This window comes from Roseburia sp. AM51-8 (genome assembly GCF_003478275.1).
Taxonomy (GTDB): Bacteria; Bacillota; Clostridia; order Lachnospirales; family Lachnospiraceae; genus Pararoseburia; species Pararoseburia lenta.
Map to the genome: position 1 here is coordinate 57,070 of NZ_QUEY01000001.1, position 57,671 is coordinate 114,740.

Here is a 57,671-nt window from a genome sequence, read left to right on the forward strand (position 1 = left end):
GCAGATGCGAGTCGTATGGCAGTTGAAGCCATGATTGCGGATATTAAGTCAGCATTAAATTAACAAGGAGTACATGATATGGCAAAGATTCAGGAAATGGCAACCGTATTAGAACAGACCATATTGGCAGAAAGTGTCTACAGTATGTGGCTGGCGACCAATGTTGCAAAGGAAGCGGCAGCGGGACAGTTCGTATCCCTTTATTGTGGGGAAGGAAGCCGCCTCTTACCGAGACCGATCAGCATTTGTCAGATTGATACCGACAGAAACGCCATTCGTCTGGTCTACCGGCTGGCAGGAAAAGGAACAAAAGAATTTTCCAAACTGCAGACAGACGAACAGGTCAGGATTCTGGGACCTTTGGGAAATGGCTTTCCACTCGAAGGTCAGCATCCAATCGTAATCGGTGGCGGTATCGGCGTACCTCCGATGTTAGAATTAGCAAAAAAATTAAAACAGGATTCAACAATCGTTCTGGGCTATCGGGATGATCAGTTGTTTTTAAAAGAGCAATTTGAATCATACGGACAGGTGGAGATCGCAACGGATGATGGCTCGGTAGGGCTACACGGTACGGTCGTGGATGTCTTACGGCAAAAGAATGTGACCGGGGATGTCATCTATGCCTGCGGTCCAAAGCCTATGCTTGCTGCCGTTAAGAAGTTTGCGGAAGAAAAGGGCATCAAGTGCTATATTTCTATGGAAGAGCGGATGGCTTGCGGCATTGGTGCATGTCTGGGATGTGTCTGCCAGACCAAGGAAGTAGATGCACATTCTCATGTGCATAATGCAAGGGTCTGCAAGGATGGTCCGGTATTTCTGGCTGAGGAGGTGGAACTCTAATGAATACACAGGTAAATTTAGCAGGGGTAACCTTAAAAAATCCAGTCATGGTGGCATCAGGAACCTTTGGATCCGGAGCCGAATATAGTGAGTTCGTAGATCTGAACCGTCTGGGTGCGGTCGTGACAAAGGGCGTGGCAAATGTGCCGTGGCCGGGCAATGCGACACCACGTGTGGCGGAAGTGCGCAGTGGTATGCTCAATGCCATCGGACTGCAAAATCCGGGCATTGATGTTTTCTGCCAGAGAGATCTGCCTTTTTTGGAAGGCTATGATACCAAGGTGATCGTTAATGTCTGTGGAAAGACTACGGCAGATTATCTGGAGGTTGTGGAATGTCTGGGGCAGGAAAAGCGTGTGGATATGTTGGAAATCAATATTTCCTGCCCGAACGTCAAAGAAGGCGGTATTGCTTTTGGACAGGATCCAAAGGCGGTAGAGGCGATCACCAAAGAAGTGAAAAAGCATGCAAAACAGCCGGTTATTATGAAACTCAGCCCGAATGTAACAGACATTACGGAGATGGCACGCGCGGCAGAAGCAGGCGGTGCAGATGTCCTTTCTTTGATCAATACCCTGACCGGTATGAAGATCGATATCAATCGCCAGACTTTTGCATTGGCAAATAAGACAGGCGGTATGTCCGGACCGGCAGTGCATCCGATCGCGGTACGCATGGTCTATCAGGTGGCACAGGCAGTGAAACTTCCGATCATTGGTATGGGTGGTATTGAAAATGCCGAGGATGCGATCGAGATGATCTTAGCAGGTGCTACAGCGGTATCGGTAGGAACCGCCAATTTCTATAACCCGATGGCAACCCTTGAGATCGCAGATGGCATCGAAGATTATATGAAACGTATGCATGTGGAAAATGTGCAGGATCTGATCGGAGCGGTACATTAAGGAGCGGGTATGGATCGTTTTTTTAATAAAAAAGTAGCAATGCAGTCTGCCCGCATCCTTAGTTTTTCCCTGCTCATTATTCATACATGGTTTATTTTCTATTTCCATGCCTTAGACGTCGTGGAAATGCGAAACCTGAATTTTTTGAGTGTATTGATCTATATTATCAGTTTCTGGATCATCCAAAAAGAAAAGATAGATTGGTTTATCAGCATTGTAGGGATCGAAGTCATGGTACACATGATCTTTGCAGCTTATTTTGTGGGGACGGATTGTGGACTACAGATCACTTTGCTTGGCATGCCAATCGTCTTTTTCTATACAGATTATTTCTCGCTGAAATTGCGTGGACGCAGTGCGCACGGGATCCTTTACAGTGTAATATATATGATAAGTTATATCTGCATTGAATTTATAGACAGGTATCACAAGGCGGTTTATGTCTTGCCGGAATGGGTAAACTTTTACACAAAATTATCTATTTTGATCTTAGCCTTTGTCATTCCGATCATTTTAGCCTATGTCATGACGCGCTACTCTTATTCTATGGAAAAGAATTTGCGTCAGTTAGCACAGACAGATGCAATGACCGGGCTTTTGGATCGCTATGGCATGCAGGATGTCGTCCGGGCAGCAATAAAAGGCGAGAATGCCACAGAATGTTGGATCGCTGTATTGGAACTGGATAATTACGAGTGGATCCGTCAGACCTATGGGCATGTGGCGGCAGATCAGGCGCTGATCGAAATTGCAAATTGCATGCAGAGACGGATGCCGGATTGCACCTGCGCCAGATGGGATAGCAATGAATTTACCATCGGCGGAAGAAATGTTTCAGAAAGCAGAGAAAAACTGGACCACTTGCTTGAAAAAATCCAGCAGATACAGGTGTTGGATATGACCGAGGAGTGCTTACTGCAGGTGTCCGGAGGCGTGGCTGTCTATGAAGATAGCATGGAGATGCAGGATTGGTTTGAGAGAGCAGAGCAAAAGTTACAACTTGCCAGATACAACGGTGGAAATCAGGTGATTATGTGATGGATGAAAAGAAAATATGCGTGCGAGAGGCTAGGGTTTCGGATGCAGAGGCCTTGTGTGAAATTTATGCTTATTATGTGAAGAATACGGCGATCACCTTTGAAACAGAAGTCCCTTCAGTGGCAGAGTTTACTGACCGGATCTGTAGTATTCAAGCGTGGTATCCCTATCTGGTCGCTGAGTGTAATGGTCAGATTCTTGGGTATGCCTATGCCCACCGCTACCATGAAAGAGCTGCTTTTGCCTGGGATGTGGAGGTGTCTATTTATATCCATCAGGAAACAAGGCGCGGTGGATTGGGTCGTATTTTGTATGAAGCACTGGAAGCGGCTTTGAAAAAGCAGGGAGTGGTCAATTGTTACGCGCTGGTCGCAGAGCCTGAGACAGAAGATGACTACCTGACCTTTGATAGTCTGAAATTCCATCAGAAAATGGGTTATCACATTGCTGGAACCCAGCATTACAGCGGATATAAATTTGACCGCTGGTATCACATGACAACACTGGAAAAGTTCTTAGGAGAACATAAAAAGGGGATGACAGAGATCAAGCCCTACCGGACTGTGGAGTGAAAGAGAATAGAATAGGAATTTTTGGGACACAATCGACGCATGATTGTGTCCGTTTTTGTCCTGCTATTTATGGTAAAGTGAACGTGATTTAATAGAGGAAAACCGAGAAGCAATCGAAAGGACGGTTTTGGGAATATGTTTACAAGAGAAAAGAAAGCAGAGAGATACGAGCAGATGAGACAGGACGCCTCCAAAAAAGAAATCCTTGAAGGAAGTAGGGGCAGAAGGAGACGGTGATTACTTTTCCTAAAAGTGTCCTCTCTTGCAAAAAAGAAAACCATTTTTGTCTATTGTCAAAAAAATATCAAACTCACTTGTAAAACCTCAGGATTGCGTTAAAATGTAGAAAAAGACAGTTCGGAAGATTGGGTATTTTAACAAAATTAGGAGGTTTTTTATTATGGCAAACAGATTTGTGTTGAACGAGACATCTTATCATGGTGCAGGAGCAATCGCAGAGATTGCAACAGAAACATTGGGAAGGGGATTTCAGAAAGCATTTGTATGCTCAGATCCTGATCTGGTAAAGTTCGGTGTAACCAAGAAAGTGCTTGACGTACTGGATGAGGCAAAGATCGCTTATGAACTCTACTCAAACATCAAACCAAACCCAACGGTTGAGAATGTAAAGACCGGTGTGGAAGCATTCAAGGCATCCGGCGCTGATTATATCGTTGCAATTGGTGGCGGATCTTCCATGGATACAGCGAAGGCAATCGGTATCATCATTAAGAACCCGGAATTCGCAGATGTTGTAAGTCTTGAAGGCGTTGCACCTACAAAGAATAAATGTGTTCCTATTTTTGCAGTGCCAACAACTGCAGGAACCGCAGCAGAGGTTACCATCAACTATGTTATCACAGATGCGGAAAAGAACCGTAAGATGGTATGTGTAGACCCTAAGGATATTCCGGTTGTTGCCTTTGTAGATCCTGAGATGATGGCAAGTATGCCAAAGGGACTTACCGCTGCAACCGGTATGGACGCACTGACACATGCGATCGAGGGATATATTACAGCAGGCGCATGGGAGTTGTCCGATATGTTCCACTTAAAGGCAATCGAGATTATCTCAAGATCTCTCCGTGCTGCTGTTGAGAACACACCGGAAGGCAGAGCAGATATGGCTTTGGGACAGTATGTTGCTGGTATGGGATTTTCTAATGTAGGTCTTGGTATTGTTCACTCTATGGCGCATCCTTTGGGCGCACTTTACGATACACCACATGGTGTGGCAAATGCTATTATCCTGCCAACAGGTATGGAGTATAATGCACCGGTATCTGGCGAAAAGTATCGTGAGATTGCCCGCGCTATGGGGGTAGAAGGTGTTGACGATATGACACAGGAAGAGTACAGAAAGGCTGCTATTGATGCTGTCAAGAAGTTGTCAGCAGATGTTGGTATCCCGGCAGACTTAAAGGATATTGTAAAGAGGGAAGATATTCCATTCCTGGCACAGTCAGCATATGATGATGCATGCAGACCGGGTAACCCAAGAGAGACAAGCGTAGAGGAGATCACAAAACTTTATGAATCACTTCTCTAGTCTGTAACTAGTTTGTAACACCGCAAAGGGTACACTCATCTTAGTATAGGATGAGTGTACTTTTTTGGAATTATAGCCCGATTGGTTCACAAAGAGCCAATCGGTTTTGGGTTTAGCAAACGTTTTTTCACATACAAGTGGACGATTTCTATTGTTAGGTTGCTGATGTGGAATTGGTCTATTATAATCAATATGTGACAAGCAATGACGTGACAAGAGCCTGCAATGGCTCAGATCATGTGGAAGGATGTTAGATGAATTTGCAAAAAAAGAAACGAGGGTTTCTGTTTCTTGAGGTAGTCCTGATTGGTCTTACGATAGGAGTCATCTTCTATGGCAGATATCAAACTGTGCAAAGGACAGAGGGAAAAAAGGTCGAACAGGAAAAAGAAACATCAATAGAAAGGGAAAGTCGGCAAGCAGAGCAACTTCCAGAACAGTTACCAGAACCAGCGGATACCGACTTTGTCAGGATCATGGACTATATTCCGGATATTGTCATCGACCTTAAATATGCCACAGCTGATAATTTTACGGGAACGGTCATCTACGATTTTAAGGATGCCTATTTGCGCTATGGAACAGTAAAAAAACTCGCAGTGGCACAGGAAAAATTCAAAACTATGGGATATTACATAAAAATATGGGATGCCTATCGTCCGTTTGCGGCACAGGAAAAGTTGTGGCAAGTCTGTCCAAATCCACGTTATGTTGCAAACCCAGCCAATGGTATGAAAGCACATAACCTTGGAGGGACAATTGACATGACGCTTGTTACATTCGATGGAAATGAGGTGGAAATGCCGACGGCATTCGATGATTTTTCTCTCAAGGCAGACCGTGATTACAGCGATGTGCCGGAAACAGCGGCAGGAAACGCTAAAATGATGGAGCGTGTGATGACAGAATGTGGTTTTGTAGGTTATGCGGGAGAATGGTGGGACTATTCCGATACAACAGCCTACGAAGCCTATGATTTCGAACCATAATTTAACAATTATATAGAATAAATTCCTTTAGTGTCTTTGGAACTGCGTTATAATGATTTCATGTTGTTTCAATAAATAGGGTGTATAAATAAGGATAGAGTCAGCCCAAGTGGCTGGCTCTTATTGAATGGTAGGATGAATGATATGAAAAAAGGTACTGTGAAATCCATTTTAATGCTAGGAATTTTTTACTTTGTATTTCTTGGTGCAGAATATTATTTTGATAATATGATGGCTTTTGTGACAGATGCAGATGGTGTGGTCTTAGCACAGAGCTATATCTTAGGGAGTAGTGTGCTGGGATTTTTGTTGTATGCACCAATGGAAAAAATGTTACCGGCAAAGATAAAGCAACTGTTTTGGAGCATGAGCAGTGCTGCTGTGATTCTGATGTTCTTTTTTATCAAGATTCATAGCGGCTATGGACATACATTGCGCGCAGGTTTGTTTTTATTCTTGTTGCTTGGGTATTTTGGAAGTGGTGTGCATTATTTGGTGGCGCAGACTTTTGCGACAGAAATTGAGACGGAAAAATCGCATTTGGCACGGACAGTAGGCTGTGCCTATGCCTTTGGGATTTTATTACAGTTTATCAATAACAATTGTATTTCATCCGTAGCAGTGCAGGTAATTTTCTTATGTCTGGCCTTTGCTGTTATGGAAGGTTTGTTTATGGTAAAAGCACAGCAGGTCGATGCGCAAGGAGAAACGCATCCGCTCATAGAAGCGGATGGTGTTGCACGAAAGATTGGCATGCTGTTGATTTTTATTGTCGCTCTCATGACATTTATTTTTGCAACATTAGATAACGCGGTGACATTGGTACATGCTGGTGGAGGTGCGGATATTGGACAATGGCCGAGACTTTTACTTGCGTGCAGTGGTTTGCTTGCAGGATTTTTATATGATATCAAAAAAGGTGCTTACCAGAACATCATCATGTATTGTGTGATGATGCTTTCAACGATTTGCGTGGTTGTGATCACGTGCGGTGGACCATTTCTATTGGGATTGGTTGTATTTTATCTGTCGGCCGGCTTCTTTTCCATTTATTTTGCCAGCAGTTTTATGCGTCTTTCGTATGCAATGAAAGAGGGAAAACTATGGGCTGGACTGGGGCGTGCTGTCAACAATCTGTGTGCGGTGGGAACGGCTTCAATGTCACTGGCACTTTTACATTCGCCAAGTTATGTCACCATTGTAATTGCACTTGTGTTATTTGCCATTACAAGTGTTTTGATTTTTGTATACCAGAGATATGGGGATCAAATGCGATGGAAACAGGAAAATGCAATTTTATCGCAGGAAGCAGAAAAAACAGAAAAGATATTAGAAACACATAAGAAAAGCGAAGAGGAATGGCTTGCACTTTTTGCGCAGGAATTTTCCTTAACACCGCGTGAAGTGGAAGTGCTTGCGTGCATGCTTCATTCAGAAGATAATGTGACAGAGATGGCAACGCAGCTTGCTATTTCGCGGGCAGCATTGTACCGCCATATTTCGAATATGAATGAGAAAACAAATACCAAGGCAAGAATTGGTTTGCTCCAATTTTATTATGCCTGGATGCAGGAAAAGTAAAGGAATTTGACAATTTGAGACATATGTCAACTCCCATATTACGACCGCATATGCTAGAATTTTACCCATCATTAAGTAGTAAATACTTTGTTGGAGGGTGAGCGTATGCAACGACGTAATGTGGGAGTTTTTTGTTGTTTACTCTGCCTTGTATTGGCATGTTCTACCATGATGTTTGGATGTGGAAAAGCAAAGCAGGAAGAACAAAAGAGTGCGACAAATCAGAAAACAGAAAAGACAAATGAACCGGAAGAAACAGGAGATGACGTAGCAGCACTATTAAAGAATGTGAAGTATGTGGCTGTGATTCATGTAAAAATTAATCCTGAATTTAATATTTATCTTGATGAAGATGAAAATGTCGTGGCATTGGAATGCCTGAATGCAGATGCAAAGGATGCATATGGCAAGAAATCGTTTGCCGGGAAAACACTAGACGAGACATTACAGACTGTGGTTTCTATTGCAGCAGAAAAAGGCTACATGAAAGAAGACCAGACGGTAGCACTTACCATCACAGAATGTACGACCGATTTGAATGCTACCGAATTACAGACAAAAATGGATCGTATGGTAACGGAAGCGGCAAAAGAACAGAATATCACAGTTACGACAGCGATGGATATGAGTGAAGAAGTCAGGACGACACAAAGAGAAGCGGGATTGTCCTGTGTGCGGTGGCAGTTTCAAGTGCGTTGTCTGTGGTGGCAGCGGTTCACTTTAAAATGGGATGGTATGCAAGAAAATAACAATACATAGATAAAAAACGACAAAAGGAGGAAGACAACATGAAAAAAACAAAAGGAAGGATGCGTGGAATTTTATCGCTGGTCTTAGCAATGCTTTTGACGGTAACGATGATTCCGGCACAAAAAGTATTGGCAGAAGGAGAAGCGGCAGGAAGTACGGCGGAAAACACGGGAAATCTGACGTTTGCTTCGTTTGAAAGTACAGATATATCACATGGTGAGGTGCAATGGAAAAATGGGGATGCAGATACTTGGCATACACAAACGACAACAGGGGATGTAACGGCAACAAATGTACGAATTGTTGTTAAGAAAAATGCCAATTTGGGGCAGCATATGGCGTTACGTATTAATGGACAGGACATATTGCAAACAAATTTGGAAACATTAAAGTCAAATGAGGGATTGAAACTGCAAGCAGATGGAAAGTATCAGTTTGAGCATATTGGATTTTCTTCTGCAGCGGGTGGTTCCGGCGGCGAAGAAAATCCACCACAGCCACCTAAGCCTCCAGTATCAAAGGGAATTGAATTTGTCTTAGAAGGTAATGCAAGAGATAAATTTGGTGAAATGATTGCTGCAGGAAATGATGCCAACAATATTTATGTAAAGGTGAATGAGGATACCTCTTATCAGAAGATTAACGATTTGATAAAGAGTAAGATGGTTACCGTATCACAGGACGGTCGTTATCAGTTTGCGGATTCTGTAAAAAAAGTTTCTCTCTATGTAAAATACGATGCAAACTATATGGTACAGTTTATGCCAAATGTAGCGGGCATAGGCTTTAGCGAAAATGCACCGCTCGTTTTGGATGGCTCTGGCTCACAGCATATCCAGATTGATAAAAAGGTCAACACGATCACATGGGCGTATGACGATGTGCGTTATGGCAAAGATGCTTATTTGGAGCATGGAACAGCAGAAATTATTGCAGTAAACGGAACACCGGTTGCACAGCTTCCGAAGGATCCGGACAATTTTGCAGCAAATGCAGGAAACAAAGATGGCGGACACTTTGCAGCAGATCCTGGTGCTAAGATTACCATTAAGCTGACACCAGATTATGGTTACCAGTTATCGGGAGTTCAGTTAAATGGCGGCGCTACGTTAGAGGCACAAAAAGATGTATCTACGTTCACATTTACCATGCCGGATACAAGCGTTCACTTCAAAGGCATTTTTACAAAATCAGAAGATGCCGTAGTGACAACGGGAAATACAGTCAAAAATGCTGCAATTGCAAATGGTGCCAATGCTGCAAACAGTGGAAATCTGGAGTTGAAGGTTTCGGATAACACAGAGTATAACACAGCAGCAGCCACAGCTCTTGTTTCTGATGCTGTAGCAGCAGAGGCAGTAGATCTTTCTTTGAATCAGGTCGTCAGCAAAGGAAATGGCACCAATTGGGAAACCGGAATTACGGAATTTGAAAAGCCAATCACATTATCTTTGGCATTGAAGGATTATGACGCCAATTACGATTATACGGTAGTGAGAAACCACAATGGAAAGCTGACAGCACTTGATACAACAGCAATCAACGGAACGGTTTCTTTTGCAACCAATCAGTTCTCTACCTATGTTATTGTAAAGAAAGAAAAGAGTAAGACACCGGTTTATAGTACACAGGCTAATGCCGGCGCAGGTGCACCACAGACAACATTTTCACAGACGACAAAGGAACTATTAGATGCGATTGGTCTTACCGCGGCAGAAAAGAAAGCGATTGCAGATGGCGCAAATGCAAATGTTATATTAAATGTAAATGTTAAGACATTGACAGAGAAAGAAGCAAAATTAATCGAAAGTGTCATTGGCAAGAATAAGATGGCAGAAACGTATGACATCAATCTTTTGCTTCAGATTGCAGGCTTAGCGGATCGGAATATCACAGATCCAAGCAGTGCAATCGGTATAACCATCACAATCCCGGATAAATTTATTAACACAGATACCAGTGTGAAGAGAGTTTATCGCATGGTTCGTATTCATGATGGAAAAGCAACGGTCATTGACGGAACGTTTGATGCGAATACAAAACAATTTACATTTGCAACGGATGGATTTTCCACCTATGCATTGGTATATGAAGACGTGGCTGCAACTACAACAACCCCAGCAACGACATCGCCAAAGACAAACGATACTTCATTACCTATCGCATGGCTTCTGCTTTTAGGTGCCGGTCTTTGCGGATGCATGGCAGTAACGCTCGTAAAAAAGAAAACGAAATAAACAGTACATGACGATTTGATAGAATGCTCCCCCAGGCAGAAGTGATGGTGGGGGCATTCTTTTTGCTTGTGATGATGTCTGTTTTTTTATGTTCGGGAAAATCCCTGTGGTTGCAAGGCGGGGGAGTTTATAGTAAAATTGTGGAAGGTTTAAAGGAAAAATAAGAATCAGAGGAGGTCTTGATTATATGGAAAGTTACAAGAAGGAATTCATTGAGTTTATGGTAGAGAGTGATGTTTTAAAATTTGGCGATTTTACCTTAAAGAGCGGTCGTAAATCTCCATTTTTTATGAATGCTGGTGCTTATGTCAGCGGACCACAGTTGATGAAACTGGGCGAGTATTATGCAAAGGCGATCCACGATGCTTACGGCGAAGATTTCGATGTCTTATTCGGACCGGCATACAAGGGTATTCCGCTGGCAGTCATCACGGCAGAAGCTTCTATCGTTTATATGGAAAAGAAGTAAAATATTGCTCCAACCGTAAAGAAGCAAAAGATCATGGTGCAGATATGGGTTCTCTTTTGGGCTATAAAATCAAAGATGGCGACCGTGTTGTGATGATTGAAGATGTAACAACTTCTGGTAAGTCTATGGAAGAGACCGTTCCAATCGTCCGCGCACAGGGTGACGTTACGATCGTAGGTCTTATGGTAAGTTTAAATCGTCAGGAGATCGGACTCTCCGGCGCCCACAGCAAGTCAGCCCTGGATGAAGTGGCAGAGACTTACGGCTTTGCGACCAATGCCATTGTGTCTATGTCAGAAGTGGTAGAACACTTATATAATCATGAGCATCAGGGTAAAATAGTCATTGACGATTCTATGAAAGCGGCTATCGACGCATACTATGACCAGTATGGCGTGCGATAAAGATGGTTATTTTATGAACAAGACAAATAAGATCCGGTATGTGATCCCTTTTATCCTCTATATGGGACTATTGATATATTTTCTGCTTTTTGCAGAGGCATTTCGGGAAAATGCAGTGGATGAGTATCGCTACAATCTGATCCCTTTTCGGGAGATCATGCGTTACATCCAATATCACAAGACGATTGGAACCGGGCGGGTACTTTTGAACCTGCTGGGCAATATCATAGGCTTTGCCCCTTTTGGATTTTTCCTGCCCTGTATCAGCAGACGACCGATCGATCTCTGGGCGGCAACACTTTTTTCCATGGAGTTTTCCATCACGGTAGAAGTGATCCAGTTGTTCAGCCGCGTGGGCTGTTGTGATGTGGATGACGTGATACTCAATACCTTGGGCGGTATGCTGGGCTTCCTGTGTTATCGGGTTTGGAGGAAATATAGACATGAATCGTAGAAGTAGAAGATATAGTGGGCAAAAGAAACCCTTATCTACACCATCCATAGGTGCGGCATTGGGAGCGGCGGCATCGCTTTTGATCCTGGTACTGGCACTTTTTATTGCAGCAAATACAGATGGCAGCAGTGCCAATATCATCGGCGGTATCTCGGTGCTTGCCATGATCCTGGCGATCGCGACATGCGTGACAGGAGCGCATATGGCACGCAATGATAATTTTGAAAAAATATCCCGTATCCTTGGCGTGGTCGTTCCGGCGATCGCGACGGCATGCTGGGTGATCTTATATTGTATCGGTATTCTGATTGGATAAAAGACAGGTGGGTAGAAAAATGAGACAATTAGAGCGACAGGAAGAATATGAAGAACGATTTGCTCTGGTAAGTGAGCGGGTAGATCAGTTAAAGGAAGATGCGGAGGTGCCGGATCCCTTTGCTTCTTATTTTAAAGAAGTGGCAGCATTTCTTGGGCTGGTAAAAAAGACATATGTCTGTGTGGCAGAGGGTGCCTATGAGAGGCTTTCCTTAGAGGAACGGCAAAAGATACACGCGGACTTGTATGGCAGATTGGAGCCGGCGGTCTATGAGGCTTCTTATTTAAATCCGGAATATGCCGAGGAGACGCTGGGAGCAGAACTGGGCGGTATGCTCAGCATGCTTTATGCAGATCTGTTATCGACCATACCGGATGCCTTTGAAGAAAGGCTGGACCTGCTCTGCATCTGGAACGAACTCTTTGTAGAACTCCACGGTTGTTTTGTGGAAGAAATGCAGGAGATGGGAACAGAGGCAGGAGCATTCTCCGGGGAATCCTTGAAATGGATTGCAGGAAATGTAAAGGATGCGATCTACTGGTTCTATCATGACTATGCGGAAAGTTTTGTACCGGATACGATTCTGCCAATGATCGATCCATCCTATGATTTCTTTACCAAATGGATCGAGGAAGCAGACTTATCCGGCAATGCCTATCTTTACCGCATCGGTGCACCGGTCGGTAAGAATGAACTTTTGATGGCAGATTATCTGCGAAAGATGCCGCAAGATCAGATCGATGCTATGGCGCATACCTTTACGGAGGGCTATCGCAAGGGCTTTGAGATGGCTGGCAAGGATATCCATGCGAAAAAAACGGTCAAGATCGAGGCACCGCTTGGCATGGAGCGTATGGTAAAGGCTGCCATGGCACAGTTTGCAGACATGGGCTTAAAGACGACCATCCTGCGTGAGGCGACGATCTCACTTTACGGCAGGGGCGGTGGCAAGCGTGGTTATTACAGTGTATCGCCAAACCGTCAGTATGATTATGACCACAAGGATGATAAGGCATATTATTTTGATAAATCCTTTGTAGAACGCCGCTTGGAAGTCATGCGTGACACCTTTGAAAAGGAAAAAGACAAGGCACTGACCTTTGGCGGTCCGGCGGTTGTGGAAGTCTTTGGCGAAGAACCATTTGCGCCGGTCAACAAGGAGGCAAATGCCAAGTATTCCGACAAGCAGAATTCTCTGAACGTATATAATGCTGTGGAATCCGGTAAGATCACCAACACCTATATCCCGGGAGAATCCTACAGTTTTACCATCATTGCCTATCCATTGCCGGCGATCGGCGATCAATTTGAGGAGATCTTTGCCAAGACCGTTGAACTCAACACCTTAGACTATGAAAAATACCAGACCATCCAGCAGCATATCATTGACGCACTGGATCAGGGACAGAGCGTACATGTGACCGGACGTGGAGACAATCACACAGATATCCGGGTGCAGCTGCATCCGCTGGCGGATCCTGCAAAAGAGACGATCTTTGAAAACTGCGTGGCCGATGTCAATATTCCGGTGGGGGAAGTCTTTACATCTCCGGTCCTGGAAGGAACCAATGGTGTTCTGCATGTGACACAGGTCTATCTGGGAGAACTCTGTTACAAAGATCTGGAGGTCGTATTTACGGACGGCAAGATCACAGCCTATGACTGTGCCAACTTTGAGACGGAAGCAGAGAATAAAAAATACATTCAGGACAATGTCCTTTATCACCATAAGACCCTGCCGTTGGGCGAGTTTGCGATCGGCACTAACACGACGGCTTACCGCATGGCAAGAGATTATGACATTGCGGACAAACTGCCGATCCTGATCGCGGAAAAGACAGGACCGCATTTTGCTGTGGGTGATACCTGTTATTCCCATGCGGAAGATGTGCCGATGTATAACCCGGACGGTAAGGAAGTTGTAGCGAGAGACAATAGCGTATCTTTGCTCCGCAAGGACCCAAAGACCGTGAACCAGGCATATTTTAACTGTCATACCGATATTACCATCCCTTATGATGAGTTGGGCGATATCGTGGTGGAATGTGCGGATGGAAGAAAGATCACCATTCTTTCACAGGGCAGATTTGTCCTGCCGGGAACCGAGGAATTAAACGTTGAATTGGAACGATAAAATAGAAGAGACTTACAATTTAAGGAGGAAAAGAAAATGGCTAAAGTAGGAATGTAATGGGCAGCGACTCTGATATGCCGATCATGGCAAAGGCAGCAGAGGTCTTGGAACAACTGGGGATCGATTATGAAATGACGATCATTTCCGCACACAGAGAGCCGGATGTGTTCTTTGAATATGCGAAGGGGGCAGAGGCAAGAGGCTTTAAGGTCATCATTGCGGGAGCCGGAAAGGCAGCACATCTTCCGGGCATGTGCGCAGCACTTTTCCCAATGCCGGTCATTGGTATCCCAATGAAGACATCTGATCTTGGCGGTGTGGATTCTTTGTATTCTATCGTGCAGATGCCAAGCGGTATCCCGGTTGCGACCGTCGCTATCAATGGTGGGGCAAATGCGGGCATTTTGGCAGCCAAGATCTTAGCGACCAGCGATGATGAGATCTTAGAGAGGTTAAAGAAATACAGCGAGGATCTGAAAGATCAGGTCGTAGAGAAAGACGCGCGCTTACAGGAAGTGGGCTACAAGGCTTATATGGAAAAATAATAAGATGCATGGGACTAGGATATATTAGGATGACTAATATATCCTAGTAGTTTTTATTACTAGAATTTCTAAGACACAGGTTTTATAATGGGAACAGAGATACTCATAACAGCACAAAAGGAGTAGTGAAAAGTATGGATTACAAAAAAGCAGGTGTAGATATTGAGGCAGGTTATGAATCTGTCAAATTGATGAAAAAATATGTGCAGGAGACCATGAGACCGGAAGTTTTGGGCGGTCTTGGCGGATTTTCCGGTGCATTTGATCTTTCATCCATCAAGGATATGGAGGAACCGGTTCTTCTTTCCGGTACAGATGGATGTGGTACCAAGGTAAAACTGGCATTTCTTATGGACAAGCATGATACCATCGGTATTGATGCGGTTGCCATGTGTGTCAATGATGTGGCATGTGCAGGTGGCGAGCCACTTTTCTTCTTAGATTACATTGCTTGTGGCAAGAATTATCCGGAAAAGATCGCAACCATCGTCAGCGGTGTAGCCGAAGGCTGTAAGCAGTCCGGCTGTGCTCTGGTCGGCGGCGAGACGGCAGAGCATCCGGACTTATGCCGGAAGATGAGTATGATCTGGCAGGTTTTGCCGTTGGTGTCGTAGACAAGAAGGACATCATTACCGGTGAGAATTTAAAGGATGGCGATGTACTGATCGGTATGGCATCTACCGGGGTACATTCCAACGGATTTTCTCTGGTGCGCAAGATCTTTGACATGACAAAAGAGTCTTTGGATACCTATTATGACGAACTTGGCACAACACTGGGAGAGGCATTGCTTGCGCCTACCAGAATCTATGTCAAGGCATTAAAGGCGGTTAAGGATGCAGGTGTGACAGTCAAGGCATGCAGCCATATCACAGGCGGCGGCTTCTATGAGAATATCCCGCGTATGCTGCCGGAAGGCAAGCGTGCCGTTGTAGAGAAGAATTCCTATGAAGTGCCGGCAATCTTTAAGTTGATGGCAGAAAAAGGAAATGTGGATGAACACATGATGTATAATACATACAATATGGGACTTGGCATGATCGTTGCCGTGGATCCGGCAGATGTCGATAAGACCATGGAAGCAATGCGTTCTGCTGGGGATAGACCATATGTTGTTGGTAAGATCATTGATGGTGAAAAGGGTGTAGATCTATGTTAAAATTAGCAGTTTGTGTGTCCGGTGGCGGTACCAATCTTCAGGCGATCATTGATGCGATAGAAGCAGGGCGGATCCATGATACCGAGATCTCCCTGGTCATCAGCAACAATCCAAATGCCTATGCCTTGGAACGTGCGAAAAAGGCTGGTATTGAGGGTATCTGTATTTCGCCGAAATCTTATGAGAACAGGGATGCCTTTAATGCGGCATTTTTGGAAAAACTGGATGCAGCCAAGGTGGATCTGGTCGTACTCGCCGGATTTTTGGTCGTGATCCCGGAGATCATGATAAAGAAATATCGCAATCGTATCATCAATATCCATCCGTCGCTCATTCCGTCCTTTTGCGGAACCGGCTACTATGGCTTGAAAGTGCACGAGGGTGTGCTTGCCAGAGGTGTCAAGGTGACAGGTGCGACTGTGCATTTTGTGGACGAGGGGACAGATACGGGACCGATCATTTTACAAAAGGCAGTAGTTGTGCAGCAGGATGATACACCGGAAGTTTTACAGCGTCGTGTGATGGAAGAGGCAGAATGGCAGATCATGCCGCAGGCGATCGATCTGATCGCAAGAGGCAAGGTTAGCGTGGTAGATGGAAAAGTTAGAATTGCGGAGTAAGGAGAATGGCATGAAAGTATTAGTTGTAGGCAGTGGCGGTCGTGAGCATGCGATCTGTATGAGCGTGGCAAAAAGTAAAAGGGTAGACAAGATCTACTGTGCACCGGGCAATGCCGGAATCGGTCAGATCGCTGAATGTGTACCGATCGGTGCCATGGATTTTGATAAATTAGTTGCATTTGCTAAGGAAAACGCCATTGATTTTACAATCATTGGTATGGATGACCCTTTGGTCGGTGGTATTGTGGATGCTTTTGAAGCAGAGGGCTTAAAGGTCTTTGGACCGAGAAAAAATGCGGCAATTCTGGAAGGAAGCAAGGCATTTTCCAAGGATCTTATGAAAAAATACAATATTCCTACGGCAGCCTATGAGCGTTTTGACGACGCAGAGGCAGCGATCTCTTATTTAAAGACCGCCAAGATGCCGATCGTATTAAAGGCAGATGGTCTTGCACTGGGCAAGGGTGTATTGATCTGCAATACCCTGGAAGAAGCCATCGAAGGGGTACATACCATCATGATGGACAAGAAGTTCGGAGATGCCGGCAATACCATGGTCATCGAGGAGTTTATGACCGGACGCGAGGTCTCTGTGCTTTCTTTTGTGGACGGCAAGACCATCCAGATCATGAGCAGCGCGCAGGATCACAAGCGTGCCGGGGATGGAGATACAGGTTTAAATACCGGAGGCATGGGAACCTTTTCTCCAAGTCCTTTCTACACCAAGGAAGTGGATGAATTTTGCAAGAAATATGTATATCAGGCGACAGTGGATGCTATGGCAGCCGAGGGCAGAGAGTTTAAGGGTGTTATCTTCTTTGGCTTGATGCTCACGGAGGACGGACCCAAGGTTTTGGAATACAATGCCAGATTTGGAGATCCGGAGGCACAGGTTGTACTGCCGCGTATGAAGAATGATATTATAGATGTTATGGAAGCATGTGTGGATGGCACTTTAGATCAGTTGACGCTGGAATTTGAGGATAATGCAGCCGTCTGCGTGGTACTTGCATCAGATGGTTATCCGGTTTCCTACCAGAAGGGATTTCCAATCACAGGCTTTGATAAGTTCGACAATGAGGAGTATTTCTGCTTCCATGCAGGTACAGCCTTAAATGATGCAGGACAGATCGTGACAAATGGCGGACGTGTACTTGGTGTTACAGCCAAGGGCAAGGATTTAAAGGACGCCAGAGCCAAGGCTTATGCGGCAACAGACTGGATCTCTTTTGAAAACAAATATATGCGCCACGACATCGGCAAGGCGATTGACGAGGCGTAAAAAGAACCAAAAGTAAAAAGGTTTGTGAAACCTGGGAAGGCTTCACAAACCTTTTTTCATGTCTGGACAGTAAGCGAACATCAGCGGAACTGGTTGCTGTCTGCTTCATAATAATAATCAATGGCTGCCAGTCGTTTTTCAAGATCTGCCTGATCGACATTCTCTGCTGCACAAAACTCTGCAAGGGATGGATATCGGTCTCTTAAATTCATGTTGACGACACTGAGCAGCATCATGGGATCTAGTGGTAAATTCATTTTCATACTCCTTTATAAACGAATATGGTTTCTTAGACATATATATTATATGTAAGAATGAAAAATTTGCAAATGAAAATGAATTTACTACAAAATTATTTAGAATACTGCGCAAGCGGTTTCTTTAAGAGTGGATACAGGATGGTGGAAAGGATCACACCAAAGAGTCCCTGCACGATGTTGAACGGAACACCGCTGGCTGAGGATGCCAGACCTGCGGCAAGGCTTGTGCTTGAGAAACCATCGCCTGCTGCGAGTGCCATCAAAAAGATCTCAAATACAAAGTATCCAAATACCATGAAGGCTTCGCCAACGACACCACTGATCGCGGTAAAGGCTGCCTGCTTGCCACCGGAAACTTCGGAAAGTTTCTTGGTAAAAGCACGGTAAACTAGGCTGGCAAATACAGCGGTAAGCATCTTGATGACAAAGGTTGCCGGTGCATAGGAGAAGTATCCGCCAAATAAGTCAGAGAACATAGAACCAATACCGGCTGCAAGTCCGCCATAAAGTGGTCCAAGTAAAAATCCTGACAAAAGTACAATAGAATCACCTGGATGGATATAACCCATGGTAGGTGTCGGTACCTTGATGATCATGGTAGCAACACAGGTCAGTGCTGCAAATAAAGCTGCAAAAATCAATTTTTTCGTTTTCATATTTTTCCCTCTTCTTTCTCTTATCTTGTCAAAAGTCTTGCTTTTGTGCGAGTAACTGAGTATCATTATATGCATAATTGGTCATGTGAAAATAACCATTTTAAACAAATTCGACCATACCAGATTAAAAAATACTGAAAAACCTAGAGAAATACTAGGAAAAGTCGATTTTTACGAAGAAAGAAAAATAGAGGAATGTATATGCTTACCTATACTTTTGAGGAGAGGGGCGAAAAACCCTACTACCAATATTTATATGAAGTATTAAAAGAAGATATTGAGGAAGGAAGATTAAAAGAGGGGGAACACCTGCCGTCCAAGCGGGCTTTTGCCAAGCAGTTGGGACTTTCCGTGATGACCATTGCCAGTGCCTATGAGCAGTTGTTGGTAGAGGGATATATCTATGCCGTGGAGAAAAAGGGTTATTATGTGGCGGCGGTGCAGCCCTATCTGACAGAACCTTTACAAGAGGATCCTGCGGTGAAAATTTTTATTGAGGGGGACGATGCCAGCCACGAGGAAACAAAGGCAAACTGGCGGATGGATTTTGCATCCAACCATGTAGACCGGGAACGCTTCCCTATGAGTACGTGGTCACACCTGATGCGTGCTGTATTAAGTGGCCAATCGAAGGATGTGCTTTTGCCGTCGCCACCGCAAGGTGTCTATGAACTGCGGCAGGCGATCGCGGACCATCTGTATCATTTTCGCGGTATGCGTATTTTGCCGGAACAGATCGTGATCGGTGCGGGAACCGAGTATTTGTATCATCTGCTCATCCAACTTTTGGGGAGAGACCATGTCTATGGCATCGAAAATCCGGGCTATCAAAAACTGGCGAAGATCTATGCGCATAATGGCGTGGACTACCGCTATGTGGATCTGGATGCGCATGGACTTTCCATGGAGTCGCTGAGAAAGCAAAAGGTAGAGATCATCCATACATCGCCGACCCACCATTTCCCGACCGGTATTGCTATGCCTATCAGCAGGCGGCAGAAGTTGCTTGCCTGGGCAGCCGAAAAAGAGGGACGTTATATCATTGAGGATGACTATGACTGTGAGTTCCGTTTTGGCAGTCTGCCCATTCCGACCTTGCAGAGTATTGATGGAGCGGGGCGGGTGATCTATCTGAATACCTTTTCCAAGAGCCTGACCCCCTCTATCCGTATCAGTTATATGGTTCTACCCCGGACGCTGGTCGGAAGATTCCAAGAGAATTTAGGCTTTTATGCCTGCACGGTGTCAAATTTTGAGCAGTACACCCTGGCTGCTTTTTTGCAGCAGGGCTACTTTGAAAAGCATATCAACCGTATGCGCAATTTTTACAAGAACCACCGAAATCAGGTCATTGCCAAATTAAAGGAAAGCCGTCTGTGGCAGATGGCATCCATCTATGAGGAGGATGCCGGCTTGCATTTTCTTTTACATATTGATACACAAAAAGAGGACAGCGTTATCAAGGATCAGTTGCAACAAAGGGGCATCCGCCTGCGGGGTATGAGCGATTATACCTATGACGGCAGTCAGGTGATCCCGCATACATTTATCATCAATTATACGGCAATCGATCCGCAAGACCTGCCGGAAGTTCTGGAAGAAATCTATCAGGTTTGTATAAACTAACTATTGTCTTGTAGAAAAAACATGATTTTGCGCGAAAGCGATTGAAAAATAAACTGTGCGTGATAGAATGATGGATGGAAAATAAGAAATAAATTTGTATGAAAGGAAACAGTTATGTTTGGATTTGGACAGTTAATTGACATTTTAAAAGAAAACCCAAAGAAGATCGTTTTCACAGAAGGAACCGATCCTCGTATTCTTGAGGCATCCTCAAGACTTCTTGCATCTAATTTCTTAGCACCGATCTTGATCGGAAAGCCGGAGGAAGTAGAAGCAGCAGCAGAAAAGAGTGGATTTAATATCCGTGGCGCAGAGATCATTGATCCAGCAAATTACGACAGAATGGACGAGATGATCGAGATGTTCTGCGAACTGAGAAAGAAAAAGGGCGTTACCCCGGAGCAGGCAAGAGGCATTCTTTCACAGGCAAACTACTTTGGTACCATGCTTGTAAAGATGGGCGTTGCTGATTCTTTACTTGGTGGTGCAACTTATTCTACCGCAGATACCGTAAGACCTGCTTTGCAGTTGATCAAGACAAAGCCGGGCAACTCTATCGTATCTTCTTGCTTTATCATGGTTCGTCCAGCTGCTACAGGTGAGAACGAAGTACTTGCTATGGCAGACTGCGCAATCAATATTCATCCTACAGAGGACGAATTGGTGGAAATCGCAGGCGAGACAGCAGAATGTGCTAGAATCTTCGGTATTGACCCACAGGTTGCATTCCTTAGCTATTCAACACTTGGTTCCGGTAAGGGCGAAGATGTAGATAAGATGCGTAATGCAGCAGCTAAGACAAAGGCAAAATTCCCGAACCTTCCAATCGAGGGAGAGATTCAGTTTGATGCAGCCGTTTCACCACGTGTTGCTCGTACAAAGTGTAAGGATTCAGAAGTAGCAGGTCATGCAAATACCTTTATCTTCCCTGATATCAACGCTGGTAACATCGGTTACAAGATCGCTCAGAGACTTGGTAACTTTGAAGCATACGGTCCTATCCTTTTAGGATTAAATGCTCCTGTTAATGACTTGTCCCGTGGATGTAATGCCGCAGAAGTTTATTCTATGGCTATCATTACAGCAGCACTTGCATAAATCATATTGTAAGTAATACAAAAGGCGTTCTGCTTATGCAGAGCGCCTTTTTTGGGAGTTTCATTATGCTGTTATAAAACAACTTCGAAAAGAAGTGCTTTTATAATTCACATGCTACGTCGTAAGCAGATTTGATTGCATGATCAATGTTGCTTGGACGTTCGCCGGCACAGTCACCAACATAGTGGATTGGCAATGTGCAATTGTTTAATTCTGCGACATTCTTCTTTGCACCAACAGCCATAACAACGAAATCAGAAGCAACTTCTGCTTTTTCTGTCTTTTCGTCAACTGTCTTTTCAACGATAACCGCATTTTCTGTGATTTCCATCAATTTAGCAGAAGTGAGAACTTCTACTTCATGGCTGTTTAATTCTTTCATCAATGTAGGAAGAACGGTGTTGCTTTCTTCTTTTGCAATCTGATCCATCATTTCAACGATGGTAACCTTGCATCCGCGAGAAGCCAGATATTCAGCTGTTTCGACACCGACAAGTCCGCCACCGATGACAGATACCTTGCCAAATACGATTTCTTTCTTTGCAAGAACATCCCATGCACTGACAACCGTTGGAAGGTCTTTTCCAGGAACTGGGATGATGGCATTCGTTGCACCTGTTGCAACGATGACTTCATCGAAGGAAGCGTAATCTTTTTCACTAAATTCCTGACCAAGACGGAAGGTGACATCTAATTCTGGTAATACGTTGCAGTAGTAGTTGATACTACGCATCATTTCTTCTTTTCTTGGTGGAACGCTTGCAATCAGTAACTGTCCACCAATCTGTAATGACTTTTCAAAAATAGTAACCTGGTGACCACGTAAAGCAGCAACACGGGCAGCTTCTAAGCCTGCAATTCCGGCACCAACGATGGCAACACGTTTTGCAGTAGCAGCAGGAGTAATCTGACGGCTTCCTTCATAACCATTTTCTGCATTTAAAACGCAGCTTAAGAACGCACGGTTTTGAATGTTGTCGGTACAACCCTTGTTACACATCATACATGTTCTGACACAACCAGCGTGGTTATCTGCACACTTATTAGCAAAATCAGGATCTGCAAGCAAAGAACGACCAAGTGCGATAATATCAGCAGAACCGCTGGTAAGTACAGCTTCAGCAGCTTCTGGTGTCACAATACGTCCTACAACGGATACTGGAATCGAAACGATTTCCTTGATCTTCTTAGAGTAAGAAACCATAAAGCCGTATGGCTGTGTTCCCATAGCAGGAATGGTATCACCCATATTTCCTGTGTGGTTTGCCTGCGCTACGTGAAGGGTGTCTACGCCGGCTGCTTCCAATTCTTTTGCAAAAATGCAAGCTTCATCAAATGGAAGACCACCTTTACCACGGAATGCATTTTCACCGAGTGGAGTTACAATAGGAAGTTTATAATCAATCACCATATCCGGAACAACGGTCTTTAAACGTTTTACGAGTGTTAATGCAAAACGTGTACGGTTTGCAAGATCTCCACCGTATTCATCTGTTCTGTGGTTTAAGATTGGAGAGCAGAGAGAACCAACCAGACGGTCTCCATGTACTTCAATACAGTCAACACCAGCTTCCTGTGCTAAAATAGCGCAGTTTTCCATGTGCTTGATGATCTCTTCAAGTTCTTCTGCAGTTACTTCGTTTACAAAATGCTGCATATCATGATGCAATTTTGCTCTTGCTTCCTGCATTTTTCCCTGATGGAATAAATCATTTAATGCGGCAACGTTGTAATCAGGGTGGAACAACTGGATTCCAAGCTTTGCACCATTTTCGTGACAAGCATCTGCGAGTCTTTTGAATCCTTCTGCCTGTGCAGGAGAAAAAAGCTTTGGTGTAGGAGAGAAGGTTGCAAGAGGTGCAACGTCTCCGATTACAATATAACCAACACCACCTTTAGCGAGGCGTTCGTAAAAGCGGAAACTCTGTTCCCCGATAGAACCGTCTTTTTCCTCATATCCGGTTGTAAGCGGAGGGAACATCAAGCGGTTCTTAAAGGTTGTTTTTCCAACTGCGATAGGTTCTAATAGTTTCATAAGTCATACTTCCTTTCAAGTCTGTTTCATTTATTCTAATGCCTGCAAGAAGGTAAGAATAGATTCATTTAATTCTTTTCTTGCAGAAGCACTGGCAAAGTTATGGTTTGCACCTTCGATGGTCTGGTAGGTGCATTTTCCAGAATAAAGTGTTTCATATTTGTGGCAGGTAGCATCGTCTACTAAATCATCAGCGGTACCACGAACGATAAGGACAGGACCTTCGTAACCAGCAGCGGAAGAAAACGGCTCGTACTGGTATAAATCATGATTAAAAGATGTTGCAAAGCAAAGTCCTTCAATATCAGCACTGGTGATGCCTTTTGCCTCCATAGCTTCGGCGCGTTCCTTACATCCAAACCACATACCGGCGCCCGGACACATGAGAATCAATGCGTAAGGGTTTACTCTTGGAGCAGCAGTAGCGGCTGCATAGCCGCCCATGCTCTGACCGGAAAGAATTACTTTTTCCGGATCAGCAAAATCCTGCTGTTTTGTCCAATTTATAATATCTTCAATATCTTCAAGAATGCCGGTAAATGTCATATCTTCAAATTCTCCATCACTCTCCCCGTTTCCGAATAAATCGAAACGTACGCTGGCAAAACCATGCTTTGCAAGAAATCTTGCCGTTTGCGTATAACTGTTTTTGTAGCCACTCTTATTTCCAGTAAAGCCATGTACATTTACAATGGCAGGAAAACGTGAACCCTCATCTGGGATATCTACAATTCCGCGTAAAACGTGACCGGAACGATTGGTAAGTTCGACTTGTTTGATCAATGTGATTTACCTCTTTTCTAAAAATTATTCAGCGTTTGCAGCGTTTCTCTTATCTGCTAACTGCTGTAACATTTCTTCTGTTTTTTCTTTGGTTAATGGATATACAAACTTTAATACAAGTACAGCTAATAAGTAACCAACAACATATAAGCCGGTATAGGTTTTCCAGAGATGTCCAGCGAAAGCGTCACTCTGTACTTCCAGATTTACGTTAAATCCAGCAATCGCAAGTGCGAAACTACTCATACTTCCAGATACTGCATTTGCAAGCTTACGGAAGAAAGTGTAAGCAGAGTAAACGATACCTTCGTTACGCTTTCCAGTCTGGAGTTCCTGATAATCAATGGCATCATTTACAAGTGCCCAGATCAATACCTGGAAACCGCTGACACCGAGATAGCAGATACCGTTGATGATGATAAAGAGCAAAGGATTCTTCATTGGGAAGAAGAATAAAATGGCAAATACAACGACAGAGAAAGTAGCACTGTACATAATCCATTCTTTTTTACCAAATTTCTTTGCAACAAACTTGATACCAACGAAAGCGATGAGTGACCAAAGGACACTTAACATACCAGAAATTGCCATGATAGCAACGTTTCCAAAGTAGTCACGGAATAAATAAGTATTCAATCCGTTTACCATACCTGCTCCAACGATACCGATAAAGCTTGATAACATAACACCGAGTAAAGCTTTGTTTTTGGTGATATCTTTTAATACTTGTAAGTAATTGAGTTTTTCTTTTTCTTCTTTTATAGGTTCTGTAATGACACGTTCTTTACACCAGTTTGCTGTAATCATCAAGCAGATGAAACCGATGATGGCACAGACAGCAGCCATCATCAGGAAATGACTAGGTACCGGCTGGTTATCCTTGTAAAGGAATAATGGACCAGCGATAACGATAACCGTCATGAAAATGGTTCCACCAAGACTTCTATAGCGGGAAAGGTCTGTACGCTGGTTTACATCGTCTGTCATAACACTGGAAAGACTTCCGAATGGAACGTTGACGCAAGTGTACATAATTTCATATACAACATAAGTAATGAACATATATGCAAGACGGGCACCATATGCGAAGTTACTTACATTAACAAATCCTAACACGCAAAGAACAGCAGTTGGGAAAGCGAAAAATTTAATCCAAGGAATAAATTTACCTTTTCCGGTGTTTTTGTGGCTATCAACCAATGCACCGATGAGTGGATCGTTGATGGCATCCCACAATTTGGTCACCAACATTAAGATACCAACGTGTACTGGATTTACTTTTAATACCAATGTGTAAAAAATTGCTAGATACATAGCACGGAATTGTTCCGTACAGCAACACCCTAAATCCCCCAGAGTGTAGCCGATTTTGTCCTTCATAGAAAAAGGTCTTGTTTCTTTCATAATAAAATACCTCTCGTTTTATAATGTTTTGGTAGCTACAGTATTATTATAGAAACAAAAAAAGAGACCACATATACAAAAATTGCTTGCAAACTATGAAAAATTGATATATCGTTAAAATTGACAAAATAAACAAAAAATATAGGGAAGGAATGTGCAAAGTGAACATATGAAGAGACAAGGATATGAAATGGAGCATGTAAAGATTGTGGAGAGCGGCCAGAGAAGTTTTGGACAAAGCAATCGCCATACCATTATTTTTGTTGTTGGCGGTGTTTCCTATTTACAGGCAGAGGAACGGAATGAGGTTTGTACGATGGAAGATCTTATTTTTATCAAACCCGGCAATCGTATCAAATTGGAATACCGTAAAAACAAATATCCGTTGGAACTGTATGTTCTTTATGTTGGCGCTGACTTACTAAAAACACTTTCCGATGAACATACCGATTTGAATGCGGCGTTTGATGTCGTACCATTTCAGGTAAAAATGGTACATGCAGAGAGTGAAGCAGCAATGCTGATTAAAAATATTTCGAAAAAACTCTATGTAATGGCAAAAGAAGAACAAAAATTTGCACATGCATTATATGAGAAGAGCCAGTTGACCATTTTGCTTATTTTGGCATTGCGCTCGTCTGTGCAGGAGGACAGACAGCATAAGGTGAATAAGAAAAAACATGTGGTGATGGATGATATCTTTATTTATATTAAGGAACATTTGACGGAGGATATTACGTTGGAACGTTTAGAGGATGAATTCTATGTCAGCCGGTATCACATTGTAAGAGAATTTAAAAAAATGACCGGAGAGACACCACATGCTTATATTGTAAAGGCAAGACTTGATCTTTGCAGACGCTATATTGAGCAGGGGAAAAGCATTCGCGAAGTGTATGAACTGGGTGGATTTGGTGGGTACAACCATTTCTTCCGGGCATTTAAGAAAGAATATGGTGTGACACCTATGCAGTATTATAAGAATTTACAGATTGATCGAAGTGTGGATGAAAAATCACGCATTTCCTAATGCTGTCATATAGTAAAGAGACGATGGCTGCAGGAGAAAAAAATGGATGTGACAACACCAGGAAACATAGGATTTGCATCTTCAGGAGAACTCGAAATTGAATTATATGATAGTACTAACAGAGGACCGGTGCGTGGGGCGCAGGTGAGCATTTACCGGGCGTCAGATGGTGAGAAAATAGCAAGTTATGTTTCGGATGGAGCAGGACAGATTCCGGATATACGTGTAGAAACACCGCCGTTAGAATACAGCTTAGAATCGCAGGCAATGGGGATGCCTTATGGACAATATAATATCGTGGTAGAAGCTGCAGGGTATGAAACATTAGAACTGATAAATGCGGAGGTATTGCCGCAGGAACTGTCACTGCAGCCGGTTCCTTTGATCCCCACGGGAAGTATGACAGGAAAAACAGAAGAAATTGTGGTGCCCGGCAATACGCTTTATGTACCGCAAACGCCTAAAATTCCGGAGACAGAGGTAAAACCAGTTACTGAAACCGGAGAAATCGTTTTAAGCCGCGTGGTGATCCCAGAGTATATTATTGTGCATGATGGAACTCCGTCCGATGCAAAAGCGAAGAACTATTATGTGACATATCCGGATTATATCAAAAATGTGGCATCCAGTGAAATCTATGCGACCTGGCCGGATGCTGCAATTCGTGCAAATGTACTTGCCATTATGTCATTTACACTGAACCGTGTTTATACGGAGTGGTATCGTGGCAAAGGGTATGATTTTACCATTACATCATCAACGGCATACGATCAAAAATGGTCGTATGGACGTACCATCTTTGAATCGATTTCACAAGTGGTCGATGAAATGTATACCAATTATCTGGCACGACCAAATGTCAAGCAACCAATTTTGACGCAATATTGTGATGGGAAAAATGTACGATGTCCAAAGTGGCTCAGTCAGTGGGGCTCGAAAGATTTGGCAGATCAGGGGCTTCGTACCATAGAAATTCTTCGTTATTATTATGGCAGTAATATCTATATTAGCACAGCGGAAGAAATCAGTGGCATACCGACATCCTGGGCAGGAGAACTGTCCGTGGGTTCAGAAGGAAAAAAGGTGAGCCAGCTGCAGGAACATCTGAATGTGATTGCAGGGGATTATCCGGCGATTCCGCGTGTGGCTGTGGATGGTATTTACGGACCTTTGACGGCGGAAGCGGTGCGTATCTTCCAATCTATTTTTGGACTGCCGGCGACAGGTGTGGTAGACTATCGTACATGGTATAAAATCTCCCAGATCTATGTGGGAGTAACCGGTATAGCGGAATTGTAAAAAAGATACAAGTTACAGATAGAGAAAAGAGGAAAAAACATGGCAAAATGGCTCATGTATAGTAAGCGGGCAGATTTTACCGCAATGGGCAAAAAATATCAGATCGATCCGGTAGTGGCGCGCATACTCGTCAATCGCGATTTGACGGAGGATGCAGCCATTACTGCATTTTTGCATCCCAGCGAAAAAGACCTTGGGGATGGAAAAGCCTTAAAGGATATGGATGTGGCGGTCGCTCTTTTGCAAAAGGCGATAAAAGAGAAAAAAAAGATCCGTATCATTGGCGATTATGATATTGATGGGATCCAGGCGACTTATATTCTGCATCAGGGACTGCTGCGTCTGGGGGCGATCGTAGACTATGCCATACCCGACCGTATCGAGGACGGTTATGGTGTCAATATCCGTCTGATGGAAAAGTGCGTGGCTGATGGGATCGGTCTTGTCATCACCTGCGATAATGGGATCGCGGCGGCGGATGCCATCGCCTATGCCAAGGAGGCGGGTATAGAGGTGATCGTGACGGACCATCATGAGGTGCCTTACGAAATGGTCGAGGGCAAAAAAGTCTATCATCTGCCGCCGGCGGATGCCGTGGTCGATCCCAAGCGGGAGGACTGCATGTATCCGTGTAAAAAGTTGTGTGGAGCGGTCGTGGCATGGAAAGTGATCTGGGTATTATATGAAGCGGCAGGCATTGTGCGTCAGGAAGCCATGCGTTTTATGGAAAATGCGGCTTTTGCAACGATCGGGGATGTCATGGAACTGGTCGAAGAAAATAGAACGATCGTAGCCCTTGGTATAGACCGGCTGCGCCATACCAAGAATCTGGGGATGCAGACTCTGATCGCACGCTGTGATCTTGCGCCAGAGGACATCAGTGCCTATCATGTCGGCTTTGTCTTAGGTCCCTGTTTAAATGCCAGCGGCAGGCTGGATTCTGCTACAAAGGCCTTGGAACTTTTGGAGGCTGAGGATATAGAAAGCGCAGCCGGATTGGCGGAAACATTGCGCCAGTTGAATGAAGAAAGAAAGGTCATGACCGAACAGGGCGTTGCGCAGGCGATCGCACAGATCGAGCAGGCTGCAGACGCGGATGCGCCTGTCTTAGTCATTTATCTGCACAGGTGCATGAGAGTGTCGCAGGCATCATAGCCGGGCGCATCCGGGAACGCTATGAGCGCCCGACCTTTATTCTGGTGGATGCGGCAGACGGAAATGGGGCAAAAGGCAGCGGCAGGTCTGTCGAAGGTTTTTCCATGTATGATGAGATGTGCAAGTGCAAGGAACTTTTTAGCAAATTTGGTGGACATCCTATGGCGGCAGGTCTGTCTCTTCCGGTCGAAAATATAGATGCCTTTCGGACAGCCATCAATGCCAATACGCAGATGACAAAAGAAGAAATGCAGACAGTGATTCATATTGATGTGCCAATGCCATTTTCCTATATCCGTGAAGATTTGATTTCGCAATTAGAAATCTTAGAACCTTTCGGAAATGGGAATCCAAAGCCTATTTTTGCCCAGAAAAATGTACGCATTATGCGAAAAATCCCAATTGGAAAGCAAAAACAATTTTTGCGTATGGACTTGCAGGGGGAAGATGGCAGTTGCATGGAAGGACTTTATTTTGGGGAGCGGACGGTATTAGAGGAGATCGAAGGCGAGCGGGGATGCATTACCATTACATATTATCCGCAGATCAATGACTTCCGTGGCAGAAGAAGCCTGCAGATCGTCATATCAAATGTCTGCTAGATGTTGCATAATACTACAAAAAAATGTAGAATACATAGTATACATTTGTGTAAGAAAATGTATGAATGGAGGTATGCGCAGGCATGTTTCATAGCAAAGAAGTGAAGCAACAGTTACAGCAGGCTGAGACGCTTGGGCGACAGGTGGAGACATACGAGGCTATGCTTCAGACGGCGGCATCGGATGTGGCAGAAGCACAGATGGATGTGGATCAGTTACAGATGAGCGCGGCAAAGATGGATCGAAGCCTGACCAAGGTTGTAGGTTATGCCAAGGATACACGGGATGACCAGCAGGTCATGGAAGATGGCATACAGGAATGTGTCGAGGTCTTACGACAGGATAGTCTGCAAGTGGGACAGATCCTGGAAAAAAGTGCCAAGCATACTGATTTTTTACACCAGCAGGAGACGGCATTGACCGACCTGATGGAGCAGAGCAAGCATTATACCGGACTTGCCAAGTCGGTTTCGGAAGGCTCCAATAAAGAGACATCCGAGATCAAGCGTCTGATGGAACAGATGTCAGGCTTGGAAAAGTTTACCGGGACGATCAGTGCACTCGCCTTACAGGCAGCAATCGATGCGGGGAGACTGGGCGACGAGGGTGCGGATTTTATCCGTAGCGCAGAGCAGATCCGGTCTTTGGCAGAAGTCTTTGGCGGACAGTTATCGGACACCTTAGAGCAGGCAGAAAATCTCCAGAAGGAGATCACCGAGATGAGTGGACAGATCCATCAGTTTATTTCTTTGCTCAAGGACAACAACCGTGCGCTTAGCAAGATGGCAACGGATGTGAGCCGCTATAACGCGGGACAGACTGATACAGAGTCACCGGAGGCATCTATGGCAGGTCTGATCGAGACTTTGCAGGATTATCAGGGACGTGTGACAGATGATATCAGCAGGCAGGAGTGCATTTTGGAAGAGATGGAAAAGATCGGCACCTGTTATATGGAGCAAGAAGAGAGCACAACGCATTTAGAGCAGACGGTCGCACACATGAAGCAGACCTTTGCTGATGCCGGCGGTTCAGAGACACAAAAGTAAAGGTAGCAATACCATTTACATATATGAGACAAATAATAAGGGGGATTATAAAATGGCAGAGCAGACATATCAATTTGCATCAGCAGATGGGGTAACACAGATTCACGGCGTCAAGTGGACGCCGGATCAGGAGCCGGTTGCGTGCTTCAGATCGTACACGGCATGGTAGAATACATCGAGCGTTACCGTCCGTTTGCAGAATTTTTGAACAGTAAGGGGTTCGTGGTAGTAGGACATGATCATATCGGACATGGAGAGTCTGTTTCTTCACCGAAAGAATGGGGCATCATGCATGCAAAGCATCCGAGTGACATCATGGTAGAGGATATCTACAGCAACTACAAACTGACCAAAGCAGAATATCCGACACTTCCATATTTTATCATGGGACACAGCATGGGATCTTATATGACAAGAAAATGTCTGTGCGTTAAGGCAGAGGAAATGGATGAATTGGACGGAGCCATCATTATGGGAACCGGTACAGAGAGTGACGGAACCATCAATGCAGGACTTGCGTTGATTAATTTCTTATCCTTCTTCCGCTCAGATCAGTATCGCAGTACTATGGTCAGAGATATGACCTATGGTGCACCTTACAAGCAGTATGACTGCACAGGTGCTAGGCCGGAGAAGAGTTGGCTGACAAAGGATGTTGATATTGTAAAGAAATATTATCAGGATCCAAAGTGTACCTACACATTTTCCTTAGGTGCATACCGTGGACTGGTAGAGTCTACCAAGTATGACAATGATCCAAACAACATCGCAAAGATGAAGAAGGATCTGCCGATCTTCTTTGTTTCCGGTAATAGTGATCCAGTTGGAAATATGGGCAAGGGTGTTGAGGCTGCCAGAGACAAGTTCCTTGCAGCAGGCATGCAGGATGTTTCCTTGAAATTATACAAGGATGATCGCCATGAGATCTTAAATGAGACAGACCGTCAGGTAGTATATGAGGATCTGTATGCGTGGATGCAAAAGAAGATGGGAGCATAGTCCGTCTGAAAAGATAAAATAGAAGGTCCCTGCGGGAGACGTGCTGGCGTTTCTTGCAGGGATTTTTGTGTGATAGGAAATTCGCCTCAGCATCTGTCCACATCCCCAGCCCGAACTGTCGCCTACACTTTCTTACTGAGAAATGCCCAGAACTTCTTGAACGGGGCAAGGTCGCCCTGGATCTCCTCGACCTTAAGACGGTTGGCTTCGTTAAATCCTACCAGAATATCGTGGTTGGCTTCTGCCAGATAGTCCATGATACCATCAATGTCAGACTTGATATTTTTCGGACAATGAATGTACTGACGTTTGGCGGCAGTAATATGCAAGGTATAGGAAATAGAAAAGTGGTGCCACAAAAACTTATGCAGGGTAGAGTATTTGTAGATCCAGATGATCTGACTGATCGGCACGATCGCCACACCATAATTGGACGTTTCAATAAAATAATGCTCCGTGATGAACATGTCTTCCGTGGCAAGCTGTGGCAGGGTTGCCAGTTCTTCCTCGGCTTCCGCTAAGATCTCGCGGGGCTTGCCATAACAACGGAGCCTCTGCACAGGTACGGAGAGCACCGGAAAGACAATGTAGATGGCATAGCGGATGATACTGATAAAAGCATAAAGCCCGCTTAAAATATAGACCAGTTTAAAAAGTGTCGTTGCAAGATCGGTGGCATCCGGCTGTGAGATCATATAAGGTGAGATCGTGGAAGTAATGCCGTTCTGCGACCATGCCAGATCTTCCGACAGATAGAGCAGTAATTTGCTCATGGCATGGGAATTATATAGGATCTTGCCGCGGATCTTGATCTTGTCAATAGTCGGAAGTCCCTGCTGGGAGTCGTCCGGATTCAAGAGAACCATGATGCAGTCATCGCCCATGACCGTATAGTAATAATAGCCCACCGTGCTATCCAGCCAGCGCTTGGTATAACCGGTAAAGTAGAGGTCTTTCAGCGTGATCTCGATGTAGCGGTCATTGTCTTGGTATAGTTTTTCGATATCGTCCTCACCACTGGCACTCGCCGGACGCATGAGATTGCTGACCGGATAGAAAAAGGCAAGCAGTGCCAAGATGGCTACAAAGATGATCGGCGATACAATTCTATGCTGATAGAAGGAGCGGATGCTCCTGCTGATGTAATGTTCAAAATTTTCTTTCATATGATTCCGCATACTCCAATGTCTTGTTTTTCTCAGTATAAGGTTTGTACCTGATTTTTTCAAGGCGGGCAAAGACCACTTTTCGTTTGCATTTATGGATAAATGTGTTAGTATTACTTATGGTTAAAAAGGTTTACTGGACAAGTATGCCTTTTTATAGGAAAGAGGTAATATGGCAGCGTACGAAAGTTTTGCAGAGGTCTATGACCTTTTTATGGATAATGTGCCTTATGATGCGTGGAAAGACAATTTACTGGGTATCTTGGCGCGGTATAAAATTACAGAGGGGCTGGTAGCGGAACTGGGCTGCGGCACCGGCAAGATGACAAGACGGCTGGCAGAATCCGGCTATGACATGATCGGCATTGATAATTCTTATGAAATGCTTGGCATTGCCATGGAGTATCCTGCAGAGGGCATCCTTTATCTGTGTCAGGATATGCGTGCTTTTGAGTTGTATGGCACGGTCGCGGCAGTGGTCAGTGTATGTGATTCCATGAACTATATCGTGGAATATGCAGATCTGGTCGAGGTTATCCGCTTAGTCAATAATTATCTGGATCCGGGCGGTATCTTTGTCTTTGACCTGAATACGCCGTATAAGTATCGCAGTCAACTGGCGGATAATACTTTTGCCGAGAACCGCGAGCAGGGCAGTTTTATCTGGGAGAATACCTTTGACGAGACGACCGGGATCAACGAATATGACCTGACGCTCTATATTCAGGATGAGGAAGATCCGGATTACTTTATGCGATTTGAAGAGGTGCATTATCAGCGCGCCTATGAGATAGAAGCGATAAAAAAGGCATTGCGTGAGGGAGGGATGGATCTGCTTGAGATCTTAGACGCAGATACCATGACGACAGTATTGGAGGAGACTGAGCGCATATATGTCATTGCAAGAGAAGTGGGAAAGAAGAGAGGATAAAAGATGAGTGCATATAAAGATTACATTGTAAGAGCAACCGCGGCAGATGATGCTATTCGTGCATTTGCCATTACGTCAAAGAATCTGGTGGAATTTGCCAGAGCAAGCCACAATACCAGTCCGGTCGTTACCGCGGCACTGGGACGTATGCTTTCGGCGGCTGCCATGATGGGCATTATGATGAAGGGGGACGACGACATGCTGACCCTGCAGATCCAGGGCAACGGACCGATGAAAGGGATCACGGTCACAGCGGATGCCAAGGGACATGTCAAGGGCTTTGCCAATGTGCCGGATGTCATGCTGCCACCCAACAAGGACGGCAAATTAGATGTCGGCGGAGCCATTGATCTGGGCATCATGCGTGTGATCAAGGATATGGGCTTAAAAGAGCCTTATGTGGGCACGGTACCGTTGCAGACAGGCGAGATCGCCGAAGATCTGACTTATTATTTCGCGACCAGTGAACAGGTGCCGTCTTCAGTTGGACTTGGCGTTTTGATGAATAAAGATAATACCGTGGCACAGGCAGGTGGCTTTATCATCCAACTCATGCCTTTTACTTCCGATGAGATCATTGAAAAATTAGAGGAAAATATCAAAAATCTGCCATCAGTGACAACCATGTTATCCGAGGGCAAGACGCCGGAGCAGATCTTAGAGACCGTTCTGGCAGGCTTTGACGTGACCTTCCATGAGACAGTGGATGCGGGCTTTGTCTGCGATTGCTCCGCAGAGCGTGTGGAGCGAAGTCTGTGCAGTCTTGGGGATGAGGACGTGGCAGACATCATTGCGGATGGCAAGCCGATCGAGGTCAAATGTCAGTTCTGCAACAAGGCATACAATTATACCGTGGACGAATTGATCGAGATGCGTAAGCGCAAATAAGATAAGAGAGAAGAGTATGAAAGACGGATTTATCAAGGTGGCTTGTATCACACCAAAGGTGCGTGTCGCAGATGTCACTTATAATGTAAAACAGATACAAGAGGCGATGGAAGCAAGTGCTAAGGCGGGGGCTATGATCGTGGTATTCCCGGAACTTTGCATTACAGGATATTCCTGCCATGATCTCTTTTATCAGCGCACTTTGCTGACGCAGGCAAAGGCAGGGCTTCTTAGCCTGGCAAAAAAGACGGAAGACCTATCCGGTATCTTTTTTGTCGGACTGCCATGGGAGCATCAGGGCAAATTATATAACGTTGCAGCAGCGCTTTGCGGTGGAAAGGTACTGGGACTTGTGCCAAAGACCTATCTGCCAAATTATGCAGAGTTTTACGAGGCAAGACAGTTTACACCGGGTATGCAGGAGATCGTAAATGTCTGTCTGGAAGGACAGGAGACTGACATACCTCTGGGAACAGATCAGGTCTTTCGTTGTAGAGAGATACCGGAACTTGTCATAGCCTCCGAGATCTGCGAAGACCTGTGGACACCGTGTCCGCCATCCGGCAGGCATTGTCTGCACGGAGCGACCCTGATCGCCAATCTGTCTGCCAGCGATGAAGTGACAGGCAAGAATGCATACCGCAAAGATCTGGTGGCAATGACATCGGCACGCCTATATTGTGCCTATCTCTATGCCAGCGCAGGCGAGGGCGAATCCACGCAGGATGTCGTCTATTCCGGGCATAGCCTGATCGCGGAAAACGGCAGTATCTTAGTAGAGAGTGACCTCTTTGCGACCGGAATGGTCCTAAGCGAAATAGATGTCTATGCAATCGCTGCAAAACGCCATATGATGTCTACCTATGAGATGACAGATGCCGACTATTATGAGACCTATTTTTCTCTGCCTTTGCAGGAGACGAAACTGACACGTTTTGTAGACAAGGCACCATTTGTACCATCAGATGAGGCAAGCCTGCGCAGACGCTGCGAGGAAATCTTAGACATCCAGTCTATGGGCTTGAAGAAGCGGCTGGCACACACCGGAGCAAAAACGGCGGTGATCGGCATTTCCGGTGGTCTGGATTCGACCCTGGCACTTTTGGTTACCGTGCGTGCTTTTGATATGCTGGGACTGGATCGCAAGGGCGTAATCGCTGTGACCATGCCGGGATTTGGAACGACAGACCGTACCTATCAGAATGCGGTTTCTATGATAAAAAGTCTGGGAGCGACTTTCCGTGAGATTTCGATCCGGGATGCTGTGCTTCAGCATTTTGCAGATATCGGACAGGATGCCGAATGCCATGACGTGACTTATGAAAACGGACAGGCTAGGGAACGCACCCAGATCCTCATGGATATTGCCAATAAAGAAGGAGGCATGGTCATCGGAACCGGTGATATGTCAGAACTGGCGCTTGGTTGGGCGACCTACAATGGCGACCATATGTCTATGTATGGGGTCAATGTATCTGTACCAAAGACTCTGGTGCGCTATCTGGTTTCCTACTATGCAACCTATCTTGCCGATGAAGCATTGGCAGATGTGCTGCGCGATGTCTTGGATACCCCGGTATCGCCGGAACTCCTGCCGCCAAAGGATGGCGTGATCGCGCAAAAGACAGAAGAATTGGTAGGTCCATACGAATTGCATGATTTCTTCTTGTATCATCTGATGCGTTATGGCAGTGAGCCGAAAAAGATCTATCGTCTGGCAAAATATGCCTTTGCAGAGGATTATGACGAAGCCACGATCCTAAAGTGGCTGCATACATTTTATCGCAGATTTTTTGCGCAGCAGTTCAAACGCTCGTGTCTGCCGGACGGACCAAAGGTTGGTACGGTCAGTCTGTCACCGCGAGGAGATCTCAGAATGCCTTCAGATGCATGTGCCGAACTATGGTTAGAGCAGATCGCATCCTTATATAAATGAGCGTAGAGTAAGGGAAAGGTAATTATTATGTTAAAGTTATTTTCAAAAAAGGGTGAAGAAACGGACGCACCATCGACTGTGGAAACGAGCACAGAAGAAAAAAAGAACGTTGACAAAAAGAAGATCGCCATCATTGGTGGCAGTGTCTTAGGTGCGCTTTTGATCGTATTTGTGGGATTTGGCATCTTTTTCCAGAGCCACTTCTTTTTCCGCAGCACGGTCAATGGTGTGAAGGCTTCTGCAGCCAGTGAAACCACCATGAAGACCCGTCTGCAAGATGCGGCAAAGGGATATGATCTCACCGTGGTAGACAGCGAAGGAGACAAGGAAACACTTTCTTCCGATGAATTGGGACTCAAGATCGACATCAGCGACAAGAAGATCAAGACACTCTTGAAGAAACAGAACGGTTTCCTCTGGGTATATCGTCTGTTCGTACCGGCAGAGTATATGGATGATGCATTGGTTTCCTGTGATACCGATACGCTGGAAAAGAATGTGGCAAAACTCTCCTGTGTGACCAATCAGGATGTCAAGGCGACCGAAAATGCAAAGGTCTCCTACAAGGATGGTTCTTTTGTTGTCACCAAAGAAGTCTACGGTACGGAGATCGAGGTTGAAAAAATAAACAAAAAGGTAGAACAGGCAGCCTTATCTTTGCAAAAGACCCTGGATCTGACCAAGGATAAATGTTACAAACAGCCGAAATACACCGAGGATAGCAAGGAAGTCAAGAAACTCATCAAGACCCTCAATGGCTATCTGGATACCAAGATCACTTACCAGATCGGCAGTGCGACCGAGTCTGTGCCAAAGGATACGATCGGCACATGGCTTTCCGGTGACGACGATATGCAGCCGGCATTTGATACCGAAAAAATGAAAGAATTCGTCTCTACCATGAGCAAGAAATACGATACTTACGGACAGCCAAAACAACTGGCAACACAGTATGGCGTGACCGTTACCGTACCGGGTGGCAACTACGGATGGCGTATCGACAAGGATGGCGAAGTGGCACAGTTGACCGAAGATCTCAAGGGTGGTAAGGATGTCAGCCGTGATTTCGTTTATCAGTACACAGCAGCCAGCCATGACGGCAACGATTATGGCAACTCTTATGTGGAGATCAACCGTACGGCACAGCATGTATATCTGGTCGTAAACGGATCTGTTGTTATGGATACTCCTTGTGTTACCGGAAATCCAAACAACGGTCATGTGACTCCTTGTGGTGCTTTTCGCATTACATATTGTGAGAGAAATGCGATCCTTAAGGGAGCAAACTATAGAACACCGGTATCTTACTGGATGCCGTTTAACGGAGATATCGGTCTGCATGATGCGACCTGGCAGAAGTCCTTTGGTGGACAGCGTTACCGTGAGGGCTATGGTTCTCATGGCTGTGTCAACCTGCCACTTTCGGCTGCCGGCACCATCTTTAGTTATGTGCAGGCAGGCTTCCCGGTACTCATGTATGATCTGGCAGGCACAGAGACCGTGGATTCTTTGACCCAGCAGCAGGCAGATGCCTGCAAGAATGCCATCAATGCGATCGGAAGCGTGACGGCGGACAGCGGCGCAGCCATTTCCGCAGCACGTAGTTCTTACGATGCCTTAAAAGATTCCGGCAAGGCTTGTGTAGACAACTATCAGGTATTGGTAGATGCCGAAAATGCATATGCAAATATCTGGGCTGGTATTGCACAGCAGGCAGATGCGGATGCACAAAATCAGGCAAATACAGTCATTGCATTGATCGATCAGATCGGCACACCGGTGACGGTAAACAGCAAGGCCGCCATTGACGCAGCACAGAATGCCTACAACGGATTGTCGGATGCCGCAAAGGCAAAAGTCAGCAACAAGGCAGTTTTAGATGCGGCAGTAGCAGCATATAACGCATTATAGAAAGGACAGAGGCAGATGAGTGGATGGGAGACCTATGTTAGAAAAGTGGAACCTTATGTTCCGGGCGAACAGCCAAAACGTAAGGTGATCAAACTAAATACCAATGAAAATCCTTATCCACCAAGCCCTCGGGTGCAAAAGGTCTTAGATGGATTTGATGCGGAAGAACTCCGGCTATACCCGGATCCCGAAGCCGCAGATCTGATCGAGGAGATTGCTTTAGAAAAAGGACTTTCCAAAGATCAGATCTTTGTCGGTGTCGGATCGGATGATGTCCTTGCCATGAGTTTTCTGACTTTCTTTGGCAGTAACAAGCCTATCCTCTTTCCGGATATTACCTATTCTTTTTATGATGTCTGGGCAGAACTTTTCCGTATTCCTTATGTACAGATCCCTTTGCAGAAGGATTTCCGTATCTGTATCGAGGACTATAAGAGAGAAAATGGCGGGATCGTGATTCCCAATCCAAATGCGCCGACCGGAATCGCAGAGTCTTTAGATGCCATCGAGGAGATCTTAAAGACAAATCCGGACTCTGTCGTGATCATTGACGAGGCATATGTGGATTTTGGAACAAAAAGTGCGCTGGCATTGTTACCAAAATATGAAAATCTTTTGGTCGTACAGACTTTTTCCAAATCCAGATCACTGGCAGGAAGCCGTATCGGCTATGCTATGGGCAGCCCCAAACTGATCTCTTATCTGAACGATTGTAAGTACTCCTTTAACTCTTATACCATGGATCGACTGACCATACAGATCGGCAAGGCATCCATGGAGGATACACCTTATTTTAAGGAGCAGGTCGACCGTATCGTTGAGACCAGAGAATGGGCAAAAGAGCAGTTGCGGCGTCTGGGATTTACTTTTTTGGATTCCAAGGCAAACTTTATTTTTGCAAGCCATGCCAAGATGGCGGCTGCAGTTATTTTTGCGGCTTTAAAAGAAAAGGATATCTATGTGCGCTACTTTAACAAGCCGCGCATTGACAATTTCCTGCGCATTACCATCGGCACCAAAGAGGAGATGGAGCGTCTGTTTGCGGCATTGGAAGAAATCTTGCAGCAGGCATAAAAGAAGAGAGAGAGGCAGGCAATCATTTATGGATTGGTTGAATATGATTATCAATGTCATCGCTATTTTTGCAGGGCTTGGGATTTATCTAGGCGTCATGCATACCAAGTGGGGACGCGAGCATGAAGGCTATCAGTATGCCATTATGTTGGCGGCAATCTTAGCGGCATGTCTGGTTGGCGGATTGCTCCGCTTTATCTTTGGATAAAGACTTTTTGCATGAAGGGATGACACAAGTCATAGAATGACAAAAAAAGGAGAGATGAGCATGGCAGAGACTTCAAACTGTGAAATGTGCAATAATTTTGTCTATGATGACGAAGATGAATGTTATGTGTGTGATATGGATCTGGATGAGGATGATATGGTACGTTTTTTGATGGGAAATACGGCGTCCTGTCCTTACTATCAGTCCAATGACGAGTATCTGATCGTGCGTCATCAGATGTAATTTATGGATGTGATCAGCGATAAGATAGATGCATCGCTGCAACTGGCATTGCAGCTTCCTACAGAAGAACTGGAGAAATCCGGCAGTCTGTCGGCAGGCTATGAAAAAGAAAGCCAGTCATGGGAGTTGATCCTGCGTCTGGCAGGATCGGTGCAGACCTTGCGGCAGGCTTTTCCCCAGGCAAGTTTTCAGGAATTGAGCGGTGGCTATGTCACGGCACTTGTCCCAGAGGATGCGATCGAGGCGCTGGCGGCGCAGGATAGTGTGATTTATATAGAGCAACCCAAACGGATCGTAACAGGAGTGGCACAGGGCGTGCGTGCATCCTGTATCTGGCCGTTACAACAAGAGATGACCCCGGTAGGACCTTTGTCTGGCCGGGGGATTTTTGTCGCCATTATCGATTCGGGCATTGATTATTTTCACCCGGATTTTCGCAATGCGGATGGAAGCAGCCGGATCGCATGGCTTTTTGCGGATGGAAAAGAATACAGTAAGGCGCAGATCGATCAGGCGCTGGCAGCGGAGGATCGCACGTCGGCACTTTCTTTAGTACCGGTGACAGATCCGTCCGGGCATGGTACCCATGTGGCAGGGATTGCGGCAGGAAACGGCAGGGCATCCGGGGGGAGAAACCGGGGAGTGGCATATGAAAGTCCCCTGATCGTCGTAAAACTAGGGACAGCCCGATCCGGTGGATTCCCTTTGACCACACAGTTGATGGAAGCAGTGGAGTATGTCAAGCGAAAATCCATAGAGGAAAGGAAACCGGTGGCGATCAATATCAGTTTTGGAAATAACTATGGATCCCACACAGGAACATCGCTTTTGGAGACTTATCTATCCCAGGTGGCAAATCAGTGAAGATGGCGATCGCGATCGGTACCGGGAATGAGGGACAGGAGGCATTGCATCAGCAAGGGAGACTGTCTGCATTCAGACAGGAATTAAGAATCGAACTGGCAGTGGATGTCTATGAGACCAGTGTCAATCTGCAATTTTGGAAACGCTATCAGGATGTTGTGGATTTGGTGCTTTTGGCACCGGATCAGAGTCAGGTTTTCCGTTTTTTAGATAGTGAGCAGGGAGTCGGGGAAGGGCAGATCGCATCTTATGTATGGAACAATACAGAGATTCATGTTTTCTTTGACGCACCAAGTCCCTACCAGATTTATCAGGAGATTTATTTTGCATTTTTGCCAAGGACAGATTATGTGGATGCTGGCATCTGGACGATCAGGCTCTTGCCTCGGCGGATCAAGGATGGCTCTTATGCTCTTTGGCTGCAGACGGGGGGAAGTCTGAATGAAAATACCGGCTTTTTACAGGCGAGTGAGGAAACGACTTTGACGGTGCCGTCGACTGCCGACAAGGTCATTTCGGTGGGAGCATATGACAGCAGGAGAAATCAGTATGCCTCCTTTTCGGGGAGGGGATTTGCTTGGGTGACCGGGGAAGTCAAGCCGGATCTGGTGGCACCGGGTGTGGATATCACATCCTGCGCGCCGGGCGGTGGTTATGTGACGAGAAGCGGCACTTCCATGGCAACACCTTTTGTGACCGGTTCGGCTGCCTTGATCATGCAGTGGGGGATTCTGGAAGGGAATGATTCATATGCCTATGGGGAAAAGTTGAAGGCATATCTTTTGCGTGGGGCGCTTCCCTTGCTGGGAGAGCCTATGCCATCTGAGAGGACAGGATGGGGAAAGTTGTGCTTAAGGGATAGTCTGGAATAAGTAAGGATGGTTTTTTCGCGGCAGTCGCGTTATAATAAACATAATATTGACGTGATATCGTGGGGGAATTTATGCAGAGTTTTGTGGATAAGATCAAAAGTTTTTTCAATGTGCGTACCAAGGGTATGCGGCTGGTTCTATTTAATGTGATGGTCGTGGTCGCAGTGCTGGGCGGAGTATTTTCTATTATCATGGCAATAGCATCGCTATTGCCGGTACAGCCGGTGCCGATCTTTATTGTGGCAATTCTGATCGCTGTCCTTCCTTTTTATCTGGCAAATTATAAGGGGCGGCTGGGTGTAGCCTCCAATTTTATGGTTATTGTGAGTTGCTTCTTTTTATTTCCTGGCATCTTTTTCTCCCAAGGCGGTATTGAAAGTGGAATGTCCAGTTGGTTTGCGCTGGGAATCCTATTTATTTTCCTGCTTTTGGATGGCGTAAATTTTGTTGTTATGTTGTCTTTGGATGCTATCGTTATCATCGGTTGTTATTGGCTCTCTTACAAATATCCACAATTGGTGCACGGGCAGATGCTGCGGGCAAGTTTTTTCCTCGATGTGGTTCAGAGTATCTTTGTCACGACGGTGGCGGTAGGTCTGATCGTCAAGGTGCAGGCATGGATGCAAAAGCAGCAGGATAGCATCGTGGAGGAGAAAAACAAACTTCTGGTGGAAGTGACGCAAAAAGCAAAGCATGCGCAGAGAGAGGCGGAGATCGCCAACCATTCCAAGAGCAATTTCCTTGCAAATATGTCGCATGAGATCCGAACACCGATCAATACGGTTCTGGGCATGGATGAAATGATCCTGCGTGAGACCAGGGAAGATAATACCAGAAGTCTGGCACAGGATATTCGGACTTCAACGGAATCCCTGCTTGAGATCGTCAACGAGATCTTGGACTTTTCCAGAATTGAATCCGGTAAGATGGAATTGATGGCAGATGATTACGAACTGTGTGATGTGCTACACGATACCGTGACGGTATTCGGTCTGCGTGCTAAGGAAAAGGGCTTGTATCTGCATATCCATGTGGATGAGAAACTGCCTGCCATGTATCGGGGAGATTCCCTGCGCCTGCGCCAGATCATCAATAATATCATGAGCAATGCCATCAAATACACCAGAGAGGGCGGTATCAATTTTTCCGTGACCGGGCACCAGGAAGAAGATTCGGAAGTCCTGCATTTTGAGATCGAAGACACCGGAGCGGGGATCCGGGAGGAAGACCTGCATCGTCTTTTTGAGGCATTTGAGCGTATCGACGAAAAGACCAACCGCAACATCGAGGGTACGGGACTTGGTATGGCGATCACGGCAAATCTTTTGCATATGATGGACTCTAACCTACAGGTCAGGAGTGTCTATGGGCAGGGCTCTACCTTTTATTTTGATCTAAAACAGCGTGTCAAAGATTGGACCCCGATTGGGCATTTCCAGGTCAAGGATAAAAAGAATGCAGACAACAGCAGAGAGCAGCATTTTACTTTTCTGGCGCCAAATGTGCATGTTCTCCTTGTGGATGACAATGCCATGAACCGCAAGGTCTTTTGCAAACTGCTCAAGCATACACAGATCCAGATCGACGAGGTGGACAATGGCTTTACCTGTCTGGAAATGGTCAAAAAGCGCCATTATGATATCATCTTTTGGATCATATGATGCCGGAACTGGACGGTGTCGAGACTTTTTCTTATATGCAGAGCATGCAGGAGAACCGCTGCAAGGATACGCCGGTCATCGTACTGACGGCAAATGCCATCATCGGTGCCAAGGAGCAGTATATGCAGATCGGTTTTACGGACTATCTGTCCAAACCGATCGATTCCCATCGCTTGGAAAATCTGATCGTAGAGCAACTGGCACTCCACAATATCCATGTGGAGCCTATAGAACTTTCCGGCAATAACTCGGAAGTCTACGGTGAAAAAAATCACGAAGCCTTACAGGAACTGCCGCAGGTGGAAGGCTTTGACTGGGAATATGGGCTCTTGCATTTTCTGAATGCGCAGATGTTGTGGGAATCCGTGGAAGATTTTTATAATGGCTGTGAGAGCGCTGTTGCGGAACTGGATCTTTTATATCAGGATATTTCCGGCCCTAAGGGGATAGATGCCTATCGGATCAAGGTGCATGCCCTAAAGAGCAATCTGGCGTTGATCGGAGCCATGCAGGCATCCGCGCTTGCCGGGATCTTAGAATATGCGGCAAGAGACGGCAAGGAAGAACGTCTGCGACATCTGCATGGCGTTTTGATGGAAGAAGTCGAGGCTTGCAGGCAAAATCTTTCGGTGCATATGCAGCCGTTAGAAAAGAAACCAAATATGACAGATAGAGCATGGATCCTTGGTATGCTTTCTATGTTATGTGCCGATGCGGAAAATCTGGATTATGACGGCATAGATCAGATCATGCAGATGCTGGAGGGCTATGCCTATGAGGAAACTTTGCAGGTAAGGATCGATCAACTGGCGGCTAGTGTCAGAAATCTGGATCTGGATACCAGTATTGCGATCTGTGAGCAGATGAAAGATATACTGGAAAAGGGCAAGGCTGCCACTTGACATGTGGGGCGCATGAGTATAACATGAGATAGGACTTGGTGTTTGATGCAGGGTATCGGACATTATAAAATAAAAGATAAGAGGTCAAGCGATGAAAAAGGTTGAAGACTACATAAGAAGTATTCCGGATTTTCCGGAGGAAGGCATTATCTTCCGTGATGTTACAAGTATTTTGCAGGAAGCAGATGGACTACATTTGGCAATCGATGAGATGATCAAGTTGCTGGATGGCGTGGATTTTGATGTGATCGCAGGAGCAGAGTCCAGAGGATTTATCTTTGGTGTGCCGATCGCCTATGCGCTGAACAAGCCATTTGTGCCGGTTCGTAAGGCTGGTAAACTGCCATGCGCTACCGTATCCAAGACATATGATCTGGAGTATGGTTCTGCAACGATCGAGATGCACAAGGATTCTATCAAGCCGGGACAAAAGGTGGTATTGGTAGATGATCTGATCGCGACCGGTGGAACGATCGAGGCTGCTGCACAACTGGTAGAAGAACTTGGCGGCGAGGTTGTCAAGATCGTATTCTTGATGGAACTTGCAGGACTTCACGGCAGAGATAAGTTGGCAAAGTATGATGTCGCATCTGTTGTGACCTATGAGGGTAAATAAAAGACAGGCTTTTGAAATGACAAGAGGCATGCTGCGTGCATGCCTCTTTTGCTTTTTGTGTCTTCTTATTCTGCCTGTAAGCGTTCGATTAGAGGGATGACCTTGGAAAGATCGCCAGCCCAGTCATAAAGCAGTGGCTCAATGTCCGGTGTCGGCATGGTAAGATCCGGGATCATGACGGTAATACATCCGGCATCATGTGCCGAACGGATCCCGTTAGGCGAATCCTCCAGAGCAAGACAATGCGCCGGATCCGCGCCCAGTTCCTTGCAGACATGCAGATAGACATCCGGGTGAGGCTTGCCCTGTTTTACCATGGAAGCACTGATCACGGTATCAAAAGCGTTTTCCAGTCCGACTGTCTTTAAACGTTCCAAAGCGCGATCCAGTTTGGTGGCAGTGGCAACAGCCGCCCGGATCTTGTGGTCTTTGAGATAGGTCAGCAGTTGGTCTAAGCCCGGTTTTGTCTCGATACCTTCTTTTTCCATGAGATCCAAAACCAGTTTTGTGTTGTATTGGTGCACGGTCTCAAAGGAGAAATCCTCCCCGTAGCGGCTGCCCCAGAGTTTTTGTGCATCCGCGTGATTGAGGCTTCGTTGCATCAGGGCATCTTCTCTGGTAAAATCAGGATAACCGCAGGCGGCAAAAGCGAGTGGCCAGGTGCGGTTATAAAATTTTTCGGTGTCTGTAATGGTTCCGTCCATATCAAAGATTACGGCATCTAATTTCATGAAGATCTCCTTTTTCGTAGCGTAAATGATTTCGTTCGCGGAACAGTATAGCACAGGAGACGGATGAGGACAAATAGTATGAAGTATTTCGGGATTTCCTTTTTAGATAAATTTCATTGCAGCAAGGGGGTATGCCCCAAGACTTGTTGCAAGGGCTGGCAGATTTTGGTGGATGCGAAAACGATGGAAAAGATAGAGCAGGAGCCGGCAGACCGTAGAAAGACTCTCCTGCGAAATATCAAAGGACAAAAGACAGATAGCCCCCAGATCAGAAAGCGTTTGGGATCCTGTCCCTATCATACCGGGGAGGGATTGTGCGGTTTGCAGCAGGAGGGCAGGACGGATCTGATGCCGCGTGTATGCAGGGAATATCCGAGGCGCACGATCTCTTATGAAGCATTTGCGGAGATCGCCTTAGAACTTGCCTGTCCGGAGGTGGCACGCCTGTTTTTAGAGGAAAAAGAGCCGCTTTCCATGCTTCCTTGGCAAAAGGAAGAAAGAGAGATCCTTTGGAAGATAGGCAATGAGGATCTTCCTTTTTTAGAATTTTTACAGGAACTGCGTCAGACTATGGTGGATGAGGCACAGACGCAGGAGCGTTTTGACGTCGCACTTTTATACCGGCAATACCGGTGCTTCGATGCCATGCATGAGCATCTGATGCGTGATAAGCGTGCTGAGGCAAATGCCGTGTTAGATGCCTATAGGAACCGGTGTCAGGAAAGCAGGCGGGTAGGAGAACAGGAGGATTTGGATGCAGGTGCACCAAGGCAGATGTTATTTTTCCCTATGGATCTGGTAGATAAGGTCATTGCGCATCAGTTGGATCTGCCAAATCTGGCGGTCAACAACGCTTACCTGAAAAAATGTATCCGGCTTTATTATCGTCTTTGTAATGGTAAGACGGCAGAGGAAGCAGGAGCCTTTTTTGAAAAGATCTGGCAGGAAATGGAAGAGGAAATGCCGGGAACTTATGACAAATACCGCAAGTATTACATATACTATCTCTATGAAATGCTCTTATGTGTCTATGAGGATTATCATCTGCTCAAGACCATTCTCTTGGGCAATATGTATCTGGAACTTTATATGGTCATGGATGCGATCGCTGGCTGGATTGTAAGAAGCATAAAGTGACCTATGATCTGGATCTGCAGGTACGAACCCTATCTTCTTTGGAGCGGCGGATGCGGCACAATACGGGGGTGACGGATGGAATCCTTAGCAGGGTACGAAAAGATTTTTTGTAAAAATCCTTATAAAAAATTCTTGACAGAGGGACAACATTGGAGTATAAATAACATATATTTGAGAAACCGTTGAACAAGAGAAGTACTATCTTGGAACATTCACAGAGAGTCATCGTTGGTGGAAGATGGCAATGCAAAAAGTTAGGAATGGACTTGTGAGGGCATGCCTGAAATGATCTTTTCAGAGTAGGGGATGACGGGAACCAGACTCGTTACTAAACTGGCACGTATGATGGTATGTGGAATGAGAGGGTTGTATAGCAGCCAATTTGAGTGGTACCGCGATAATGATTTTATTACCGCCTCAGAGTTTTTCTGGGGCGGTTTTTTTATTATCCTATTTACCAGTCCAAATTCCGAATCCGATTCATACATCATTCAAAGAATGGCAAATGTCTTTGAAAAAGTATTGAATTCTAGGAGGAAAAGAAAATGAAGAAAAGAATTGTAGCAGGAATGATGGTAGCAATGATGGCAATCGGAACAGTAGGTTGTGGAAACGCAAGCAGTGACAGCAAGAAGTCATCCGACACAGAGTACACGATCGGTATTGCCCAGTTTGCGGAGCATGGCTCTTTGGATAATTGCCGTGAAGGCTTTTTGGAGGGGCTGAAGGAAGAAGGTATTGTTGAGGGCGAGAACCTGACAGTCCTTTATGACAATGCCCAGACCGATACCGGTACAGCAAGCACGATCGCAGACAACTATGTTTCCAAAAAGGTCGATATGATCTGTGCCATTGCAACACCTTGTGCTATGAGCGCATACAATTCTGCAATGAATACAGAGATCCCGGTTGTTTATACGGCAATCTCCGATCCGGTCGCAGCGCAGCTTGCAGATGATGACGGAAATTCCGTAGGAAATATCACAGGAACATCCGATGCACTTCCGGTCAAGGAACAGTTAGAGATGATCCGCGAACTGATGCCTGATGCAAAGAAGATCGGTATTATCTACACCACAAGCGAGACAAATTCAGTCAGCACCATTGAAACTTACAAAGAATATGCACCGGATTACGGATTTGAGATCGTAGAGACCGGTATCAACACCATCGCTGATGTGGATATGGCAGCAGCAGACATGGTAAGCAAGGTAGACTGCATTACCAACCTGACAGACAACACCGTAGTCAGCGGTTTACAGACCGTACTTGAGCATGCAAATCAGGCAAACATTCCGGTATTCGGTTCCGAAGTAGAGCAGGTAAAGAATGGATGTCTTGCAGCAGCAGGTATCGACTACAAGAAACTGGGTATCCAGACCGGAAAAATGGCAGCAAAGATCTTAAAGGGTCAGGCAAAGGCTTCTGAAATGCCATTTGAAAAGATCACAGACCCAAGTTACTACGCAAACACAGAAGTGGCAGATAAGTTAGGTATCGATTTACCAAATACATTTACCGAAAAAGCAGAAGTATTTGATACGATCACAGTAAGCGAGGAATAAAATGACTTTAGTTATCAGTGTTTTTGAACAAGGTATGATCTACGCGATCATGGCACTTGGTATGTATATCACATACAAGATCCTGGATTTCCCGGATATGACAGTAGATGGAAGCTTCCCTTTGGGGGCTTCCTTGTCTGCTGTTTTGATCTCACAGGGCATGAACCCATATCTGACCCTTCTTCTTAGTTTTGCAGCAGGACTTATGGCAGGGACGATCACAGGACTCATTCATGTAAAATTAAAGGTGCGGGATATTTTAGCCAGCATCATCATGATGACGGCGCTTTATTCGGTCAACCTTCGTATTGCGGGAAAGGCAAATCTGCCGATCTACAATTATGACAATATTTATAACAATAGTCTGACCAATCATTTGCTTGGCGGTGCCCTGTCGCCTTATAAGAATTTGATCATCATTGCGATCATTGTCGTGATCGTAAAATGTGTGCTGGATTGGTATTTAAAGACAAAATCCGGTTATCTTTTAAAGGCAGTCGGGGACAACGAAACACTGGTGACTTCGATGGGGATTGACAAGGGCAAGATCAAGATCTTAGGACTTGCCATTGCAAACGGTCTGGTTTCCCTCAGTGGCTCCATGTTCGCCCAGCAGCAGCGTTTTTTTGATGCATCTATGGGTGTTGGAACCGCAGTCATTGGTCTGGCATCGGTCATCATTGGAACAGCACTTTTCGGACAGATCAGTGTTTTTGGATTTTCTATCAGCGTGATCCTGGGATCCATCCTTTACAAGGGCTGTGTGGCAGCAGCCATCCGTATCGGACTACAATCCACGGACTTAAAACTGGTAACGGCAGTCTTATTCCTCTTGATCCTGGTACTTTCCTCAAGGATCGAGAAATATCAGGGCAGAAAGCGTAGAAAGGAGCGGGCATGATCGAATTAAAGCATATTCACAAATATTATAATGCAGGCTCCGTCAGCGAGATGTGCCTGTTTGACGATTTCAATCTGACGATCCAGGATGGAGAATTTGTTTCCATCGTCGGCAGTAACGGTTCGGGAAAGACTTCCCTTTTAAATATCATCTGTGGCAGTATCGGTGTGGATCGGGGGCAGATCCTGATTGGGGGCGAGGATATCACAAGGCAGAAAGATTATCTGCGCCATCGCAGTATCGGGCGTGTCTATCAGGATCCTTCCAAGGGTACTTGCGGGCATATGACTATCTTGGAAAACATGGCACTTGCGGACAATAAGGGTAAGCCATACAATCTGGGTATGAGCGTCAAAAAGAGCCGGGAAGATTATTACCGGGAGTTGCTGCTTCCGCTGGGACTTGGGCTGGAAGATAAGATGCGTACGCAGGTTGGTTCCCTCTCCGGCGGACAGAGGCAGGCAGTGGCACTTTTGATGGCGACCATGACACCGATCGACATGCTGATCTTAGATGAGCATACGGCGGCATTAGACCCAAAGACAGCAGAGATCATTATGGAACTGACGGGTAAGATCGTAGCCGAAAAACATCTGACCACCATGATGGTCACCCACAATCTCCGTTATGCAGTGGAATATGGTGACCGGCTTTTGATGATGCATCAGGGGCAGGCGATTCTTGATAAGTCCGGGAAGGAGAAAAAGGATCTTGCAGTTGACGATATCATGGGTGTATTTAACGAGATCAGTGTGGAGTGTGGTAATTAATGGTAGAAGAATTGGCAGTCAATGCTGTAGAAAAGAAATTGGATATGCAGGCATCCATTTTGGTGGGAAACTATGAATATTATTATGCCTGTGGAAAATTAAAAGGTCTGATGGATCTGGCGGTGGATGAGAAAACCGCACCGCTTGTTATGAAGGAGATCGTGGATGAAGCCTTAGCGTCTTATACACCGGATGAAGAGACTGAGCCGGTCAAGGCTTATCTGAAAACCTTGCTCCTGCGCTACCGTCCGGCGGATGAGTACGATGCCCAGATGGCAGACCTCTTCCTCCGGGGCAGTGGTCGTTAGGGACGTTCCTTTTGCCACAAGGAGCGTCCCTTTTGCATCTATTGCAGTCTAGATAATATGACACCCCCCAACTCACGCCGTAATCTTTCCAGGTGACTTCAATCTGGTCACCTTTTCACCCAACCTGTTTGCCTGATTTTCAGGATAAGTATCAAAGTAAGATTTATGTTGAACTGCGCGCTTCTTCTCAAAGTATGGGATTTTCGCCCAGATCATAGATGGCGCGCCGACAGTTAGCAGATACAGCGGTCCCCAGATGAGCGACTGGATCGTGTGCCCGTATTCATGCACCGCAAACATTTGAGAAAAATCTTCCTCGCTATAATTTCCCTTTTCATGTTCATAATAGAAAAATGGATCATCAGAAACAAAGATGAATAAGCCAAGTGATAGACTCGCTTTTAACTTCCATGTAGTACAGATTGCTCCATGGAAATTTTTATGCAGGCAGTCACGGTTTTTTAGAAAAATAATAAAGCCCGCCAAGGTTTGTGGAAAGCCCCAAGTCAGTTGCAATATCGTATATAAAATCTTTTTCATTATTCCCTCGCTAGAGTCATCCTATGTGATTTTTACAATCATAAGAGTAACATTTTTTATTCACATGTTCAAATGCATATTTCCCCTCATATTTACACACGCTATCCTATAGAAAAATAATGAAAACATGGGAACGAGCCAAAGGGGACACTCCTTGTGGCAAAAGGAACGTCCCTGTGGCGAGGAGGATAGTATGCAAATACAAATGGGGGCGGACAGTCTCTGTCTGCCGAAGCCGGTTTATATCATGCAGACGGCATCTGTTGTTGGAAAATTGGAAGGAGAGGGACCACTGGGGGATTGTTTTGACATGATCTGTACGGATGACCGATTTGGCGCGGATTCCTGGGAACGTGCGGAAAGCGAGATGCAAAAAGAGTCGCTGACGCTGGCACTGGGTAAGGCAGGGATGGACGGAGAGCAGTTGCGCTATCTCTTTGCGGGCGATCTTTTGGGACAGACCATTGCATCCTCTTTTGGCTTGATGGAGTTTCAAAGACCGTTTTTCGGTTTGTATGGTGCCTGCTCGACGGTGGGAGAAGCCTTATCTTTGGCAGCCATGAGCGTTGCGGCAGGCTATGCTGATCTTGTTGCTGCGGTCACTTCCTCACACTTTGGCGGAGCAGAGCGGCAATTCCGTTTCCCTATAGAATATGCCAACCAAAGACCACTTTGTTCGACATGGACGGTCACAGGCAGCGGTGCTTATATTTTGGGAACGGTTAAATCCGGGGCAAAGATCACAGGCATCACAACGGGAAAGATCATGGATCTGGGCATCCGGGATGCACAGAATATGGGGGCTGCCATGGCTCCTGCAGCATCTGCCCTCATTTTAAACCACATGAAAGATTTTGAGCGGAGTCCCAAAGATTATGATGCCATCATCACGGGTGATCTGGGAAGTGTGGGAAGCGAGATCCTGGCAGAACTTTGCAGTATCGGTGGATGCGACATCACAGACAATCACTATGACTGTGGCATGGAGATTTTTGATGCAGACGAGCAGCACACCTGTGCGGGAGGCTCCGGCTGTGGCTGCTCAGCGGTCACGTTGGCATCCTATTATCTGCCCCGTGTCATATCCGGCAAATGGAAACGGATCTTATTTATTCCGACGGGAGCGCTCTTATCTCCGGTCAGTTTCAATGAGGGCAACAGTGTACCAGGCATTGCTCATGGTGTCGTGATCGAACATGAGGAGGTGGCATGATGGACTATGTAAAAGCATTTGTCATTGGCGGTCTGATCTGTGCCCTGGTACAGATCTTAATGGAAAAAACAAAAATGTTGCCGGGGCGTATCATGGTACTTCTGGTCTGCACAGGAGCACTTTTAGGAGCCATCGGCATCTATGAACCTTTTGTGGAATTTGCAGGCGCAGGTGCATCAGTGCCCCTGCTTGGCTTTGGCAATGTCTTATGGAAAGGCGTCAAAGAAGCCGTGGAAGAACAGGGATTCTTAGGAACTTTTGCAGGTGGCTCAAGGCCGGGGCTGTGGGGATTTCGGCGGCACTCATCTTTGGTTATCTGGGAGCCCTGATCTTCCCACTCAAGCGAAAACGATAAAACGCATAGGACTAGGTATAAAAACAGAAAATCCAAGCCATACTATAAATGCCTTGCAAGGAACGAGGTAAATTGTGTAAAGGAGAATATCGCGATGAAAAAAGGAAAACTTCTGCTGGTATTGGCACTTTCGGTATTGGCACTCGCTACTTTTGTAGGTTGCGGAACCAACAAGAACACAACCGACAATAATAAGAACGAAACGCAGAATGTCAACGACGCGACCGGAGGCAACAAGAAGGACACAAGTGATGACACAAAGACGGAGGACAATGGCGGCGGCATCATTGATGATGTTGTCGATGGTGTAGGCGACGGCGTTAAGGATGTGACCGACGGTGTATCCGATGGTGTCAAAGATGTGACCAATGGTGTGGAAAATGCCACAGACAATATGACAGACAACAATAAAACGACCAAACCAAACAATACAAATGCCAATTAAGGAATAAGAAAAGGAACACCGGTCTTTATAATCAAAGAGGCGGTGTTCCTTTTATTTACTACTTATTTTCTTTTTTGGGCAGATGAACTTCCGGGATGGCGACATCATCATAGGTCAGATTGTAGTCCGAAGCAGACCCTTCTTTTTTGCCTGCAACATATTCTTTGAATTTTTCAAACATAAAGAAATCTCCTTTCAGACAAAATTGATGAAAAAGGTTATGACCAGACTGTTTAGAAAATCTGCAAAGAGACTGCAGATCAAAGGGATCAGAAGGTAGGCTTTGACAGAAGGTACATATTCCTCACAGACAGCCTGCATATTAGCCATAGCATTTGGGGTTGCGCCCATGCCAAAACCGCAGGTTCCGGCAACCAGGACGGCGGCATCATAATCGCGCCCCATGATGTTGAATTCGATAAAGTAGGTAAAGACGATCATGAGTAGAACCTGTGCAGCCAGCAAGATGATGAGTGGCAGTGCCAAAGAGGCAAGTTCCCAAAGTTTCAAGGTGATCATTGCCATACCGAGAAAGAGGGAAAGACTGATGCCGCCCAGGTCGTTGATCTCACCCATATGAATGGTTGTTACCTTGGTGTATTCGGAAATGTTGCGGATGAGGGCGGCAGCGAGCATAGCCCCGATATAGATCGGAAAGGTCAGCCCTGTCTTTGTAAGCAGTATAGAAAAGATGGTGCCCGAACAACGAGTTGGCAGGCTTCGGTGTATAGTCCTGCGATTGCGCGCAGATTTGTACTTTTTTTATAGGCGTCAGTGCTTTCATTGGAAAGTGCGGAAAAAGTGTTGGCAAAAGAATAGTACATGCCACCGATATCCGCCCAGGTTCATATATACAGTTTATAATACATAGAGTGAGTTTTATATCCGGCTTTGTACATTTAGGAAGGTGTTGGTTTATTTCTGGCACCTTTTTTTTATTGTGCATTGAGAAAATGAAAAAAAAGGCTATAATAGATTTATGGCAACGAAGAAGAAAAGACATAAATTTACAAAAAAACAAAAGAAAAAATTGATCTTGGAGATCGTGATTCTCTTTTTAGCAACAGTTGGTGCCATCACAATACTTCTGGGAATCGGACACAAGGTAGTTGAAGTATTTTCGGGCAGAACAGCCCATAAGGTAGTGAGTCAGCAGCCGCAACTTGATGTGGAACTCTTATCCATCAATGATTATTCCAGACCGGGACTTGCGATGAATGAAGTCAAGGGGATTGTGATACACTATACCGCCAATCCGGGTTCCACTGCGATCCAGAACCGTAATTATTTTGAAGGATTAAAAGACAGTCATGAGACTATGGCCAGCAGTCATTTTATTGTGGGGCTTGACGGAGAGATCGTGCAGTGCATCCCAACCAATGAGATCAGTTATGCTTCCAATGACAGAAACAACGACACGATTTCCATTGAGTGTTGTCACCCGGATGCAACAGGTAAGTTTAATCAGCAGACTTACGATTCGCTTGTGGAGTTGACGGCATATCTGATGGGACGTTTTCAGTTGACAACGGACGATGTCATTCGTCATTATGATGTGACGGGTAAAAAATGCCCACTTTATTATGTAGAGCATGAGGATGCTTGGCAACAGTTTTTGACAGATGTCAATCAATATATTGATACGCATGGTGAAGTGCAGGAGGAGTAGGATGCGCGAAGAGCAGGAGGAGTAGGATGCGCGAAGAGCAGTATAATCAGATGGCAGATGCTTTACGAAAGCATCCGGGAATGCTTGGGCTTATGCTGGGGCTAAACCGTGTGATCACGTTACTTACGATGGCAGCATATCCTATGCTTCTTTTGTATTTGCTTTTTCAGAAAAATATGAGATGCTATATCACACTGTTTTAGTGCCGGGAGTTGCCTTTGTGGTTGTCAGCATATTCCGACGTGTTTACAACGCACCACGTCCTTATGAGCAGATGCAGATCAGACCACTTATTCAAAAAGATACAAAGGGAAAGAGTTTTCCGAGCCGCCATGTCTTTTCAATTTTTATGATCGGCATGAGTTTTATGCCTGTTTTTCCGGTGATAGCAGGTGTGATCTTTGTGGCGGGTGTATTTCTTGCCCTGATACGCGTGATCGGTGGTGTGCATTATATGCATGATGTGATCGCGGGAGCATTTCTCGGAATTTTGATCGGATTTTTAGGTTTTTATGTGATCTTTTAGATCACGCAAGCCTTATATGGGAGAGTAAAATATGAAGAAAAACATACGAAAAGTGACAGCAGTGCTTTTGGGCTTGCTGGGAACAATTCTTGCCATTTATGTAGGCGGTTACTGGTTGTTCATCCGTCCGGTGCGTTTCCTTTATGTCGGATTTATGGCAGGAACATTGACAAAGAAATCCCTATTGATCTGCATTATTAAGATATTTCTTGCATCTACGGCAGGCGGAGGTATCTGGTGTATCTTTGATATCATAGCAGGTCATTTTCGTGACGAGTAGGAAAGGTAAAAATTGCATAAGCATATAACAACAGCCATGTCGCATATCAGACATGGCTGTTCTTTTTCTTACTATTTGAAGTGAAAATTATTCGTCCACACTGTAGTTTGGTGCTTCTTTTGTGATGTGAATGTCATGCGGATGGCTTTCCTTTAAGGAAGCAGCAGAAATCTTGACAAATTTTGCTCTTTCCTGAAGTTCCGGGATGGTAGGACATCCATTGTAACCCATACCAGAACGGATACCACCAACGAGCTGGAAGATCATGTCTTCCAAAGATCCCTTGTAAGCAACACGTCCTTCCACACCTTCCGGTACTAACTTCTTAGCACCTTCCTGGAAGTAACGGTCTTTACTTCCGTTTTCCATAGCAGCGATGGAACCCATACCACGGTAAACCTTGTATTTTCTTCCCTGGAATAACTCGAAAGTACCAGGAGCCTCGTCACAACCTGCAAACATGCTACCCATCATACATACGTTACCACCGGCAGCAAGTGCCTTTGTGATATCCCCGGAATACTTGATACCACCATCAGCGATAACCGGGATACCATATTCTTTGGCAACGGCATAGCAGTCCATGATCGCAGTGATCTGTGGAACACCAATTCCGGCAACAATACGGGTCGTACAGATAGATCCAGGTCCGATACCAACCTTGACAGCGTCGGCACCGGCTTCGATCAATGCTCTTGCAGCATCACCGGTAGCGATGTTACCTGCGATAACCTGAAGATCCGGATAAGCAGCCTTAACTTTCTTAACAGCCTCAATGATGTTCTTAGAATGACCATGAGCAGAATCCATAACGATAACATCAACATGGGCATTTACAAGAGCCTCAACACGTTCCATCATGTTTCCAGTGATACCAACACCGGCACCACAGAGCAGGCGACCCTGGTCATCCTTTGCAGACAATGGTACTTAATCTGCTTTTCAATATCCTTGATTGTAATCAGACCACGGAGATTGAAGTCATCATCCACGATTGGTAACTTCTCTTTGCGTGCCTTTGCAAGAATTGCTTTTGCTTCATCTAAGGTAATACCGACTTTGGCAGTAATCAGACCGTCTTCCTTAGAAGTCATAGATTCTTTGATCTTTTTAGAAAAATCAGTTTCAAACTTGAGATCACGGTTGGTGATGATACCGACTAACTTGGTTCCCTCGGTGATCGGTACACCGGAAATACGGAACTTAGCCATCAGTTCGTCAGCATCTTTTAAGGTATGTTCCGGTGAAAGATAAAATGGATCTGTGATAACGCCGTTCTCAGAACGCTTTACCTTATCTACTTCTTCAGCCTGTGCTTCGATTGACATGTTCTTGTGAATGATACCGATACCACCCTGACGAGCCATGGCAATCGCCATCTTGGATTCGGTAACCGTATCCATTGCTGCACTCATCATAGGAATGTTTAACTTGATTTTTTTGGTCAGATTGGTAGTCAGATCAATCATATTAGGGGTAACCTCAGAATACTGAGGGACTAATAATACATCGTCAAAAGTAATGCCTTCGCCAATAATTGTACCCATTGTGTGTTTTCCTCTCTTTCTTTTCACTCGTATTTCATATTTTTAGCAGGTTCGGCAAGACAACCAAGCCCTACTTTAATATGATATTTTAACAAAATAGCAGAGGATAGGCAAGTAGAACAAAAGGTTTCTTTTTCGTACAAAGTGTGCTATGCTCAATCCAAATGATTTTTTAAGAAAGGAAACTACATATTATTATGGAATACCGACCGTGTATCGACATACACAATGGCAAGGTGAAACAGATCGTCGGAGCTTCTTTGCAGGATGAGGGCGATCAGGCAAATGAGAATTTTGTATCTAAGCGGGATGCTGATTTTTTTGCAGACTTTTACGCAAAGGATGGATTGAAAGGCGGGCATGTGATCATGCTGAACAAGTCGGACAGTCCCTACTATGAGGCAACCAGACAACAGGCACTCTTGGCGCTCCATACTTACCCGGGAGGCATGCAGATCGGTGGAGGCATTACAGCGGACAATGCTGCATATTTTTTGGCGGAAGGAGCCAGTCATGTGATCGTGACGTCCTATGTCTTTTCTGATGGCAAGGTCAATTACCAGAATTTA

At 45.3% G+C, this 57,671-nt stretch carries 54 protein-coding genes, 7 pseudogenes and 1 other annotated feature (2 of these 62 only partly in view); of the genes and pseudogenes, 50 read left to right on the plus strand and 11 right to left on the minus strand.

The window, feature by feature from the left end; genetic code table 11:
- The 18 genes and pseudogenes from pyrF to purD all read left to right on the plus strand — a co-directional run.
- Positions 1 to 63 carry the 3' portion of an orotidine-5'-phosphate decarboxylase gene (gene pyrF, locus DW996_RS00350; protein ID WP_118534525.1) on the plus strand. It extends 879 nt beyond the left edge of the window, so 63 of the gene's 942 nt are visible here — the last part of the coding sequence; the start codon falls outside the window, past its left edge; it ends in the stop codon at positions 61 to 63.
- 15 nt (positions 64 to 78) lie between these two features.
- Entirely contained in the window at positions 79 to 843 is a 765-nt protein-coding gene (locus tag DW996_RS00355; protein ID WP_118534526.1) for a dihydroorotate dehydrogenase electron transfer subunit, read from the plus strand.
- Complete coding sequence (locus DW996_RS00360) at positions 843 to 1,748, plus strand: dihydroorotate dehydrogenase (RefSeq protein WP_118280762.1); 906 nt, start codon at positions 843 to 845, stop codon at positions 1,746 to 1,748. Before DW996_RS00355 ends, DW996_RS00360 begins: the two co-directional genes overlap by 1 nt.
- Positions 1,749 to 1,757: 9 nt before the next feature.
- Positions 1,758 to 2,786 (plus strand): GGDEF domain-containing protein, encoded by a 1,029-nt coding sequence (locus tag DW996_RS00365; RefSeq protein ID WP_118534527.1) that lies wholly within the window; start codon positions 1,758 to 1,760, stop codon positions 2,784 to 2,786.
- Positions 2,786 to 3,358: a GNAT family N-acetyltransferase gene (locus tag DW996_RS00370; RefSeq protein WP_118534528.1), complete on the plus strand. Its 573-nt coding sequence runs from the start codon at positions 2,786 to 2,788 to the stop codon at positions 3,356 to 3,358. The genes DW996_RS00365 and DW996_RS00370 overlap by 1 nt, the downstream gene beginning before the upstream one ends.
- A 400-nt stretch (positions 3,359 to 3,758) precedes the next feature.
- On the plus strand, positions 3,759 to 4,907 hold the full coding sequence (gene fucO / locus DW996_RS00375) for a lactaldehyde reductase (protein ID WP_118280765.1): 1,149 nt from the start codon (positions 3,759 to 3,761) through the stop codon (positions 4,905 to 4,907).
- 254 nt (positions 4,908 to 5,161) lie between these two features.
- Entirely contained in the window at positions 5,162 to 5,896 is a 735-nt protein-coding gene (locus tag DW996_RS00380; protein WP_118534529.1) for a M15 family metallopeptidase, read from the plus strand.
- A gap of 144 nt (positions 5,897 to 6,040) precedes the next feature.
- Positions 6,041 to 7,477, plus strand: coding sequence for a helix-turn-helix transcriptional regulator (locus DW996_RS00385; RefSeq protein WP_118534530.1), 1,437 nt, complete (start codon positions 6,041 to 6,043; stop codon positions 7,475 to 7,477).
- Between the two features lie 105 nt (positions 7,478 to 7,582).
- Positions 7,583 to 8,236 (plus strand): anti-sigma-I factor RsgI family protein, encoded by a 654-nt coding sequence (locus tag DW996_RS00390; protein ID WP_118534531.1) that lies wholly within the window; start codon positions 7,583 to 7,585, stop codon positions 8,234 to 8,236.
- 29 nt (positions 8,237 to 8,265) lie between these two features.
- Positions 8,266 to 10,464: an InlB B-repeat-containing protein gene (locus DW996_RS00395; protein WP_118534532.1), complete on the plus strand. Its 2,199-nt coding sequence runs from the start codon at positions 8,266 to 8,268 to the stop codon at positions 10,462 to 10,464.
- 187 nt (positions 10,465 to 10,651) lie between these two features.
- A pseudogene (gene pyrE / locus DW996_RS14645) lies at positions 10,652 to 11,337 on the plus strand (orotate phosphoribosyltransferase).
- Between the two features lie 13 nt (positions 11,338 to 11,350).
- Positions 11,351 to 11,791: a VanZ family protein gene (locus tag DW996_RS00405; RefSeq protein WP_118280771.1), complete on the plus strand. Its 441-nt coding sequence runs from the start codon at positions 11,351 to 11,353 to the stop codon at positions 11,789 to 11,791.
- Positions 11,781 to 12,107, plus strand: coding sequence for a hypothetical protein (locus DW996_RS00410; protein ID WP_118280772.1), 327 nt, complete (start codon positions 11,781 to 11,783; stop codon positions 12,105 to 12,107). Before DW996_RS00405 ends, DW996_RS00410 begins: the two co-directional genes overlap by 11 nt.
- A 19-nt stretch (positions 12,108 to 12,126) precedes the next feature.
- Positions 12,127 to 14,241, plus strand: coding sequence for an aminopeptidase (locus DW996_RS00415; RefSeq protein WP_118534533.1), 2,115 nt, complete (start codon positions 12,127 to 12,129; stop codon positions 14,239 to 14,241).
- A 36-nt stretch (positions 14,242 to 14,277) separates the two neighbouring features.
- Positions 14,278 to 14,786 (plus strand): annotated as a pseudogene (purE, locus tag DW996_RS00420) (5-(carboxyamino)imidazole ribonucleotide mutase).
- A gap of 134 nt (positions 14,787 to 14,920) precedes the next feature.
- Positions 14,921 to 15,945 (plus strand): annotated as a pseudogene (purM, locus tag DW996_RS14650) (phosphoribosylformylglycinamidine cyclo-ligase).
- The gene (purN, locus tag DW996_RS00430; RefSeq protein ID WP_118280776.1) at positions 15,939 to 16,565 is read left to right on the plus strand and encodes a phosphoribosylglycinamide formyltransferase; all 627 of its coding nucleotides are present in this window, start codon (positions 15,939 to 15,941) and stop codon (positions 16,563 to 16,565) included. The pseudogene purM and the gene purN overlap by 7 nt, the downstream one beginning before the upstream one ends.
- A gap of 10 nt (positions 16,566 to 16,575) precedes the next feature.
- Positions 16,576 to 17,847, plus strand: coding sequence for a phosphoribosylamine--glycine ligase (gene purD, locus DW996_RS00435; protein ID WP_118534868.1), 1,272 nt, complete (start codon positions 16,576 to 16,578; stop codon positions 17,845 to 17,847).
- 80 nt (positions 17,848 to 17,927) lie between these two features.
- On the opposite strand, the gene DW996_RS00440 is transcribed toward purD, so the two are convergent.
- Positions 17,928 to 18,104 carry a DUF4250 domain-containing protein gene (locus DW996_RS00440; RefSeq protein ID WP_118280777.1) on the minus strand — a complete coding sequence of 59 codons (177 nt, stop codon included), beginning with the start codon at positions 18,102 to 18,104 and terminating at the stop codon, positions 17,928 to 17,930.
- Between the two features lie 95 nt (positions 18,105 to 18,199).
- Complete coding sequence (locus DW996_RS00445; RefSeq protein WP_118280778.1) at positions 18,200 to 18,763, minus strand: ECF transporter S component; 564 nt, start codon at positions 18,761 to 18,763, stop codon at positions 18,200 to 18,202.
- 201 nt (positions 18,764 to 18,964) lie between these two features.
- Here DW996_RS00445 and pdxR point away from each other — a divergent pair, with 201 nt between their 5' ends.
- Positions 18,965 to 20,389 carry a MocR-like pyridoxine biosynthesis transcription factor PdxR gene (gene pdxR / locus DW996_RS00450; protein WP_118534535.1) on the plus strand — a complete coding sequence of 475 codons (1,425 nt, stop codon included), beginning with the start codon at positions 18,965 to 18,967 and terminating at the stop codon, positions 20,387 to 20,389.
- Between the two features lie 114 nt (positions 20,390 to 20,503).
- Positions 20,504 to 21,487 carry a phosphate acetyltransferase gene (gene pta, locus DW996_RS00455; RefSeq protein ID WP_118280780.1) on the plus strand — a complete coding sequence of 328 codons (984 nt, stop codon included), beginning with the start codon at positions 20,504 to 20,506 and terminating at the stop codon, positions 21,485 to 21,487.
- 100 nt (positions 21,488 to 21,587) lie between these two features.
- On the opposite strand, the gene bilR is transcribed toward pta, so the two are convergent.
- From bilR to DW996_RS00470, 3 genes are read right to left on the minus strand one after another with little or no spacing between them, the layout of a single operon-like run.
- Positions 21,588 to 23,522, minus strand: coding sequence for a bilirubin reductase, long form (bilR, locus tag DW996_RS00460; RefSeq protein ID WP_118534536.1), 1,935 nt, complete (start codon positions 23,520 to 23,522; stop codon positions 21,588 to 21,590).
- A 30-nt stretch (positions 23,523 to 23,552) separates the two neighbouring features.
- Complete coding sequence (locus DW996_RS00465) at positions 23,553 to 24,305, minus strand: alpha/beta hydrolase family protein (protein ID WP_118534537.1); 753 nt, start codon at positions 24,303 to 24,305, stop codon at positions 23,553 to 23,555.
- 24 nt (positions 24,306 to 24,329) lie between these two features.
- Positions 24,330 to 25,709, minus strand: coding sequence for an MFS transporter (locus tag DW996_RS00470; RefSeq protein ID WP_118534538.1), 1,380 nt, complete (start codon positions 25,707 to 25,709; stop codon positions 24,330 to 24,332).
- A gap of 169 nt (positions 25,710 to 25,878) precedes the next feature.
- Between DW996_RS00470 and DW996_RS00475 the strand changes: the two genes are divergently transcribed.
- The 6 genes from DW996_RS00475 (at position 25,879) to DW996_RS00495 (ending at position 31,843) form a co-directional block, all read left to right on the plus strand.
- Positions 25,879 to 26,739 (plus strand): helix-turn-helix transcriptional regulator, encoded by an 861-nt coding sequence (locus tag DW996_RS00475; protein ID WP_118534539.1) that lies wholly within the window; start codon positions 25,879 to 25,881, stop codon positions 26,737 to 26,739.
- Positions 26,740 to 26,781: 42 nt separating this feature from the next.
- A complete protein-coding gene (locus tag DW996_RS00480; RefSeq protein ID WP_118534540.1) occupies positions 26,782 to 28,038 on the plus strand; it encodes a peptidoglycan-binding protein in 1,257 nt (418 codons plus the stop codon).
- Between the two features lie 39 nt (positions 28,039 to 28,077).
- Positions 28,078 to 29,193, plus strand: a complete 1,116-nt coding sequence (locus DW996_RS13710) for a single-stranded-DNA-specific exonuclease RecJ (protein WP_330428676.1) — start codon at positions 28,078 to 28,080, stop codon at positions 29,191 to 29,193.
- Entirely contained in the window at positions 29,166 to 29,795 is a 630-nt protein-coding gene (locus tag DW996_RS13715) for a DHHA1 domain-containing protein (RefSeq protein WP_330428677.1), read from the plus strand. Before DW996_RS13710 ends, DW996_RS13715 begins: the two co-directional genes overlap by 28 nt.
- 83 nt (positions 29,796 to 29,878) lie before the next feature.
- Positions 29,879 to 30,844, plus strand: coding sequence for a methyl-accepting chemotaxis protein (locus DW996_RS00490; RefSeq protein ID WP_147403501.1), 966 nt, complete (start codon positions 29,879 to 29,881; stop codon positions 30,842 to 30,844).
- 141 nt (positions 30,845 to 30,985) lie between these two features.
- The gene (locus DW996_RS00495) at positions 30,986 to 31,843 is read left to right on the plus strand and encodes an alpha/beta fold hydrolase (RefSeq protein WP_243098622.1); all 858 of its coding nucleotides are present in this window, start codon (positions 30,986 to 30,988) and stop codon (positions 31,841 to 31,843) included.
- A gap of 122 nt (positions 31,844 to 31,965) precedes the next feature.
- Here DW996_RS00495 and DW996_RS00500 read toward each other — a convergent pair whose 3' ends face one another.
- Positions 31,966 to 33,009, minus strand: a complete 1,044-nt coding sequence (locus DW996_RS00500; RefSeq protein WP_118534542.1) for a DUF6709 family protein — start codon at positions 33,007 to 33,009, stop codon at positions 31,966 to 31,968.
- Positions 33,010 to 33,181: 172 nt separating this feature from the next.
- On the opposite strand from DW996_RS00500, the gene DW996_RS00505 reads away from it, so the two are divergent.
- The 11 genes and pseudogenes from DW996_RS00505 to DW996_RS00555 all read left to right on the plus strand — a co-directional run bounded on the left by DW996_RS00505 (position 33,182) and on the right by DW996_RS00555 (position 45,115).
- Complete coding sequence (locus DW996_RS00505) at positions 33,182 to 33,940, plus strand: class I SAM-dependent DNA methyltransferase (protein ID WP_118534543.1); 759 nt, start codon at positions 33,182 to 33,184, stop codon at positions 33,938 to 33,940.
- A 3-nt stretch (positions 33,941 to 33,943) separates the two neighbouring features.
- Positions 33,944 to 34,828 (plus strand): Hsp33 family molecular chaperone HslO, encoded by an 885-nt coding sequence (hslO, locus tag DW996_RS00510; protein ID WP_118534544.1) that lies wholly within the window; start codon positions 33,944 to 33,946, stop codon positions 34,826 to 34,828.
- 16 nt (positions 34,829 to 34,844) lie between these two features.
- Entirely contained in the window at positions 34,845 to 36,764 is a 1,920-nt protein-coding gene (locus DW996_RS00515) for an NAD(+) synthase (protein ID WP_118534545.1), read from the plus strand.
- A gap of 27 nt (positions 36,765 to 36,791) precedes the next feature.
- Positions 36,792 to 38,675 carry a L,D-transpeptidase family protein gene (locus tag DW996_RS00520; RefSeq protein WP_118534546.1) on the plus strand — a complete coding sequence of 628 codons (1,884 nt, stop codon included), beginning with the start codon at positions 36,792 to 36,794 and terminating at the stop codon, positions 38,673 to 38,675.
- Positions 38,676 to 38,690: 15 nt separating this feature from the next.
- Complete coding sequence (gene hisC / locus DW996_RS00525) at positions 38,691 to 39,749, plus strand: histidinol-phosphate transaminase (RefSeq protein WP_118534547.1); 1,059 nt, start codon at positions 38,691 to 38,693, stop codon at positions 39,747 to 39,749.
- A 28-nt stretch (positions 39,750 to 39,777) separates the two neighbouring features.
- The gene (locus tag DW996_RS00530) at positions 39,778 to 39,957 is read left to right on the plus strand and encodes a hypothetical protein (RefSeq protein ID WP_118280795.1); all 180 of its coding nucleotides are present in this window, start codon (positions 39,778 to 39,780) and stop codon (positions 39,955 to 39,957) included.
- Positions 39,958 to 40,017: 60 nt separating this feature from the next.
- A complete protein-coding gene (locus DW996_RS00535; RefSeq protein WP_243098623.1) occupies positions 40,018 to 40,200 on the plus strand; it encodes a DUF6472 family protein in 183 nt (60 codons plus the stop codon).
- Between the two features lie 9 nt (positions 40,201 to 40,209).
- A pseudogene (locus DW996_RS14655) lies at positions 40,210 to 41,936 on the plus strand (S8 family peptidase).
- A gap of 71 nt (positions 41,937 to 42,007) precedes the next feature.
- Positions 42,008 to 43,597, plus strand: a complete 1,590-nt coding sequence (locus tag DW996_RS00545; protein ID WP_118534548.1) for a hybrid sensor histidine kinase/response regulator — start codon at positions 42,008 to 42,010, stop codon at positions 43,595 to 43,597.
- Positions 43,594 to 44,499, plus strand: a complete 906-nt coding sequence (locus DW996_RS00550; RefSeq protein WP_243098649.1) for a response regulator — start codon at positions 43,594 to 43,596, stop codon at positions 44,497 to 44,499. The genes DW996_RS00545 and DW996_RS00550 overlap by 4 nt, the downstream gene beginning before the upstream one ends.
- A gap of 91 nt (positions 44,500 to 44,590) precedes the next feature.
- A complete protein-coding gene (locus DW996_RS00555) occupies positions 44,591 to 45,115 on the plus strand; it encodes an adenine phosphoribosyltransferase (protein WP_118280798.1) in 525 nt (174 codons plus the stop codon).
- Positions 45,116 to 45,180: 65 nt separating this feature from the next.
- On the opposite strand, the gene DW996_RS00560 is transcribed toward DW996_RS00555, so the two are convergent.
- On the minus strand, positions 45,181 to 45,846 hold the full coding sequence (locus DW996_RS00560; RefSeq protein ID WP_118280799.1) for an HAD family hydrolase: 666 nt from the start codon (positions 45,844 to 45,846) through the stop codon (positions 45,181 to 45,183).
- Between the two features lie 78 nt (positions 45,847 to 45,924).
- Here DW996_RS00560 and fliB point away from each other — a divergent pair, with 78 nt between their 5' ends.
- The 5 genes from fliB to DW996_RS00590 all read left to right on the plus strand — a co-directional run bounded on the left by fliB (position 45,925) and on the right by DW996_RS00590 (position 50,527).
- Positions 45,925 to 46,983, plus strand: coding sequence for a flagellin lysine-N-methylase (gene fliB, locus DW996_RS00565; protein WP_118534550.1), 1,059 nt, complete (start codon positions 45,925 to 45,927; stop codon positions 46,981 to 46,983).
- A gap of 173 nt (positions 46,984 to 47,156) precedes the next feature.
- Positions 47,157 to 47,406, plus strand: a binding site (T-box leader).
- Positions 47,407 to 47,528: 122 nt separating this feature from the next.
- A complete protein-coding gene (locus tag DW996_RS00575) occupies positions 47,529 to 48,548 on the plus strand; it encodes an ABC transporter substrate-binding protein (RefSeq protein WP_118534552.1) in 1,020 nt (339 codons plus the stop codon).
- 1 nt (position 48,549) lies between these two features.
- Positions 48,550 to 49,449 carry an ABC transporter permease gene (locus DW996_RS00580; protein WP_118280803.1) on the plus strand — a complete coding sequence of 300 codons (900 nt, stop codon included), beginning with the start codon at positions 48,550 to 48,552 and terminating at the stop codon, positions 49,447 to 49,449.
- Positions 49,446 to 50,219 carry an ABC transporter ATP-binding protein gene (locus DW996_RS00585; protein ID WP_118280804.1) on the plus strand — a complete coding sequence of 258 codons (774 nt, stop codon included), beginning with the start codon at positions 49,446 to 49,448 and terminating at the stop codon, positions 50,217 to 50,219. Before DW996_RS00580 ends, DW996_RS00585 begins: the two co-directional genes overlap by 4 nt.
- Positions 50,219 to 50,527: a DUF3837 family protein gene (locus DW996_RS00590; protein WP_118534553.1), complete on the plus strand. Its 309-nt coding sequence runs from the start codon at positions 50,219 to 50,221 to the stop codon at positions 50,525 to 50,527. The genes DW996_RS00585 and DW996_RS00590 overlap by 1 nt, the downstream gene beginning before the upstream one ends.
- 72 nt (positions 50,528 to 50,599) lie before the next feature.
- On the opposite strand, the gene DW996_RS00595 is transcribed toward DW996_RS00590, so the two are convergent.
- Positions 50,600 to 51,067, minus strand: a complete 468-nt coding sequence (locus DW996_RS00595) for a hypothetical protein (RefSeq protein ID WP_118534554.1) — start codon at positions 51,065 to 51,067, stop codon at positions 50,600 to 50,602.
- 193 nt (positions 51,068 to 51,260) lie between these two features.
- On the opposite strand from DW996_RS00595, the gene DW996_RS00600 reads away from it, so the two are divergent.
- From DW996_RS00600 to DW996_RS00610, 3 genes and pseudogenes are all read left to right on the plus strand, one after another.
- On the plus strand, positions 51,261 to 52,280 hold the full coding sequence (locus DW996_RS00600; protein ID WP_118280806.1) for a stage V sporulation protein AD: 1,020 nt from the start codon (positions 51,261 to 51,263) through the stop codon (positions 52,278 to 52,280).
- Positions 52,280 to 52,635, plus strand: a pseudogene (locus DW996_RS00605) (SpoVA/SpoVAEb family sporulation membrane protein). Before DW996_RS00600 ends, DW996_RS00605 begins: the two are co-directional and overlap by 1 nt.
- Before the next feature lie 94 nt (positions 52,636 to 52,729).
- Positions 52,730 to 53,080, plus strand: coding sequence for a hypothetical protein (locus DW996_RS00610; protein WP_118534555.1), 351 nt, complete (start codon positions 52,730 to 52,732; stop codon positions 53,078 to 53,080).
- A gap of 58 nt (positions 53,081 to 53,138) precedes the next feature.
- Here DW996_RS00610 and DW996_RS13535 read toward each other — a convergent pair whose 3' ends face one another.
- Together DW996_RS13535 and DW996_RS00615 are read right to left on the minus strand one after the other, a co-directional pair.
- The gene (locus DW996_RS13535; RefSeq protein ID WP_279220136.1) at positions 53,139 to 53,261 is read right to left on the minus strand and encodes a hypothetical protein; all 123 of its coding nucleotides are present in this window, start codon (positions 53,259 to 53,261) and stop codon (positions 53,139 to 53,141) included.
- Positions 53,262 to 53,275: 14 nt separating this feature from the next.
- Positions 53,276 to 53,779, minus strand: a pseudogene (locus DW996_RS00615) (sodium/glutamate symporter); the annotation flags it as partial.
- Positions 53,780 to 54,059: 280 nt separating this feature from the next.
- Between DW996_RS00615 and DW996_RS00625 the strand changes: the two are divergent.
- Genes DW996_RS00625 through DW996_RS00635 form a run of 4 tightly spaced genes read left to right on the plus strand, consistent with a single transcriptional unit; the run spans position 54,060 to position 55,555 of the window.
- On the plus strand, positions 54,060 to 54,749 hold the full coding sequence (locus DW996_RS00625; protein ID WP_118534556.1) for a peptidoglycan recognition protein family protein: 690 nt from the start codon (positions 54,060 to 54,062) through the stop codon (positions 54,747 to 54,749).
- 26 nt (positions 54,750 to 54,775) lie between these two features.
- A complete protein-coding gene (locus tag DW996_RS12940; protein WP_158575123.1) occupies positions 54,776 to 54,952 on the plus strand; it encodes a hypothetical protein in 177 nt (58 codons plus the stop codon).
- 17 nt (positions 54,953 to 54,969) lie between these two features.
- The gene (locus DW996_RS00630) at positions 54,970 to 55,275 is read left to right on the plus strand and encodes a phosphatase PAP2 family protein (RefSeq protein ID WP_158575125.1); all 306 of its coding nucleotides are present in this window, start codon (positions 54,970 to 54,972) and stop codon (positions 55,273 to 55,275) included.
- Between the two features lie 31 nt (positions 55,276 to 55,306).
- On the plus strand, positions 55,307 to 55,555 hold the full coding sequence (locus tag DW996_RS00635; protein WP_118280813.1) for a hypothetical protein: 249 nt from the start codon (positions 55,307 to 55,309) through the stop codon (positions 55,553 to 55,555).
- A gap of 87 nt (positions 55,556 to 55,642) precedes the next feature.
- On the opposite strand, the pseudogene guaB reads toward DW996_RS00635, so the two are convergent.
- Positions 55,643 to 57,102 (minus strand): annotated as a pseudogene (gene guaB, locus DW996_RS14660) (IMP dehydrogenase).
- A gap of 197 nt (positions 57,103 to 57,299) precedes the next feature.
- On the opposite strand from guaB, the gene hisA reads away from it, so the two are divergent.
- A protein-coding gene (gene hisA / locus DW996_RS00645) for a phosphoribosylformimino-5-aminoimidazole carboxamide ribotide isomerase (RefSeq protein WP_118534558.1) crosses the window boundary here: on the plus strand, positions 57,300 to 57,671 show its 5' portion. It continues 408 nt past the right edge of the window; 372 of the gene's 780 nt are visible here — the first part of the coding sequence; its start codon is at positions 57,300 to 57,302; its stop codon lies beyond the right edge, outside the window.

What these genes read in the sequence shown, in the direction of transcription:
- DW996_RS00555 (WP_118280798.1), top strand. Translation starts at nt 44,591, where the DNA reads ATGAAAAAGGTTGAAGACTACATAAGAAGTATTCCGGATTTTCCGGAG.
- DW996_RS13710 (WP_330428676.1), top strand. Translation starts at nt 28,078, where the DNA reads ATGGCAAAATGGCTCATGTATAGTAAGCGGGCAGATTTTACCGCAATG.
- DW996_RS00360 (WP_118280762.1), top strand. Translation starts at nt 843, where the DNA reads ATGAATACACAGGTAAATTTAGCAGGGGTAACCTTAAAAAATCCAGTC.
- DW996_RS00635 (WP_118280813.1), top strand. Translation starts at nt 55,307, where the DNA reads ATGAAGAAAAACATACGAAAAGTGACAGCAGTGCTTTTGGGCTTGCTG.
- DW996_RS00470 (WP_118534538.1), bottom strand. Translation starts at nt 25,709, where the DNA reads ATGAAAGAAACAAGACCTTTTTCTATGAAGGACAAAATCGGCTACACT.
- DW996_RS00545 (WP_118534548.1), top strand. Translation starts at nt 42,008, where the DNA reads ATGCAGAGTTTTGTGGATAAGATCAAAAGTTTTTTCAATGTGCGTACC.
- DW996_RS00370 (WP_118534528.1), top strand. Translation starts at nt 2,786, where the DNA reads ATGGATGAAAAGAAAATATGCGTGCGAGAGGCTAGGGTTTCGGATGCA.
- hslO (WP_118534544.1), top strand. Translation starts at nt 33,944, where the DNA reads ATGAGTGCATATAAAGATTACATTGTAAGAGCAACCGCGGCAGATGAT.
- DW996_RS00490 (WP_147403501.1), top strand. Translation starts at nt 29,879, where the DNA reads ATGTTTCATAGCAAAGAAGTGAAGCAACAGTTACAGCAGGCTGAGACG.
- DW996_RS00445 (WP_118280778.1), bottom strand. Translation starts at nt 18,763, where the DNA reads ATGAAAACGAAAAAATTGATTTTTGCAGCTTTATTTGCAGCACTGACC.
- DW996_RS00405 (WP_118280771.1), top strand. Translation starts at nt 11,351, where the DNA reads ATGAACAAGACAAATAAGATCCGGTATGTGATCCCTTTTATCCTCTAT.
- DW996_RS00600 (WP_118280806.1), top strand. Translation starts at nt 51,261, where the DNA reads ATGCAAATACAAATGGGGGCGGACAGTCTCTGTCTGCCGAAGCCGGTT.
- DW996_RS00560 (WP_118280799.1), bottom strand. Translation starts at nt 45,846, where the DNA reads ATGAAATTAGATGCCGTAATCTTTGATATGGACGGAACCATTACAGAC.
- DW996_RS00580 (WP_118280803.1), top strand. Translation starts at nt 48,550, where the DNA reads ATGACTTTAGTTATCAGTGTTTTTGAACAAGGTATGATCTACGCGATC.
- bilR (WP_118534536.1), bottom strand. Translation starts at nt 23,522, where the DNA reads ATGAAACTATTAGAACCTATCGCAGTTGGAAAAACAACCTTTAAGAAC.
- DW996_RS00530 (WP_118280795.1), top strand. Translation starts at nt 39,778, where the DNA reads ATGGATTGGTTGAATATGATTATCAATGTCATCGCTATTTTTGCAGGG.
- purN (WP_118280776.1), top strand. Translation starts at nt 15,939, where the DNA reads ATGTTAAAATTAGCAGTTTGTGTGTCCGGTGGCGGTACCAATCTTCAG.
- DW996_RS00590 (WP_118534553.1), top strand. Translation starts at nt 50,219, where the DNA reads ATGGTAGAAGAATTGGCAGTCAATGCTGTAGAAAAGAAATTGGATATG.
- DW996_RS00410 (WP_118280772.1), top strand. Translation starts at nt 11,781, where the DNA reads ATGAATCGTAGAAGTAGAAGATATAGTGGGCAAAAGAAACCCTTATCT.
- fliB (WP_118534550.1), top strand. Translation starts at nt 45,925, where the DNA reads ATGAAGTATTTCGGGATTTCCTTTTTAGATAAATTTCATTGCAGCAAG.
- DW996_RS13535 (WP_279220136.1), bottom strand. Translation starts at nt 53,261, where the DNA reads ATGTTTGAAAAATTCAAAGAATATGTTGCAGGCAAAAAAGAAGGGTCT.
- purD (WP_118534868.1), top strand. Translation starts at nt 16,576, where the DNA reads ATGAAAGTATTAGTTGTAGGCAGTGGCGGTCGTGAGCATGCGATCTGT.
- DW996_RS00415 (WP_118534533.1), top strand. Translation starts at nt 12,127, where the DNA reads ATGAGACAATTAGAGCGACAGGAAGAATATGAAGAACGATTTGCTCTG.
- hisC (WP_118534547.1), top strand. Translation starts at nt 38,691, where the DNA reads ATGAGTGGATGGGAGACCTATGTTAGAAAAGTGGAACCTTATGTTCCG.
- DW996_RS12940 (WP_158575123.1), top strand. Translation starts at nt 54,776, where the DNA reads ATGCGCGAAGAGCAGTATAATCAGATGGCAGATGCTTTACGAAAGCAT.
- DW996_RS00440 (WP_118280777.1), bottom strand. Translation starts at nt 18,104, where the DNA reads ATGAATTTACCACTAGATCCCATGATGCTGCTCAGTGTCGTCAACATG.
- DW996_RS00390 (WP_118534531.1), top strand. Translation starts at nt 7,583, where the DNA reads ATGCAACGACGTAATGTGGGAGTTTTTTGTTGTTTACTCTGCCTTGTA.
- fucO (WP_118280765.1), top strand. Translation starts at nt 3,759, where the DNA reads ATGGCAAACAGATTTGTGTTGAACGAGACATCTTATCATGGTGCAGGA.
- DW996_RS00550 (WP_243098649.1), top strand. Translation starts at nt 43,594, where the DNA reads ATGATGCCGGAACTGGACGGTGTCGAGACTTTTTCTTATATGCAGAGC.
- DW996_RS00610 (WP_118534555.1), top strand. Translation starts at nt 52,730, where the DNA reads ATGAAAAAAGGAAAACTTCTGCTGGTATTGGCACTTTCGGTATTGGCA.
- DW996_RS00385 (WP_118534530.1), top strand. Translation starts at nt 6,041, where the DNA reads ATGAAAAAAGGTACTGTGAAATCCATTTTAATGCTAGGAATTTTTTAC.
- DW996_RS00520 (WP_118534546.1), top strand. Translation starts at nt 36,792, where the DNA reads ATGTTAAAGTTATTTTCAAAAAAGGGTGAAGAAACGGACGCACCATCG.
- DW996_RS00575 (WP_118534552.1), top strand. Translation starts at nt 47,529, where the DNA reads ATGAAGAAAAGAATTGTAGCAGGAATGATGGTAGCAATGATGGCAATC.
- DW996_RS00595 (WP_118534554.1), bottom strand. Translation starts at nt 51,067, where the DNA reads ATGAAAAAGATTTTATATACGATATTGCAACTGACTTGGGGCTTTCCA.
- DW996_RS00480 (WP_118534540.1), top strand. Translation starts at nt 26,782, where the DNA reads ATGGATGTGACAACACCAGGAAACATAGGATTTGCATCTTCAGGAGAA.
- DW996_RS00535 (WP_243098623.1), top strand. Translation starts at nt 40,018, where the DNA reads ATGGCAGAGACTTCAAACTGTGAAATGTGCAATAATTTTGTCTATGAT.
- DW996_RS00475 (WP_118534539.1), top strand. Translation starts at nt 25,879, where the DNA reads ATGAAGAGACAAGGATATGAAATGGAGCATGTAAAGATTGTGGAGAGC.
- DW996_RS00380 (WP_118534529.1), top strand. Translation starts at nt 5,162, where the DNA reads ATGAATTTGCAAAAAAAGAAACGAGGGTTTCTGTTTCTTGAGGTAGTC.
- pta (WP_118280780.1), top strand. Translation starts at nt 20,504, where the DNA reads ATGTTTGGATTTGGACAGTTAATTGACATTTTAAAAGAAAACCCAAAG.
- DW996_RS00500 (WP_118534542.1), bottom strand. Translation starts at nt 33,009, where the DNA reads ATGAAAGAAAATTTTGAACATTACATCAGCAGGAGCATCCGCTCCTTC.
- DW996_RS00585 (WP_118280804.1), top strand. Translation starts at nt 49,446, where the DNA reads ATGATCGAATTAAAGCATATTCACAAATATTATAATGCAGGCTCCGTC.
- DW996_RS00365 (WP_118534527.1), top strand. Translation starts at nt 1,758, where the DNA reads ATGGATCGTTTTTTTAATAAAAAAGTAGCAATGCAGTCTGCCCGCATC.
- DW996_RS00355 (WP_118534526.1), top strand. Translation starts at nt 79, where the DNA reads ATGGCAAAGATTCAGGAAATGGCAACCGTATTAGAACAGACCATATTG.
- DW996_RS00505 (WP_118534543.1), top strand. Translation starts at nt 33,182, where the DNA reads ATGGCAGCGTACGAAAGTTTTGCAGAGGTCTATGACCTTTTTATGGAT.
- pdxR (WP_118534535.1), top strand. Translation starts at nt 18,965, where the DNA reads ATGCTTACCTATACTTTTGAGGAGAGGGGCGAAAAACCCTACTACCAA.
- DW996_RS00515 (WP_118534545.1), top strand. Translation starts at nt 34,845, where the DNA reads ATGAAAGACGGATTTATCAAGGTGGCTTGTATCACACCAAAGGTGCGT.
- DW996_RS00395 (WP_118534532.1), top strand. Translation starts at nt 8,266, where the DNA reads ATGAAAAAAACAAAAGGAAGGATGCGTGGAATTTTATCGCTGGTCTTA.
- DW996_RS00625 (WP_118534556.1), top strand. Translation starts at nt 54,060, where the DNA reads ATGGCAACGAAGAAGAAAAGACATAAATTTACAAAAAAACAAAAGAAA.